The organism is Acinetobacter equi, assembly GCF_001307195.1.
GTDB lineage: Bacteria > Pseudomonadota > Gammaproteobacteria > Pseudomonadales > Moraxellaceae > Acinetobacter > Acinetobacter equi.
On the sequence record NZ_CP012808.1, the window covers coordinates 2479875 to 2537545 of the forward strand.

At 34.8% G+C, this 57671-nt stretch carries 52 protein-coding genes, 4 pseudogenes and 1 riboswitch (2 of these 57 cut by a window edge); of the genes and pseudogenes, 27 read left to right on the top strand and 29 right to left on the bottom strand.

Translation table 11 applies throughout. The features are described from left to right. A protein-coding gene (aspA, locus tag AOY20_RS11785) for an aspartate ammonia-lyase (protein WP_054582607.1) crosses the window boundary here: on the bottom strand, window positions 1-1383 show its 5' portion. 42 nt of this gene lie to the left of the window's left edge; 1383 of the gene's 1425 nt are visible here — the first part of the coding sequence; its start codon is at window positions 1381-1383; the stop codon falls past the left edge of the window. Window positions 1384-2242: 859 nt separating this feature from the next. On the opposite strand from aspA, the gene putP reads away from it, so the two are divergent. Then, window positions 2243-3757: a sodium/proline symporter PutP gene (gene putP, locus AOY20_RS11790; RefSeq protein ID WP_054582040.1), complete on the top strand. Its 1515-nt coding sequence runs from the start codon at window positions 2243-2245 to the stop codon at window positions 3755-3757. A gap of 37 nt (window positions 3758-3794) precedes the next feature. Here putP and AOY20_RS11795 read toward each other — a convergent pair whose 3' ends face one another. Further along, window positions 3795-4274, bottom strand: coding sequence for a winged helix-turn-helix transcriptional regulator (locus AOY20_RS11795; protein ID WP_054582041.1), 480 nt, complete (start codon window positions 4272-4274; stop codon window positions 3795-3797). Window positions 4275-4417: 143 nt separating this feature from the next. Here AOY20_RS11795 and putA point away from each other — a divergent pair, with 143 nt between their 5' ends. The 4 genes from putA (at window position 4418) to AOY20_RS11815 (ending at window position 10582) form a co-directional block, all read left to right on the top strand. Then, on the top strand, window positions 4418-8131 hold the full coding sequence (gene putA, locus AOY20_RS11800; protein WP_227510402.1) for a trifunctional transcriptional regulator/proline dehydrogenase/L-glutamate gamma-semialdehyde dehydrogenase: 3714 nt from the start codon (window positions 4418-4420) through the stop codon (window positions 8129-8131). A gap of 159 nt (window positions 8132-8290) precedes the next feature. Then, entirely contained in the window at window positions 8291-9373 is a 1083-nt protein-coding gene (trmA, locus tag AOY20_RS11805) for a tRNA (uridine(54)-C5)-methyltransferase TrmA (RefSeq protein WP_054582043.1), read from the top strand. Window positions 9374-9613: 240 nt separating this feature from the next. Then, complete coding sequence (locus AOY20_RS11810) at window positions 9614-9838, top strand: hypothetical protein (protein ID WP_054582044.1); 225 nt, start codon at window positions 9614-9616, stop codon at window positions 9836-9838. A gap of 201 nt (window positions 9839-10039) precedes the next feature. Then, on the top strand, window positions 10040-10582 hold the full coding sequence (locus AOY20_RS11815; RefSeq protein ID WP_054582045.1) for a lecithin retinol acyltransferase family protein: 543 nt from the start codon (window positions 10040-10042) through the stop codon (window positions 10580-10582). Between the two features lie 24 nt (window positions 10583-10606). On the opposite strand, the gene AOY20_RS11820 is transcribed toward AOY20_RS11815, so the two are convergent. Then, the gene (locus tag AOY20_RS11820) at window positions 10607-11173 is read right to left on the bottom strand and encodes a GNAT family N-acetyltransferase (RefSeq protein WP_054582046.1); all 567 of its coding nucleotides are present in this window, start codon (window positions 11171-11173) and stop codon (window positions 10607-10609) included. A gap of 89 nt (window positions 11174-11262) precedes the next feature. After that, window positions 11263-12990, bottom strand: coding sequence for a glutamine--tRNA ligase/YqeY domain fusion protein (locus AOY20_RS11825; protein ID WP_054582047.1), 1728 nt, complete (start codon window positions 12988-12990; stop codon window positions 11263-11265). A gap of 166 nt (window positions 12991-13156) precedes the next feature. Between AOY20_RS11825 and AOY20_RS11830 the strand changes: the two genes are divergently transcribed. Then, entirely contained in the window at window positions 13157-13666 is a 510-nt protein-coding gene (locus tag AOY20_RS11830) for a peptidylprolyl isomerase (protein WP_054582048.1), read from the top strand. A gap of 109 nt (window positions 13667-13775) precedes the next feature. Further along, on the top strand, window positions 13776-14495 hold the full coding sequence (locus tag AOY20_RS11835; RefSeq protein WP_054582049.1) for a UDP-2,3-diacylglucosamine diphosphatase: 720 nt from the start codon (window positions 13776-13778) through the stop codon (window positions 14493-14495). Between the two features lie 108 nt (window positions 14496-14603). Here AOY20_RS11835 and AOY20_RS11840 read toward each other — a convergent pair whose 3' ends face one another. The 3 genes from AOY20_RS11840 to hpaI all read right to left on the bottom strand — a co-directional run bounded on the left by AOY20_RS11840 (window position 14604) and on the right by hpaI (window position 16350). Next, window positions 14604-14813, bottom strand: a complete 210-nt coding sequence (locus tag AOY20_RS11840) for a cold-shock protein (protein WP_054582050.1) — start codon at window positions 14811-14813, stop codon at window positions 14604-14606. A 167-nt stretch (window positions 14814-14980) separates the two neighbouring features. Further along, window positions 14981-15172: a transposase gene (locus tag AOY20_RS11845; protein ID WP_081403434.1), complete on the bottom strand. Its 192-nt coding sequence runs from the start codon at window positions 15170-15172 to the stop codon at window positions 14981-14983. 380 nt (window positions 15173-15552) lie between these two features. Further along, complete coding sequence (gene hpaI / locus AOY20_RS11850) at window positions 15553-16350, bottom strand: 4-hydroxy-2-oxoheptanedioate aldolase (protein ID WP_054582052.1); 798 nt, start codon at window positions 16348-16350, stop codon at window positions 15553-15555. A 289-nt stretch (window positions 16351-16639) separates the two neighbouring features. Between hpaI and nfsB the strand changes: the two genes are divergently transcribed. Further along, window positions 16640-17293, top strand: coding sequence for an oxygen-insensitive NAD(P)H nitroreductase (gene nfsB / locus AOY20_RS11855; protein ID WP_054582053.1), 654 nt, complete (start codon window positions 16640-16642; stop codon window positions 17291-17293). Between the two features lie 61 nt (window positions 17294-17354). Here the strand turns inward: nfsB and AOY20_RS11860 are convergent, their stop codons facing one another. The 4 genes from AOY20_RS11860 to AOY20_RS11875 all read right to left on the bottom strand — a co-directional run bounded on the left by AOY20_RS11860 (window position 17355) and on the right by AOY20_RS11875 (window position 21068). Further along, the gene (locus AOY20_RS11860; RefSeq protein ID WP_054582054.1) at window positions 17355-18203 is read right to left on the bottom strand and encodes a DMT family transporter; all 849 of its coding nucleotides are present in this window, start codon (window positions 18201-18203) and stop codon (window positions 17355-17357) included. 113 nt (window positions 18204-18316) lie between these two features. Next, window positions 18317-19354, bottom strand: a complete 1038-nt coding sequence (gene fba, locus AOY20_RS11865; RefSeq protein WP_054582055.1) for a class II fructose-bisphosphate aldolase — start codon at window positions 19352-19354, stop codon at window positions 18317-18319. A gap of 136 nt (window positions 19355-19490) precedes the next feature. Continuing rightward, the gene (locus tag AOY20_RS11870; protein ID WP_054582056.1) at window positions 19491-19748 is read right to left on the bottom strand and encodes a hypothetical protein; all 258 of its coding nucleotides are present in this window, start codon (window positions 19746-19748) and stop codon (window positions 19491-19493) included. A 132-nt stretch (window positions 19749-19880) separates the two neighbouring features. After that, the gene (locus AOY20_RS11875; RefSeq protein ID WP_054582057.1) at window positions 19881-21068 is read right to left on the bottom strand and encodes a phosphoglycerate kinase; all 1188 of its coding nucleotides are present in this window, start codon (window positions 21066-21068) and stop codon (window positions 19881-19883) included. A gap of 139 nt (window positions 21069-21207) precedes the next feature. On the opposite strand from AOY20_RS11875, the gene AOY20_RS11880 reads away from it, so the two are divergent. The 3 genes and pseudogenes from AOY20_RS11880 to AOY20_RS14955 form a co-directional block, all read left to right on the top strand. Next, a complete protein-coding gene (locus AOY20_RS11880) occupies window positions 21208-21591 on the top strand; it encodes a DUF2237 family protein (RefSeq protein ID WP_054582058.1) in 384 nt (127 codons plus the stop codon). Next, window positions 21591-22181 (top strand): Maf family protein, encoded by a 591-nt coding sequence (locus AOY20_RS11885; protein ID WP_054582059.1) that lies wholly within the window; start codon window positions 21591-21593, stop codon window positions 22179-22181. Before AOY20_RS11880 ends, AOY20_RS11885 begins: the two co-directional genes overlap by 1 nt. A gap of 191 nt (window positions 22182-22372) precedes the next feature. Then, window positions 22373-22722: pseudogene (locus tag AOY20_RS14955) on the top strand (IS3 family transposase); the annotation flags it as partial. A gap of 305 nt (window positions 22723-23027) precedes the next feature. On the opposite strand, the gene AOY20_RS11890 reads toward AOY20_RS14955, so the two are convergent. Both AOY20_RS11890 and AOY20_RS14570 read right to left on the bottom strand, forming a co-directional pair. Continuing rightward, on the bottom strand, window positions 23028-23519 hold the full coding sequence (locus AOY20_RS11890; RefSeq protein WP_054582060.1) for a hypothetical protein: 492 nt from the start codon (window positions 23517-23519) through the stop codon (window positions 23028-23030). Between the two features lie 227 nt (window positions 23520-23746). After that, a pseudogene (locus tag AOY20_RS14570) lies at window positions 23747-23884 on the bottom strand (uracil-DNA glycosylase family protein); the annotation flags it as partial. Between the two features lie 292 nt (window positions 23885-24176). Between AOY20_RS14570 and AOY20_RS11895 the strand changes: the two are divergent. Further along, a complete protein-coding gene (locus tag AOY20_RS11895) occupies window positions 24177-25112 on the top strand; it encodes a formylglycine-generating enzyme family protein (RefSeq protein WP_054582061.1) in 936 nt (311 codons plus the stop codon). 101 nt (window positions 25113-25213) lie between these two features. Continuing rightward, window positions 25214-26185, top strand: a pseudogene (locus AOY20_RS11900) (formylglycine-generating enzyme family protein). A gap of 452 nt (window positions 26186-26637) precedes the next feature. Here the strand turns inward: AOY20_RS11900 and AOY20_RS11905 are convergent. The 7 genes from AOY20_RS11905 to AOY20_RS11935 all read right to left on the bottom strand — a co-directional run bounded on the left by AOY20_RS11905 (window position 26638) and on the right by AOY20_RS11935 (window position 34533). After that, complete coding sequence (locus AOY20_RS11905; protein WP_054582062.1) at window positions 26638-27879, bottom strand: D-amino acid dehydrogenase; 1242 nt, start codon at window positions 27877-27879, stop codon at window positions 26638-26640. Window positions 27880-28019: 140 nt separating this feature from the next. Continuing rightward, window positions 28020-28107: riboswitch (glycine riboswitch) on the bottom strand. 230 nt (window positions 28108-28337) lie between these two features. After that, window positions 28338-29477, bottom strand: coding sequence for a rod shape-determining protein RodA (gene rodA, locus AOY20_RS11910; protein WP_054582063.1), 1140 nt, complete (start codon window positions 29475-29477; stop codon window positions 28338-28340). Window positions 29478-29580: 103 nt separating this feature from the next. After that, window positions 29581-30291 carry a 2-C-methyl-D-erythritol 4-phosphate cytidylyltransferase gene (gene ispD, locus AOY20_RS11915; RefSeq protein ID WP_054582064.1) on the bottom strand — a complete coding sequence of 237 codons (711 nt, stop codon included), beginning with the start codon at window positions 30289-30291 and terminating at the stop codon, window positions 29581-29583. Further along, window positions 30266-30643 (bottom strand): septum formation initiator family protein, encoded by a 378-nt coding sequence (locus AOY20_RS11920; protein ID WP_054582065.1) that lies wholly within the window; start codon window positions 30641-30643, stop codon window positions 30266-30268. Before AOY20_RS11920 ends, ispD begins: the two co-directional genes overlap by 26 nt. A gap of 14 nt (window positions 30644-30657) precedes the next feature. Then, window positions 30658-31947 (bottom strand): phosphopyruvate hydratase, encoded by a 1290-nt coding sequence (eno, locus tag AOY20_RS11925; protein WP_054582066.1) that lies wholly within the window; start codon window positions 31945-31947, stop codon window positions 30658-30660. A gap of 58 nt (window positions 31948-32005) precedes the next feature. Beyond that, window positions 32006-32863: a 3-deoxy-8-phosphooctulonate synthase gene (gene kdsA / locus AOY20_RS11930; RefSeq protein WP_054582067.1), complete on the bottom strand. Its 858-nt coding sequence runs from the start codon at window positions 32861-32863 to the stop codon at window positions 32006-32008. A gap of 29 nt (window positions 32864-32892) precedes the next feature. Then, window positions 32893-34533, bottom strand: coding sequence for a CTP synthase (locus tag AOY20_RS11935; RefSeq protein ID WP_054582608.1), 1641 nt, complete (start codon window positions 34531-34533; stop codon window positions 32893-32895). Between the two features lie 225 nt (window positions 34534-34758). Here AOY20_RS11935 and AOY20_RS11940 point away from each other — a divergent pair, with 225 nt between their 5' ends. Beyond that, complete coding sequence (locus AOY20_RS11940; RefSeq protein WP_054582068.1) at window positions 34759-35178, top strand: hypothetical protein; 420 nt, start codon at window positions 34759-34761, stop codon at window positions 35176-35178. A gap of 251 nt (window positions 35179-35429) precedes the next feature. On the opposite strand, the gene AOY20_RS11945 is transcribed toward AOY20_RS11940, so the two are convergent. Beyond that, complete coding sequence (locus AOY20_RS11945) at window positions 35430-37454, bottom strand: FAD-dependent oxidoreductase (RefSeq protein WP_054582069.1); 2025 nt, start codon at window positions 37452-37454, stop codon at window positions 35430-35432. A gap of 130 nt (window positions 37455-37584) precedes the next feature. Here AOY20_RS11945 and AOY20_RS11950 point away from each other — a divergent pair, with 130 nt between their 5' ends. Next, window positions 37585-38121, top strand: coding sequence for a PadR family transcriptional regulator (locus tag AOY20_RS11950; RefSeq protein ID WP_054582070.1), 537 nt, complete (start codon window positions 37585-37587; stop codon window positions 38119-38121). A 48-nt stretch (window positions 38122-38169) separates the two neighbouring features. Here the strand turns inward: AOY20_RS11950 and AOY20_RS11955 are convergent, their stop codons facing one another. The 3 genes from AOY20_RS11955 to AOY20_RS11965 all read right to left on the bottom strand — a co-directional run bounded on the left by AOY20_RS11955 (window position 38170) and on the right by AOY20_RS11965 (window position 43258). Continuing rightward, the gene (locus tag AOY20_RS11955) at window positions 38170-39885 is read right to left on the bottom strand and encodes an AAA family ATPase (protein ID WP_054582071.1); all 1716 of its coding nucleotides are present in this window, start codon (window positions 39883-39885) and stop codon (window positions 38170-38172) included. An 81-nt stretch (window positions 39886-39966) separates the two neighbouring features. Next, a complete protein-coding gene (locus AOY20_RS11960; protein WP_054582072.1) occupies window positions 39967-41952 on the bottom strand; it encodes a hypothetical protein in 1986 nt (661 codons plus the stop codon). Between the two features lie 127 nt (window positions 41953-42079). Next, window positions 42080-43258 (bottom strand): sigma-54-dependent transcriptional regulator family protein, encoded by a 1179-nt coding sequence (locus AOY20_RS11965; protein ID WP_054582073.1) that lies wholly within the window; start codon window positions 43256-43258, stop codon window positions 42080-42082. 283 nt (window positions 43259-43541) lie between these two features. On the opposite strand from AOY20_RS11965, the gene exaC reads away from it, so the two are divergent. The 3 genes and pseudogenes from exaC to AOY20_RS11975 all read left to right on the top strand — a co-directional run bounded on the left by exaC (window position 43542) and on the right by AOY20_RS11975 (window position 46766). Then, window positions 43542-45053, top strand: coding sequence for an acetaldehyde dehydrogenase ExaC (exaC, locus tag AOY20_RS11970; RefSeq protein ID WP_054582074.1), 1512 nt, complete (start codon window positions 43542-43544; stop codon window positions 45051-45053). Between the two features lie 243 nt (window positions 45054-45296). Next, window positions 45297-45465 (top strand): annotated as a pseudogene (locus AOY20_RS15180) (IS3 family transposase); the annotation flags it as partial. A 197-nt stretch (window positions 45466-45662) separates the two neighbouring features. Continuing rightward, complete coding sequence (locus AOY20_RS11975; RefSeq protein WP_054582075.1) at window positions 45663-46766, top strand: porin; 1104 nt, start codon at window positions 45663-45665, stop codon at window positions 46764-46766. Between the two features lie 62 nt (window positions 46767-46828). Here AOY20_RS11975 and AOY20_RS11980 read toward each other — a convergent pair whose 3' ends face one another. Further along, entirely contained in the window at window positions 46829-47299 is a 471-nt protein-coding gene (locus tag AOY20_RS11980; RefSeq protein ID WP_054582076.1) for a DUF6231 family protein, read from the bottom strand. 30 nt (window positions 47300-47329) lie between these two features. On the opposite strand from AOY20_RS11980, the gene AOY20_RS11985 reads away from it, so the two are divergent. Further along, window positions 47330-48202 (top strand): DUF2797 domain-containing protein, encoded by an 873-nt coding sequence (locus AOY20_RS11985; protein WP_054582077.1) that lies wholly within the window; start codon window positions 47330-47332, stop codon window positions 48200-48202. A gap of 58 nt (window positions 48203-48260) precedes the next feature. Here the strand turns inward: AOY20_RS11985 and AOY20_RS11990 are convergent, their stop codons facing one another. The 3 genes from AOY20_RS11990 to AOY20_RS12000 form a co-directional block, all read right to left on the bottom strand. After that, window positions 48261-50138: a SurA N-terminal domain-containing protein gene (locus tag AOY20_RS11990; protein ID WP_054582078.1), complete on the bottom strand. Its 1878-nt coding sequence runs from the start codon at window positions 50136-50138 to the stop codon at window positions 48261-48263. A 126-nt stretch (window positions 50139-50264) separates the two neighbouring features. Further along, window positions 50265-50537 carry an HU family DNA-binding protein gene (locus AOY20_RS11995; protein WP_054582079.1) on the bottom strand — a complete coding sequence of 91 codons (273 nt, stop codon included), beginning with the start codon at window positions 50535-50537 and terminating at the stop codon, window positions 50265-50267. A 172-nt stretch (window positions 50538-50709) separates the two neighbouring features. Continuing rightward, window positions 50710-51084 carry a phasin family protein gene (locus AOY20_RS12000; protein ID WP_054582080.1) on the bottom strand — a complete coding sequence of 125 codons (375 nt, stop codon included), beginning with the start codon at window positions 51082-51084 and terminating at the stop codon, window positions 50710-50712. A gap of 277 nt (window positions 51085-51361) precedes the next feature. On the opposite strand from AOY20_RS12000, the gene AOY20_RS12005 reads away from it, so the two are divergent. The 8 genes from AOY20_RS12005 (at window position 51362) to fdx (ending at window position 57541) form a co-directional block, all read left to right on the top strand. Then, window positions 51362-52000 carry a hypothetical protein gene (locus tag AOY20_RS12005; protein ID WP_054582081.1) on the top strand — a complete coding sequence of 213 codons (639 nt, stop codon included), beginning with the start codon at window positions 51362-51364 and terminating at the stop codon, window positions 51998-52000. A 134-nt stretch (window positions 52001-52134) separates the two neighbouring features. Beyond that, the gene (locus AOY20_RS12010; protein ID WP_054582082.1) at window positions 52135-52608 is read left to right on the top strand and encodes an Rrf2 family transcriptional regulator; all 474 of its coding nucleotides are present in this window, start codon (window positions 52135-52137) and stop codon (window positions 52606-52608) included. Between the two features lies 1 nt (window position 52609). After that, the gene (locus AOY20_RS12015) at window positions 52610-53827 is read left to right on the top strand and encodes an IscS subfamily cysteine desulfurase (RefSeq protein WP_054582083.1); all 1218 of its coding nucleotides are present in this window, start codon (window positions 52610-52612) and stop codon (window positions 53825-53827) included. A 105-nt stretch (window positions 53828-53932) separates the two neighbouring features. Beyond that, window positions 53933-54319 carry a Fe-S cluster assembly scaffold IscU gene (gene iscU / locus AOY20_RS12020; protein ID WP_054582084.1) on the top strand — a complete coding sequence of 129 codons (387 nt, stop codon included), beginning with the start codon at window positions 53933-53935 and terminating at the stop codon, window positions 54317-54319. Window positions 54320-54351: 32 nt separating this feature from the next. Further along, complete coding sequence (gene iscA, locus AOY20_RS12025) at window positions 54352-54672, top strand: iron-sulfur cluster assembly protein IscA (RefSeq protein WP_054582085.1); 321 nt, start codon at window positions 54352-54354, stop codon at window positions 54670-54672. 98 nt (window positions 54673-54770) lie between these two features. Next, entirely contained in the window at window positions 54771-55286 is a 516-nt protein-coding gene (hscB, locus tag AOY20_RS12030) for a Fe-S protein assembly co-chaperone HscB (protein WP_054582086.1), read from the top strand. 40 nt (window positions 55287-55326) lie between these two features. Then, the gene (gene hscA / locus AOY20_RS12035; RefSeq protein ID WP_054582087.1) at window positions 55327-57186 is read left to right on the top strand and encodes a Fe-S protein assembly chaperone HscA; all 1860 of its coding nucleotides are present in this window, start codon (window positions 55327-55329) and stop codon (window positions 57184-57186) included. Between the two features lie 16 nt (window positions 57187-57202). Further along, window positions 57203-57541: an ISC system 2Fe-2S type ferredoxin gene (gene fdx / locus AOY20_RS12040; RefSeq protein WP_054582088.1), complete on the top strand. Its 339-nt coding sequence runs from the start codon at window positions 57203-57205 to the stop codon at window positions 57539-57541. 62 nt (window positions 57542-57603) lie between these two features. Here fdx and AOY20_RS12045 read toward each other — a convergent pair whose 3' ends face one another. Then, window positions 57604-57671, bottom strand: the 3' portion of a protein-coding gene (locus AOY20_RS12045; protein WP_054582089.1) for an adenylate/guanylate cyclase domain-containing protein. Its footprint extends 1411 nt past the window's final position; 68 of the gene's 1479 nt are visible here — the last part of the coding sequence; its start codon lies beyond the right edge, outside the window; the stop codon is at window positions 57604-57606.

A 57671-nucleotide genomic window follows, 5' to 3' on the forward strand; every position in this document is an offset into this window, starting at 1 on the left:
AGCAAAAATTTCATTAAATTTCGCTTGAGAAAGTAAACCTTGTTCCAAAACGACTTCCTGAATTGTTTTATTTTCTGCAATACACAGCTTACCAATTTCATCACATTTAGCATGTCCTAAAATTGGATCAAGTAATGTTACAATTCCTACACTTCGCATGACAGAATCATAACAAGCTTGTTCATTTGCAATAATGCCTTGAATACATTTTGTATCTAAACTTACTATCGCATTTTTCAATAAATCTACTGATTCATTAATACATACTGCAATAACAGGCTCCATAACATTTAACTGCAATTGCCCAGCTTCTGCTGCCATAGTCACAGATAAATCATTCCCAATAACTTTAAATGCAATTTGATTAACCACTTCAGGAATTACAGGATTTACTTTTGCTGGCATAATAGATGAGCCTGCTTGTAATTCTGGTAAACGAATTTCCCCTAAACCTGTCCGTGGTCCAGAGCTCAATAAGCGTAAATCATTACAAATTTTAGAAAGTTTAACAGCAAGGCGTTTTAACGTACTTGATAAGATAATAAATACGCCACAATCACTTGTCGCCTCAACATAATCTTCAGCACCGACCAACGGTAATCCAGTTACTCGGCTTAAATCTGCAACGGCAGCGACTGCATAACCTTTGGGTGTATTTACCCCTGTACCAATTGCAGTTGCTCCCATATTGACTTCAAGAAGTAATTGACGTGTTCGGTCAATCAATTTCAAATCTTCTTTAAGTAAAGTTGAATATGCACGGAATTCTTGTCCAAGAGTCATAGGAACTGCATCTTGTAATTGAGTACGTCCCATTTTTAAGACATGACTAAACTCTGCAACCTTCACATTAATTGAAGCGATTAACTGTCGCATAGCGTCAAATAAACTATCTAAACTATAGTATGTCGCTAAACGCAATGCTGTCGGATAAACATCATTTGTAGACTGTGACTTATTTACATGATCATTCGGATGAATAACATTGTATTCACCTTTGCTATATCCCATACTTTCTAAAGCAATATTGGCAATCACTTCATTAGTATTCATATTAATTGAAGTACCAGCTCCACCTTGGTAAATATCAAGTGGGAATGAAGCTGTCCAATTTTCAGGATGCTCGATTAAACGATCTGCAGCAGATTGAATTGCTTCGCTCACCTCTTGAGATATTTTTCCAAATTTTAAATTGGTTTGAGCTGAAGCCTTTTTAACTTGTGCTAAAGCACGAATAAAGTATAAATTGGCCCCCACTTTTTGATTTGAAATTTGAAAGTTTTCTAAAGCGCGTAATGTATGTATGCCGTAATAACAATCAGCTGGAACCTCTTTATTACCAAGTAAATCATGCTCTGTTCTTGTTTTTCCAGTTTGGATCATCATATAGAAATACTCTCAATAATTTCATTGCACCATAATTGTGCTTTTAGTTTTATAACTTTTAATTTTAATGGTTACAAGCATTTTAAGTAATAATTATATTTTTATTACAAAATATATACTTACATCACATTTTTTGATCAATTTGGGAATTAAAATAGTTATTTTTTATCCAAAAACTGATAAAAAGTATGATTCTATTGGTCCGAAATTGAATATCTTTATTATAATATTTTCATTTTTTTAATGATTACATCACAAACTTTAGATATAATTGTGATGTTAAAAGCACTATACGTAAAAATTTACTTAAATTTAAATAATATATAAAGGCAACAACTCACACAATAAGATATTTTTTAAGCTCTTCTAGGATGATAAGAACATTAAAAGGATGATTTAAATCTTTAAAGTATTATCTATATTGATCTTTTGAGATCTTTAATTTTATTTATTTTTATTGCTTTAATTTACAAGATATTTAAACAAAAATATGAATAATTCTCTAAATTTTACACTAATAATAGTTAGTTATTCATTAAAAGTTTTGCAATGATTAATTAAACAAGCTCGATTACTCATTACTCAACTTATTTATAGTCAAAGGATACTGACAAAAACATGATCAATACTAAAAATCAAAACATATTTCGATTGATTCCAATACATATTCACTCAAATTGCACTTATTCAATATGAAACTAATCATTATGGATTGCCTCAAAAATTATTTTGGAAAACTTGAATAAGCATATTTCATCATAATCTTTGGTGAATTTTATATTTAGTGCTTTTAATCATACGTAACTCATCATCTGGATAGATGATTCGTTTTGGATAGACAAAGGATGGTATTTTTATGAGTCAATTAAATCCAACGTTAATGACGTTTATTCTCTATATTATTGCAATGATTGCAATTGGTTTATATGCCTATAGGGCCACTAAAAACTTCGATGATTATATTTTAGGTGGACGAAGCTTAGGCAGTGTTGTTACTGCTTTATCTGCTGGTGCATCAGACATGAGTGGTTGGCTACTAATGGGCTTACCCGGAGCAATCTATTTATCTGGATTATCTGAATCATGGATTGCAATTGGATTAATTATTGGAGCTTGGCTAAATTGGCTTTTTGTTGCTGGTCGACTTCGTATCCATACCGAAGTGCAAAATAATGCATTAACACTCCCTGATTATTTTACTAGCCGCTTTGGTGATACTAAAAAAATTCTACGTTGTACTTCAGCAATTGTAATTTTAATATTTTTCGCCATTTATTGTGCTTCAGGTATGGTTGCTGGTGCTCGTTTATTTGAAAGCTTATTTGGCTGGTCATATACAACTGCCTTATGGATTGGTGCAATTGCGACCATCAGCTATGTTTGTATTGGTGGTTTCTTAGCCATTAGCTGGACAGATACCTTTCAAGCTGGCTTAATGATTTTTGCTCTACTTTTAGCACCCATCATGACTTATTTAGCAATAGATAATCATGCAATAGAAATCAATACATTAATTAATACTGCACGCCCTACTGCAAATTATTTGATGTCTAATTTAAGTATTGTTGCCATTATTTCATCTATGGCATGGGGCTTAGGCTATTTTGGACAACCACATATTCTTGTCCGTTTCATGGCTGCAGATTCAGTAAAATCTATTCCTGCTGCACGTCGTATTGGTATGACATGGATGATTTTATGTCTTGCTGGTGCTGTAGCCGTAGGATATTTCGGTATTGCTTACTTCCAAGCTTATCCTGAACTAGCTGCCACCGTACAATCTAATCCTGAAACGATTTTCATGGAATTAACTAAAATTTTATTCAATCCATGGATTGCAGGCATTATTCTAGCAGCGATCTTAGCTGCCGTAATGAGCACTCTCAGTTGCCAATTACTCGTATGTTCTAGCACATTAACTGAAGACTTATACAAAGGCTTTTTTAGAAAAAATGCATCTCAAACTGAATTGGTTTGGGTTGGTCGTTTCATGGTTCTAGCTATTGCTGTACTTGCAATTGCTCTCGCGTTTAACCCAAATAGTAAAGTACTTGGCTTAGTTGCTTATGCTTGGGCTGGTTTTGGTGCTGCATTTGGTCCACTTATCATCTTATCTTTATTTTGGAAACGTATGACCCTAAACGGTGCTATTGTCGGAATGATTGTTGGTGCAGTGACTGTGATTGTATGGAAAAACGTGATGGCACATACAGGCTTATATGAAATTGTTCCTGGCTTTATATTGTCTACACTCTGTATTGTTGTTGTGAGCTTATTAGGTAAAAAACCTGATGCTTCAGTAACAAAACGTTTTGATGATGCCAATGAGCTTTATCATAAAGAAATGTTAGAACTCAAAAATTCTAAATAATATCCATTCAAATAAAAAAGGGCTTTACTGCCCTTTTTTATTTTTTAAATTTAATTTTTGAACTTTCTTTAATGACTTCCATGACAGGATAACTACGCGTTTCTTTTACAGAAGGAAGTTTCCATAAGATATGACCTGAAATCTTTCGATACTCCTCCATACTCGCACAGCGAATTTTAATCACAAAATCGAACCCGCCACTAATCATATGGCATTCAACAATTTCAGGATAATCTCCTACTGCTATGGAAAAATCTTCTAGAGCATTTGGTGTTGTTCGATCTAAAAGCACTTCTACAAATACAACAAAATTATTATTTAATTTTTCAGGATTTAATTTAGCTTCATAACCTAGAATATATCCATCTTTCGTTAATTTTTGAACTCTTGCAAGCACCGCTGTTGGCGATAAATTTACCTCTTCAGCGAGTTTAATATTCGAAATTCGACCATCATTTTGTAAAATATCAAGAATACGAATATCCGTTCGATCTAATCCTATTATGCTTCCTGCCATTTGAGTTTTCCTCTAAATATAATCTTAAAAATAGTGAGTTGTTCGTCAATTTTTTTGTAATGATAAATTAAATCTAGTAATTCACTCAATTTAATTTAGTTGTCACAGGGTGCGACGTAAAAATGATGGAAAATCAAAATCAAATGAATAAAGCACATGCTTTACCAATCACTTTACTCAAAAAAAAGACTACATTTGAGCAAAAAATTAATACAGCATGGCGTCAAGCTGAACCTGCATGCATTGAAAATTTACTTCTGCATAGTGAAATTTCCCCTGATGCTGATATACGTATTCATCAAACAGCATTCACCCTAGCTACAGCATTACGTGAAAAAAAAGATGCTTCGGGTAAAGCTGGTATTGTCCAAGGTTTATTACAAGAATTTTCTTTATCTTCTCAAGAAGGTATTGCGCTGATGTGTCTAGCAGAAGCCTTATTACGTATTCCAGATACAGCGACTCGTGACTTACTCATCCGCGATAAAATTAATCAAGGAAATTGGAAAGAACATTTAGGACAAAGCAATCTTCTGTTTGTGAATGCTGCAGCATGGGGATTAATGCTAACTGGTAAACTCTTGACGCCTCAATCTAAAAGTTTATCAGGCTTACTTACAGGGCTTTTAGCACGTAGTGGTCGTGGTGTTATTCGTAAAGCCGTAGATGTTGCTATGCGCATGATGGGCGAACAATTTGTTACTGGTGAAACCATACAAGAAGCATTAAAAAATGCACAAATTTTAGAAGCTAAAGGCTTTCAATATTCATATGATATGTTAGGTGAAGCTGCACTAACTGAACATGATGCAGAACGTTATTATATTGACTATACCAATGCTATTCATGCAATTGGTCAAGCCTCTAAAGATAAAGGCGTTTATGATGGTCCTGGTATTTCAATCAAACTCTCTGCGCTTCATCCACGTTATCAACGTGCTCAAATTTCACGTGTACACGATGAATTATTCAATAAAGTTTTAAATCTAGCCGTCCTCGCTAAACAATATGATATTGGTCTCAATATTGATGCAGAAGAAACAGATCGTTTAGAAATTTCACTAGAGTTACTAGAGCGCTTATGTTTTGTTCCAGAACTGCAAGATTGGAAAGGTATTGGCTTCGTTATTCAAGCCTATCAAAAGCGTTGTTTCTATGTCATTGACTACATTATTGATTTAGCAAAACGCAGCCAAAAACGCTTAATGATACGTCTTGTTAAAGGTGCTTATTGGGATAGTGAAATTAAGAAAGCACAAATTGATGGGATGGATGACTATCCTGTTTTTACACGCAAAGTGCATACAGACTTATCTTATATCGCATGTGCCAAAAAACTATTAGCAGCCTCTGAATATATCTTCCCTCAATTTGCGACACATAATGCACAAACTCTTGCAACTATTTATGAGCTTGCAGAACCTACGCAATACTATGTTGGACAATATGAATTTCAATGTCTACATGGTATGGGTGAACCACTTTATGAACAAGTTGTAGGTGATAAATCACAAAATAAGTTAGGCATTCCATGTCGTATTTATGCACCTGTGGGTAATCATGAAACACTCTTAGCTTATTTAGTCCGTCGCTTACTCGAAAATGGTGCAAATACATCCTTTGTAAATCGAATTGCCGATCAATCGCTCAATATTGAAGATTTAATCGAAAACCCTCGATTAACTATTTTAAATACAGCGAAACAAGAACTAATTGTAGGATTAAAACATCCATCAATTCCATTTCCAAAAGATTTGTATGGAAATAATCGTAAGAATTCGTCTGGAGTCGATTTAGCCAATAATCATGACTTAACAGTCTTAAATGATATTGCACAAAACTTTCTTCAGGTTCAACTTGAATCCTCTCCATTAGGTGAAAATTTTGATGATTTAACGTCAAATACACCTATTCCAATTATTAATCCTGCAAATCATCAAGATACTGTTGGCTTTGTCCAAGAAGCAACATTAGAGCATGTTGAAGTTGCACTCAATAATGCTTTATTAGCATCAACTGATTGGAAGAATCTTTCTAAAGATACTCGTGCTGAATATCTAAAAAAAGCAGCCGATTTAATGGAATCTCGCCTTATGCAACTCATGGCTCTCTTGAGTCGTGAAAGTGGAAAAACTTATGCAAATGCAATTGCCGAAGTACGCGAAGCAATAGATTTCTTAAGATACTATGCCGCACAAATTTTAGATCTACATGAATCTACACAAATTGAACCTTTAGGTACTGTTTTATGTATCAGTCCTTGGAATTTTCCACTCGCTATTTTTAGTGGGCAAATTGCCGCTGCACTTGTAGCAGGAAATACCGTTATAGCAAAACCTGCTGAACAAACACCACTTGTTGCAGCAATGGCAGTTGAAATTTTATGGGAAGCAGGTATTCCTAAATCGGTCATTCAGTTATTGCCAGGCCGTGGTGAAACGATAGGTGCTCAATTAAGTACAGATGATAGAATTCACGGCATTATGTTTACAGGTTCTACTGAAGTCGCACGAATCTTACAAAAAACTTTAGCAAAACGTATAAGCCATTCTGGGCAGCCTATTCCTCTTATTGCGGAAACAGGTGGTCAAAATGCCATGATTGTTGATTCTTCCGCGCTTACTGAACAAGTCATTATAGATGTTGTAAATTCAGCTTATGATAGTGCTGGTCAACGCTGTTCAGCCCTACGTATTCTTTGCGTTCAAGAAGATAGTGCTGACAATGTCATTACAATGCTTAAGGGCGCTATGTCACAGCTCAATGTCGGCAATCCATATCTATTAAAAACAGATATAGGACCTGTAATTGATGGCGAAGCTCAAAAAACCATTCAGTGTCATATTGAGAAAATGCGTTCTAAAGGCTATAAAATTCATCAGCTCATGCATTTAGAGAATCAAAGTGATCTAACTTTAGGTACGTTTATTCCACCAACATTAATTGAACTTCAAAACCTCAATGACCTTGAGCGTGAGGTTTTTGGTCCTGTTTTACACGTCATTACTTATAAATATGGACAATTGGAAACACTCATTGACCAAATTAATGCTAAAGGCTATGGTCTCACCATGGGCCTACATACCCGTATTGATGATACGATTCAGACTGTAGTCAACAAAGCTGAAGTGGGTAATTTATACATTAATCGGAATATTGTTGGTGCTGTTGTAGGTGTTCAACCCTTTGGTGGCGAAGGTTTATCTGGTACAGGTCCGAAAGCAGGTGGTCCACTGTATTTGTATCGACTTATGCAACACTGTGATCAAAAAAAATTAGCTCAGCCTTTTTCAACTCAAGATTCACAACAAATTTCAGATCATTCAACTTATATTTTATTCAAGGAATGGGTAAATACCACTTTCCCAAATCAAGACATTACATTCCCTGAGCCTTTTTGCGCTGGACAACGTTTTGAGCTTCAGGGACCAACAGGTGAAAGTAATCAATATCTAGTTGTAGCTCGTAAAAAAGTTCTTTCTTTAGCAACAAATGAACTCGATCAAATTCATCAGCTTTTGGCTATATTTGCGGTTGGTAGTCAACCTGTAATTTTAGCTAATAATGCATTTGTTCTTAAAAATTTACAGACTATGCCAGCTAAAGTTGCTCAATCTTTTGTAATGATTCATGATTTAGAACAAGATGATTTTGACGCTGTGATTCATCATGGGCATCAACAAGAACTCCAAGAGTTACAACTCACCATTGCAGAGCGAAATGGTGCCATTGTTGGAATTACGCATTTAGAATCTAGTGAAACTTATATCCCACTAGAACGTTTAGTCATCGAACGAGCAATCAGTATTAATACTGCTGCTGCTGGTGGAAATGCAAGCTTAATGACCATGAGTTAAACTCAAATGAAGTAGTGATAAAAGCCAAATTTTCGAGTTTGGCTTTTTTATTGCTTTTAAATCATCTGAAAGCATAGATTTTCACAATTAAATTAAGCGTTCCGATAGAAACTTTGCTACCATTCTTTTTTTAAAAATATTTGTGATTTTTTACTGTATATGACTTCATCTTATCAGCAACAACTTGATGCAAAAGTTGAACGTATTTCAGCGCAATTTGCCGAATTTAATCCACCTTCTTTAGAAGTATTCCCTTCATCAGAACAAAACTTTCGTATGCGTGCCGAATTCCGTATTTGGCATACAGATAACGATATGTTTTATGCCATGTTTGAACGTGATGAAGATAATCAAAAGAAAGTCATTCGTATTGATGAATTTCCTATCGCAGATAAAAATATTAATCAATTGATGCCTGTCTTATTGGCTGAAATCAAAGCGAATCCATTACTTGCTAACCGCTTATTTGAAATTGATTTTTTATCGACATTAAAAGGTGAAATGCTTGTTACACTTATTTACCATCGTAAATTAGAACAAGATTGGGAAAATACGGCTCGTCAACTTGCAGAAAAACTAAATATCAAAATTATTGGTCGTAGTCGTGGGCAAAAACTTGTACTTTCAGAAGATTATGTTGTAGAAGAATTAACGGTTTTTGACCGTCAATTTGCTTATAAACAGATTGAAAGTAGTTTTACTCAACCGAATGCTGAAGTATGCAAAAAAATGCTTGAATGGGCGTGTAATGCCGCACCTCAATCAGAGCAAGATTTACTTGAACTCTACTGTGGTAATGGTAACTTCACCTTACCTCTTTCTACTAAATTTAACCGTGTTTTAGCAACTGAACTTGCAAAATCTTCAGTTTATGCAGCACAGTGGAATATTGAAAAAAATAATATTCATAATATTCAAGTCGCTCGATTATCTGCCGAAGAATTTACTCAAGCATACAACGGCGAACGTGAATTTAGACGCTTACAAGAAGCTGAAATTGACATGAGTTCATATCAGTTTGATACCGTATTTGTTGATCCTCCTCGTGCAGGTATTGACGATGACACACTGAAACTTTTACAACGTTTTAACCGCATTATTTATATTTCATGTAATCCTGATACGTTATATGAAAATCTAAAAATATTATCAAAAACACACAATGTGACAAAGTTCGCATTATTTGATCAATTCCCTTATACCCACCATGTTGAGTCGGGAATATTACTTGAAAAGATTTAAACAATTTATTTCATTGTAAACAAAACAAAAAGGAAGGTATTTTAATACTCTTCCTTTTTTATTTTATATTGCATTGTTTTATAAGTATTTAAAATTATTTTTTTATAAAAAATTATTATTAAATTATACCTTGGTCTTTTTAATAAATAAGCAACTAGATATTTATTAGATGAAAGATACTTGCATTATTTTTTATTTTGTTTATATTTCGAGCTATGTTAGGTTGCATATGTAGGCTCTATGAGTTTTTGGCAAAAGTTGTTTTCTAATGAACAACAAAACGAGCATAAGAATCAAATTGCTTGTGTTGAAAATGATTGCTCTTGTAAATCCAATGAACAACTGATTGACGCTTTATTAAAAGCAACAGATGAAGATGTCATTATTGGAATCAAAAAGGTTCTTGCTTCTCGAGGTTATAGCCGTAAAGAGTTAAATGAACTGCAGCATCTACCATTACAATAGATGATCTAAAAAGCACTTAGTTAACTAAGTGCTTTTTTAATTTGAATTACTTTTTTATTTTTTCTCCGATCAATTCGTTTCATAATAAGAACATTACATTTAATTATGAATTATCCGCTCTTGAGAGTCGCAATATTCATCAACTCGCAGTAAAATTAAAGATCTAATCACAATTATTCATTAAATTGGGCTAGCAAAAGAATGCTTAAGCGTAGGCAAAAACAACGATACCCCTTAGGGGCTCATTTAATCGTTAAACATTTTGGCTATACCCATCATGGGATCTATGCGGGTCGTGGACGTGTAATCCATTACTCAGGATTTGCACATCTTTTTAAAAAGCATCCCATTGAAATGACATCAATCGATAAATTTAGCTTTGGGAAAACAATTAAAATCCAACGTTACGCCAATCCTAAATATAAAGGTCGTCAAGTTATACGGCGTATGCGAAGCCGTATGCATGAAAATAACTATCATCTTATTATTAACAATTGCGAACATTTATGCACGTGGGCAATTACAGGTGTTGAAAGCAGTCCTCAAGTCATCAAAATGATGAATCGCTTAACAACAATTGGTTATGTAAGTTCTGTCATGAGTTATATGAACAGCATGATCCTTACAATTGCAACAACCTGCTTTGCACTCGTGTTTTATATCAAAAAGAAATTACGTCAAAAAGCAAAAATGAAAATGCCAACCTATCTTTATTTAAAAAGCAAGGAACATAAAAATCATTAATCCATATCAATTTTTCATAGAATTTTATTGTCTTGTATTCACAAATAATCCAATGTCTCTCAAAGAACCATCTTGAGGATTTTTTGCAGACTTTTCCAATATCTCTTCTAAAACAAACCCTGACCGTAAACAAAGCCGCCTTGCTCTCTCATTTTCAATATCTACAAATGCTTCTATACGCTTTACTTTTAACTCTTCTTTTAAAAAGTTAATCAAATATTGTAACGCACACGTCATATATCCTTTTCCATGAAATTTGAGATTTGCCCAAAAGCCCACAGTAATACACGGTATATCCCATTGTATTTGGTGTAGACCAATGACCCCAACAAATGATCCATCAGATTTCAAACGAATAATATACGTAAATGCATGTTTATTTTGAGCATCTAACATGCATCGCTCACAATACTGCATAGCACTCTCTAAAGATGGTATTTCCAAACTCCAAGGTAAAGATGCAGGAAATACCCTTAATAGCTGAATAGAGCCTAATATCGCTTGAAAAAGGTCATATGCATCCTTTTGGTCTATCCATGAAAGTTCAATCTGATCATGATTGAGTTTTCCCATTATTTTTATTTTATCCATGTTCCCTCACATGAATTTTCCTTTTCATATTCATCATAATAAAAAAGCCCAACCTAAGTTGAGCTTTTAACAAAATAAAATAAAACCGATTATTTTGCTGGCTTGAAGCTATCTTTTAAATCTAAGATACGGTTAAACACAGGTTTTTCACTGCTATGATCATATTGATCTGCTACAAAATAACCTTCACGTTCAAATTGGAAACGATCTTCTGGTTTTGCTTCTGCCAAAGCAGGTTCAATAACCGCTTGCACGATTTGTAATGAGTTCGGTGTTAAGTTAGCTAAGAAATCATCACCTACCTCTGGATCAGACTCAGTGAATAAGCGATCGTACACACGAACTTCAGCAGGAATACCTTTTTCAGCAGAAACCCAGTGAATAACACCTTTCACTTTACGTCCTTCGGGGTTCTTCCCTAAAGTTGCTGGGTCAATTGAACATTTCAGCTCAATGATTTCACCATTAGCATCCTTAATCACTTCATCACACTTAATCACGTAAGCATGACGTAAACGCACTTCACCATCCACTGTTAGACGTTTAAAGCCTTTTGGTGGAACTTCTTCAAAATCTTTACGATCAATGTAAATTTCTTGTGTTAATGGAATAATACGTTCGCCCATATCTACATTCGGGTGACGCGCATGAACTAAATCCATTGCTTCAGGAAGGTTCGTTAATGTCACTTTAAGCGGATTAAGTACAGCCATACCACGTGAAGCTATATTTTCCAAAGATTGGCGAATACAGTATTCAAGCATTGCAACATCAACAATACTGCCATCAACCTTAGAAACGCCTACACGCTTACAGAAATCACGTAAACCTTCCGGCGTAAAACCACGACGACGCATACCAACAACTGTTGGCATACGCGGATCATCCCATCCATTTACGTGACCACCTTCAACTAATTTACGAAGCTTACGTTTAGACGTAATTGTATAGTCAACATTTAAACGGCTAGATTCATACTGGTGTGGAATACTTGTCGAATGTACTTTTTCAACAATCCAATCATAAAATGGACGATGATCTTGGAATTCTAAAGTACAAAGTGAATGCGTAATGCCTTCAATTGCATCAGACAATGGATGAGCATAGTCATACATTGGATACATTTTCCACTTATCACCCGTTTGATGGTGCTCTGAATGCAATACACGATACAAAATAGGGTCACGCATATGAATATTAGGTGATGCCATATCAATTTTGGCACGAAGTACTGCTTCACCTTCTCCAAACTCACCATTATTCATTTTTTCAAAACGTGCTAAGTTTTCTTCAACAGATACTTCACGATAAGGTGAATTCTTACCAAGCTCTTTGAAGTTACCACGATTCAACTTAATTTCTTCAGGTGTTTGCAAATCGACGTATGCATCACCTTGTTTAATTAATTGAATTGCCCAAGCATACAGTTGGTCAAAATAGCTTGAAGCATAGCGCGGTGCACCATCCCATTCAAAACCTAGCCATTTCACATCATTGGCAATACCATCGACATATTCTTGCTCTTCTGCATCTGGATTTGTATCGTCAAAACGAAGATTACATAAACCATCAAATTCCTGAGCAATACCAAAATTCAAACAAATTGCTTTCACATGACCAATATGTAAATAGCCGTTTGGCTCTGGTGGGAAACGAGTAATAACTTTTTGCGTACGGCCAGCAGCCAAATCATCTGTAATCACTTGGCGAATAAAGTCTAAGCCTGGCTGTTGTTCTTGCTGCACCGCGTCGACAGAGGCATTATTATTCGGTGTCGGATTGTTTGGCAGAGATGAAACAACATCATTTGGCTTCATAGTAGTAAAATCACTTTCAGGTTAACATTTAGGATAATTAAAACGCATTTCTTTAATTTTAACAAAGAAAATAACGTTTTTACTTGCCTTGTAGTTTACAGTTTGCTTATGCTTCTCTCAACCAAAAAACCCATGGCTTTTATGTCCATGATTAGGAGATTACACAATGAGTTTTCCTCAAGTCGAATTAAACACCAATAAAGGTCGTATTGTTCTTGAACTTAACAGCGAAAAAGCACCAATTACTGTTGCTAACTTTTTAGAATACGTCCGTGACGGTTTCTATGACGGCGTAATTTTCCACCGCGTTATTGATGGTTTTATGATCCAAGGCGGCGGTATGGATGAAAACTTCAAAGAAAAAGCAACTCGTGACTCTATCGAAAACGAAGCTGACAATGGTTTAAGTAATGATGAAGGTACGATTGCAATGGCACGTACACAAGCACCTCACTCTGCTTCAGCTCAATTCTTTATCAACGTTAAAAATAATGCTTTCCTTAACCATACAGGTAAAACTGCTCAAGGTTGGGGCTATGCTGTATTTGGTAAAGTTGTTGAAGGCATGGACGTTGTAAGCGAAATTAAAGGTGTTCGTACTGGCAATCGTGGTTATCACGCTGACGTTCCTTTAGAAAATGTTGTAATTGAATCTGCAAAAATCATTTCTGAATAAAAAATAGTTTTCTCAAATTCATTTGTATTTTAAAGCAAAACTTTAAGATGCTGTAATGCTAATCCCTTTTTCCAAAGGGATTCCTGAGAAATATTTTAAGGAATAATTCGTGACCTATCTGTTTATTTCAGATTTACATTTGTCACCTGATCACCCTCGACTGGTTCGAGGGTTTTTAGATTTATTAGACAAATATCAAAATCATAGTACTCATCTTTATATTCTAGGTGATTGGTTTAATGCTTGGATTGGTGATGACTATACAGCACCTTGGTTAAATGAAATTGTCGAACATTTAAAACAGTTTACCCAAGCAGGCAATCAAGTTTACTTTCAAGTTGGTAATCGAGATTTTGCGTTGCATCAGGTATTTCTAGATCAATTTGGCGGTCACTTACTACCAGAAACATTTAATTTAAAGATTGGTTCATTTACAGTACGTTTAGAACATGGTGATGCATTATGTACAGATGATGTCTCATACCAACGCTTTAGAAAAATTATTCGTAATCCTTTATTAATTAGACTTTTACGCAAAACACCTCTATCTTTTCGTGAAAAATTAGCCAATGGTTTTCGCAAAAGAAGTCATGAAGCAAAAGAACTTAAAAACTATGACATTATGGATGTCAATCAACAGGCAGTGAAAATTGCATTAAAAGATGTTGATGCTCTCATTCATGGTCACACACACCGTCCCAACATTCATATCGTAGAAAATAAACAACGTATTGTTTTAGGTGACTGGCGAGAAGATCAAGCAAAAATTTTAGAGATTTCATCTCAAAATAATCTTTCTTGTTTAAATCTAATCAATTGGAACTATTAATTTATTTTCTTCTTATTTTATAAATTTTGGGCAAAAAAAATGAAGAGAAAGTCTCTTCATTTTCTTGCAATTATAAAATAACGCGTATTTTATAAACTGGCTTTCACCTTATAGAGGACGAATAGCGCTTGCTTGAGGACCACGTTTACCGTCAACTACTTCGAATTGAACACGTTGGCCTTCGTTAAGTACTTTAAAACCGCTAGTTTGAATTTCGCTGTAATGAGCAAAAACGTCAGGACCATTATCTACAGCAATAAAACCAAAACCTTTAGTTTCGTTAAACCATTTAACTGTACCAGTTAAAATATTTGACATATGTATTTCCAAATAAAATTTTAAAATAAGTAATCAATACAAATTTGAAACAGGATAAATCTAAAAAACGAAGAATTATGACTACGAAAAAAAGATTAAGAGTTACAAAATTTAATTGTTATACTTCAAGAACCATCATACAGCGTTTTTCAACTTATACAAGAATATTATGACGAAATAATTCGATAAAGTTGATTTGGGCCAAAATAAAAGCTCTTACCATCTAAATTCAATTCAATCTTCTCGCCTGTTTCAAGTTGTATCTGTTTCCCCACAGTTACATCAATAAAACCATCACGAGTACTTTGTTTTTTCACTAAGGGAATCAACTTTACATTAATTCTCGTCCCGTCAGCCATTTCAGCTTGATAACAAGTATTCAGTTCTTTCAAAAAGGTCTCTATATAAAATATGTTTTAAAAATAACATCACAAAATATTGACTAAAATCTAAAAACTTTTTCACAAAAGTTTAGAATCAAACAGTAATATTTTAATCTTTGGTAAAATATCTCTGACTTATATATCAATTTTCTTGAATTAGCAAGTTGTTTATATCAAAATTAGATCTAAAGAAGACTAATCTTTTTCTAAGCCTTTGTTCTCAAATATATGAGTTTCTTTATTTGAAGAAGTAAGATCTCTTTATAAAATAAGAAATACAACAAAAAAAGCAGTACTCCTTTTATCGAAATACTGCTCTTTTTTACTCACTGTATAATAATGGCTGATTTATAAAACTAATAACCACCTACAGATTGAATCATATCTGTATTCGATTTATATTTTGACAATAAATCACGTAAAGAATTCATCAATACACTCGTATCAACCCCAACAGCAACAAACTCAGTACCCAAATCTATGTACTGCTGTGTTACTTCATGCTGTGTAGATAAAATACCTGCTGCTTTTCCAGTAGCTCGAATTCTTTTAATTGCATCAATTACAACTTTTTGTACTTCAGGATGATTTGGATTACCTTGATATCCCATTGTTGCAGATAAATCTACAGCGCCAATAAAAACCCCATCAATACCATCAACTTTCAATATTTCATCTAAATTTTCTAACCCTGTTACAGATTCAATTTGAATGAGTAAACAAATATTTTCATGTGCCGTTGCATAGTAATCTGGGATGCTATTCCAGCGAGTTGCTCTTGCCAATGCAGCTCCAACACCACGAATACCTTCTGGTGGATAACGAACCGCTTTCACCATTAATTCAGCTTGTTCTACTGTTTCAACCATAGGAATTAATAATGTTTGTGCACCGATATCAAGTAATTGCTTAATCAATTGCACACTACCAATGGGTGGTCGAACAACTGCTTGTGATGAATATGCAGCGATGCTTTGTAATTGCGATAATGTTGTTCTTAGATCACTTGGAGCATGCTCACCATCTATTAAAAGCCAGTCATAGCCTGCATTTGCAGCAATTTCTGTTCCATATGCATCTGCTAATCCAACCCATAAACCAATTTGTTGTTCGGTTTTCAATTTACGTTTGAAATGGTTGGTATAATCAATCATGACACTACCTAAAAGTACAATTTTCTATGCTTTTATTAGACGCCTTTTATAAAAAACTACCAATATTGATTTTATCTAGAATCATTCAATTCAACTATTATTCTCAAATATATGAATAAATTATCAAGATAAACATATCTTAGATTAGTATTTAAAGTTGCTATTTTACTTATCTTATTTTTTATGATATTAATCTTATATTTTATATAGTAAGAAAAAAGCCTTCCTTCGCCTATTTATATAGATTAAGTTAAAATAACTTTACTTATTCCTTTTTCGGAGCATTCATATGGATTTGTTAAACGTTTCAAAAACTCGTTATACAACTAAAGCTTACGATTCTTCAAAAAAAATTCCAGCCGAACAATTTGAACGTTTACTTGAAATTCTTAGGAATACCCCTTCATCGATTAACATACAACCTTGGCATTTCTTTATTGCTGATCACCAATCAGCAAAAGAGCGTATTGCTACAGCACTTGTCGGAAAATATGCCTACAATGCACCAAAAGTTTTAGATTCATCGCACACAATTCTTTTTTGTACTCAAGCAGATATTACGACTGAACATCTTGATCAACTACTCCAACAAGATGAATTAACTGGTCGTTTTAAAGATGAAACTGCAAAACAAAATCAGAAAGATGCTCGTACAGGATATGTTGAATACTATCGCAATGAAAAAGGTGATATTCAACGTTGGGCCGAAAACCAGACTTTCATTGCTCTGGGACAAATGCTACTTGCAGCAGGTATTGAACATGTTGATGCAACACCAATTGGTGGTTTTAACGAGCAAATTATTTCAGAAGAACTAAAATTAGCTGAACAAGGACTTATTCCATCAGTAATTATGACTTTAGGATACCGAAGTGAAAATGACTTCAATGCAAAATTGCCAAAATCTCGACTAAATGCTAAAAATATTTTCACTAAATTATAAGTTTAACATCAGCAGGATGAACTACATTCCTGCTGATTTTTCTACAATCCAATAAATAAAATTAAAATGCTAAAGCCAAACAAACAATACTCGCCAAACCAAATATCAAGCCAATTAATGTGGTTAATTTAAGTTTTTCCTTAAAGAAAATTAATCCACTTAGTACACCCAAAATTACAACAAGAATATTCATACCTGCAAAAACGACTGCGGGTGAATCTTTTAAAAGCATGTGAGCCTTTACATATAATGCAATATTGGCAAAATTCAAACAGCCCAATAAAAGTCCTGCAAAAATATTTTGAGGAGCTCCAAACGTTTTATATTTTAATTTGATATAAATCAAAGAAATAACAAAAGCAGCAATAAACATCAAATTTAAAACAACAGCAAACTGTAGCCCTAAACCTGTTGTATATTTTAATAATACATCTATTAATGCATAACCAATCCAAACTAAAGCCAAATACAAAACACCTTTATTTGTAGCCAAAGATGTAGAGCGATGAGACCATAAAACAAATAACACCCCTACAAGACCAAGGGCTATTCCCATCCATTTATAATTATTAAATTGTTCGTGGAAAATAAAATATGCCGCGCTTAAAGACAAAATAACCGATAAGCGTTGTGCAATTTCTGTTTTTAAAATACCTGCTGTTTGCAAAGATTTTGCGAGTATTAAGAAAACGCTTGGGAGTAATATGCCTAAGCTCAAAATCAATAACCAAGGTGTATTTAAAACTGAAATATGTTGAAGATCGGGTTGAAACCAAAAATAACATAGGATACTTGCAATAGCGTAGTTCCAAGTGATCATTTCAATCATAGAAAATCCTTTGCTACGACAGACTTTCAATAAAATTGATACCACTACACTACAAAGCGCGGCTGAAAAAATAAGTTCCATCTATTCTTCTTCAATTTTCAAATTAAGCATAATTTTACATCAGACGATATTTATACGATAAAAAAAGCTCACATAATGTGAGCTTTTTTTATCTACAAATAGATTTTTCAATCTTACTTGTATTTTTCAACCATTTTCTCTAAAGAAATTGGGCGAATTTTGTCAGCATGACCTGCTGTTCCAAATGCTTCATAACGGTCAATACAAATTTGTTTCATTGCATCAACTGTTGCAGAGAAGAATTTACGCGGATCAAATTCACTTGGTTTTTCAGCCATCAGACGACGCATAGCACCTGTAGATGCTAAACGTAAGTCTGTATCAATATTGATTTTACGTACACCGTGTTTGATTGCATCAACCAATTGCTCAACAGGAACACCATAAGTTTCTTTGATATCACCGCCAAATTCATTGATTACTGCTAACCATTCTTGTGGCACTGAGCTTGAACCGTGCATTACAAGATGCGTATTTGGTAACGCAGCATGAATTTCTTTAATACGGTCAATCGCTAAGATATCACCTGTAGGTGGACGAGTAAATTTGTATGCACCGTGTGATGTACCAACAGCAATAGCTAAAGCATCAACGTTTGTATCTGCAACAAAGCTACGCGCTTCTTCTACAGAAGTAAGAAGTTGAGAATGGTCTAAAACGCCTTCAGCGCCTACGCCATCTTCTTCACCAGCCATACCAGTTTCAAGGCTACCTAAGCAACCAATTTCACCTTCAACCGAAACACCACAAGCATGTGCCATTTCAACAGTACGACGAGTTACATCTACATTATATTCATATGAAGTTGGTGTTTTACCATCTGCACCTAAAGAACCATCCATCATTACAGATGAAAAGCCTAATTGAATAGAACGTTGACATACGTCAGGGCTAGTACCATGATCTTGGTGCATAACCACTGGAATATGCGGCCATTCTTCAATTGCAGCCAAAATTAGGTGACGTAAAAACGGTGCGCCTGCATATTTACGAGCACCAGCAGATGCTTGTACGATAACAGGTGAATTAGTTGCGTCAGCAGCTAACATAATTGCACGCATTTGTTCTAAGTTGTTTACGTTAAACGCTGGTACGCCGTAAGCATGTTCGCCGGCGTGATCCAAGAGCTGGCGCAAAGAAATAAGAGCCATAATATCCTCCCAGGTAGTGTCCCATATTCTACATGGGGATTTCTTTCAATTCAGCATTATTTCTACTTTTTTAAAAAAAAGTCCTCAAAAAATTGAGGACTTTTCTATAAATATGGAAAAATTGAATGTATTTCCTTTATTTTAGGTCAGTATTTTCTTGATGTACTGTTGCTTCATCAGCAGGCACATTTGCAATCTCTGCTGGAATATCGGTATTTTTTTCATCTAATATGGGCTGATCAAGTGCATCAATTGCTGCTTGTTGTTCTGTCGAAATCTCATTTACTTGAACCGATGATGCTTCAGTTGATACAGGTTCTTGATTTTGTTTACTACATGCTGTGAACAAAAAAGAAATTACAAGTACCGAAATACCTACCCACTTTTGTTGCATAATAATTTTCCATGACCAGTCGCTTTGACATGCAAATCTTATGTCAAAATTATTTCAATTTAATGACGATAAGACAAACAAAAAAGGCTAGTTTTCACTAGCCTTTTTCATTTCTAAAATTTCAGTAATGATTTATGCACGTTCTAAAAGTACGGCAACGGCTGGAAGTGTTTTCCCTTCTACAAACTCAAGGAATGCACCACCACCAGTAGAGATATAACCAATTTTATCTGCAACTTCATATTTATCAATTGCAGCTAAAGTATCACCACCACCAGCAATTGAGAATCCTTCAGATTCAGCAATCGCTAAAGATAAAGTTTTTGTACCTTCACCGAATTGGTCAACTTCAAATACACCTACTGGACCATTCCAAAGGATTGTTTTTGAAGTTTTTAAAATGTCAGCAAACATTTTTGCAGTTTCTGGACCAACGTCTAAAATCATATCGTTGTCAGCAACATCTTCAACTTTTTTCACGACAGCTTTAGCAGCAGCCAATGAACCTAAGAAGTCATCAAAGTTGATTTCAGCGGCATCTGCAACAACTACATCTGTTGGTAATGGAACTGAAACTTTTGCAGCAATCGCTTTCGCTGTATCAATTAAGTCATTTTCACAAAGTGACTTACCAACATTATAACCAGCAGCAGCTAAGAATGTATTTGCAATACCGCCACCAACAATCAATTGATCACAGATATCAGATAAAGACGTTAATACATCTAATTTAGTTGAAACTTTAGAACCAGCAACAATCGCAACCATTGGTTTTTCAGGTGTTTTTAACGCACGACCCAATGCATCTAATTCAGCTGCAAGTAAAGGACCTGCTGCTGCAACTTTTGCTAAACGTGCAACACCTTCTGTTGACGCTTCAGCACGGTGAGCAGTACCAAAAGCATCCATCACAAACACATCACAAAGCGCTGCATATTTTGCTGCAAGCTCAGAATTGTTTTTCTTTTCACCTAAATTGAAACGGCAGTTTTCAAGTAAAACAACTTGACCTGGAGCAACTTCAACACCATCTAAATAATCAGTAAAAAGCTTAACTTCTTGACCAAGTGCTTCTGTTAAATAAGCCGCTACAGGAGCAAGAGATTGTTCAGCTTTTGGCTCGCCTTCAACAGGACGACCAAGGTGAGAATACACCATTACAGCCGCACCTTTTTCTAATGCTGCTTTAATTGTTGGTAATGCAGCACGTAAACGTGCATCACTAGTAATCACACCATTTTTAACAGGAACGTTTAAATCTTCACGAATAAGTACTCGTTTGCCTGCTAAATCTAGGTCAGTCATACGCTGAAAGTTCATGTATAGCTCACTTTATGCTTTTAAAATCACACCGATTCTAAATGATTATTAAAAAAAAGGTAGCTTCTTTTTCATAAAAGCTGGTGAAAGCGTGAGATTTGATTATGATAGGCACAGGTCATCGCAAAATAGTAGAAATATGTCTATACATCCTAATCCTACAATTAATCGTTTGAATGTGCTTGGGCAACCCTTAGCAAGCTGCTGTTTCTCACCTATCACGGGTTATTTTAGGAATGGATTTTGTCACACATCACCTACCGACCTTGGTCAACATACCATGTGTGCGTTAATGACTTCAGAATTTCTTAATTTTTCTCAACAAACTGGTAATGATCTCATTACACCAATTCCTGAAGTAGATTTTCCAGGATTACAACCAGGCGATTTTTGGTGTATCTGCGTTACGCGCTGGGTTGATGCTTATAAAGTGGGTAAAGCGCCACAAATTAAATTAGAAGCTTGTCACCAAGCGGTTTTATCTTATGTCCCACTCGATGTTCTTATGGAATATGCAGTCTAATGAATAATCAGATTATTTTGGCTTCTAGCAGTCAAACTCGCCAAGATTTAATGAATCGCCTTAAAATCAAATATGACATTGTTGTTCCAAATATTGATGAATCTCCTCAAGGTGACTCACATGCAGATCATTTAGCTAAACGTTTAGCATTTGAAAAAGCACAGTTTGTCGCAAAACAATATCCTGATGCGATTGTGATAGGTTCTGATCAAGTTGCTTGGCGTGAAGGTGCTCCAGATATTTTTATCGGGAAACCATTATGTGCTGAAAAAGCAATTAAACAATTACAAGCGAACTCAGATAAAATCGTATATTTCAGTACAGCACTCAGTGTTCAGCACCATGCGACAGGTTTTGAACAAACCTTAGTTGAGCATTACAAAGTAAAATTCCGTAAACTTACTTTACCTGAGATTGAACGCTATATTGAAATTGAGCAACCATTACATTGTGCTGGTAGTTTTAAATGTGAAAGTTTGGGGATTAGCTTGTTTGAAGAAATGATTGGACAAGATCAAACTACGCTTATGGGCATGCCAATGATTCAATTGTGTAAAATTTTAAGATCTTTAGACCTAAAAGTACCTTAATTAATCCGAATCCTGTTTAAGCCAATGACTTCATGATTTGAAGTATTGGCTTATTCTGCTGAGTTAATTGGTATACACATAGCGATGCATAAATCCTACTTAAAAGCCTGCAATACTTCTGTCACAAAATTGAACCGTACCAGATTTGTCTAGATGTATTATGAGATGAGAACCATTGCTTCCCAAGACTGATGAAAAAATCAAACTATAGCCCTAAAATTAAAGAAATAGCGTTTCAACTTGTGATTGAATCCAAAAAAAGATTATCCATCGAACTAGGCAGTAGTTTCAGCGATTACTCCTGAGCAGCATGCTGTGCAAGGGTTATACTATGCTGAAACATTCCGTGTTTGGTATTTAAAACATATAGAATCCCGCAAAAAACTTGAGACCAAGAACGAATTAAACAGCTCGAGCGTAAAAATAAAGAACTGCAACGTACTAATGAAATTCTACGTAAAGTAGCCACTTTCGCTCAGGCAACGCTCGACCGCACACACAAATAATGGTGGATTTCATTCACAATAATAAAGACAATTACAGCGAACAATGACAAAGTGTTTAGCCTATATGAGTATGTTGCTCAAGAATTAGAAATAGACTAGTATTTCGCTGATTCTTATAGTGCTTGGCAACGAGGCACGAATAAAAATAGAAATGGCTTAATCAGGCAATATATTAAAAGAGGCTGTAATTTAAATGCTTATACTGATAAATACATTTCAGAAATCACTCAACATTTGAATCATCGCCCAAGAAAAAGACCCGGTTTTAAAAGTCCGAGTCAGGCATTATGACAACGATATGGTGTTGCACTTCAAGTGCTAATTTAAGAAATATTAAATCTTAAATTTTTGCTTGTACAACATCAGCTGAAATTTTATTCTTCCATAAATCACGTAATACAGGTAAGTAAAACTTCTCACCAACCTCAACTAGTTCAGCATCAATACACGCATGAATTTCATGCATCATTAAATAATCCAATTCAACTGTAGCCAACTTAGAATGTGTTTTCGCTAATTCTTTACGCTTGACTTGAGCTTGTTTTATAATCTGATCTGCAAAAGCTTTATTTTTAAATTGTGCTAATGTGATCAAACGTAGTTCAATTACGCCCCATCCACTTAATAACAATTTAAATAATTCAAAATCTCTTGAAGTCGACTCCCATGTAATGTCTTCCATATTTTCATTTTCAGGTAAAACAGGAAGTAATAACTCCATCACACTTGGAAATATTTTTTTGAAATCTAAAACAAATTTAACAGGATGCTCACCTGGATAATCTTTAAATTGAATTGTTTGTTTGGCATCTGTTAAATAAATATCAAGCATTGAAAATTTCCTAATGTAAGTAGCTGAATTACATGGTTTATATTTTTGTCTTGCAAAATTGTTGCAAAACAGCATTTTAAAACAATCGGTATTCTAGCAATTATGAGAGCTGATTCAAATATGAATTGAGTGATGTGTACGCTGATAAAGCCATCACTGAAAAACTTTCCCTATTTCAATCCAAATATCAACCTAAATTTTTTTGATTGCATCATTTAATGCTATCTATCATTTTGATAGTTTGGATAATAAAAATCCATTTTCCAACGTGTTTTTGGAGGAGGAAAACTTCCAAGCATCAAAAGTTTCGCATTTGGTGGTAAAAATGGCTTTAATGGATGTGTTTCTATTTCACTATCAATCATTTATACAATATTCAAAATTAAAAATATTCATACATAAAAGCACATAATTCGCATTATTTTAAGTTTATTTTTGAGATAATTTTTATGCCTAAAAAATCATTCACAATATTTTCGCAAAACAGTTAATTTTGATATCTGTCGAATTCAATGGAATTAAAAATGGCATATTGGCCATAATAACCCCTGCTGCAAATTTATAGCTATTTATGTAACATAAAGGACTAAATACTTTATCTCAATCAAAACATTCCTTAAGATTGTTTAAATAATATTGATATCAGCTCTTATAATTATGATGAAACATTCTATTCTTGCTATTTTACTCTCTAGTCTTGCCTTAACAGCTTGTGCACAACCTAAAGACGATCCTGAAATACAAAAAAAAGTTCAACAATTGGTTGAAAAAACAAAAAAAGAACTCATTTTTGTGAAAGGTGGGAGCTTTATGATGGGTGACTTTGGTCCAGAGCATAGCCCTGATGGTTTATCTTATGATGGTTATGGACATGCTAAACCACTACATAAAGTCACCTTAAGTGATTATATGCTCAGTGCCACCAAAGCCTCTTATGCTGATTTTGATGTTTATACTGCTGCAACGGGGCAAAATCCTGTTGGGAAATTTACTGAGTTTTCAAAAGTAGCAAGAGTTCCAAATTCTGCTGCTGGTATTAATTGGCAACAAGCTCGTGATTATTGTCAATGGTTAGGAACACAGTTAAATCTAAATATGGACTTACCAACCGAAGCACAATGGGAATATGCGGCACGTAATCGTGGACAAATGATTATGTATCCGACAGATAATGGCAAAGTAGACAATGGTCGTAATATTTGGAGTTTTGAACAAAGGCAAGAAACTAGTTCCAAATATAAAACTATTCGAACTATTCCAGAATTAAAACAATACCCACCCACAGCAATGGGTTTTTATGACATGATTACGGACAATTATGAATGGATGCTAGACTGGTACGCAGCTGACTACTATAGCCATTCTCCTGAACATAATCCCCAAGGTCCAAAAACTGGAACTAAGAAAGTCGTCCGTAGTACTGCACCCGATGATGGTCAAAATATTTTTATGTCAGGTGGCTTAACGATCAGCCGTCATGCCATTGATCCTGTTGCAGATCCTGAACTTATTAATGGCTATAAAAATTCTAAATATAAAAATAATATTGATTTTAATAAAAACAATTCAGTTCGCTGTGCTGCAAATTTATAGCTATTTATGTAACATATGTAACATAAAGAACTAAATACTTTATCATTATAAAAATATTCCTTAAGATTGTTTATATAATATTGATATCAACTCTTATAATTATGATAAAACTTTCTATTTTTCTCTCTAGTCTTGCCTTAACAGCTTGTGCGCAGACAAAAAATGAAAACACTGCTGATCAAACGACAAAAACTCAACGTGACCCCGAACTACAAAAAAAAGTTCAGCAATTAGTTGAAAAAACCAAGAAGAACATGATTTTTGTTGAAGGTGGAACATTTATGATGGGTGATTTTGGGCACCTTTCTCGTAAAGATAAGCTTCCTATTAGTGGACTATATGCAGCGATGCCCACCCATCAAGTCACTTTAGATAACTTTAGTCTAAATGCCTATAAAACTACCTTTGATGATTTTGATATTTATACTGAAGCCACACAGCAACCTAAAATTAGTATGGAAACCCTTACAAAAAAACTTCGACAAAAAAATGCTCCAGCTGGGGTTAGTTGGCAGCAAGCCAAGGACTATTGCCAATGGTTAGGTGAACAAGTCGGTATTCCTATGACGCTTCCTACTGAAGCACAATGGGAATATGCTGCAAGAAATAAAGGAGAATTTGTGGTATATCCAACTAATAATGGAGAATACTTACCAGGTGAAAATGTATGGAGTGATGAACAACGTGCCGAAGTCAGAGAAAAATTAGATGTAGTTGTAAAAATTCCTCTTTTAGGTCATTTCCCACCTTCACCATTAGGCTTTTATGATATGGCAACTGACAATTTTGAGTAGATGTCCGATTGGTACGATGAAAATTATTACAAAATTTCTCCAGAATACAATCCTCAAGGACCTAAAAAAGGTTCTCTAAAAGTAGTGCGCAGTACACGCCAACAAGGGTCTGCTGTAGGTCTAGCAATAGGCGGTGAAGTAACAACTGTTTATAGACGCGGTATGGAACCCAATCCACAATTTGATAAAGACGATATAAAAAATAAAAACCGCATTAATCTCAACGATCAAACTTCTGTACGATGTGCTTCTAACTCACTTCAACCATTTTCACCGTAATGAGCTACTATTCAAATACTAAACATTAAATGATGGTCGAAATCTTTTGATGTCGAGCTAAGACTGGCTAGTTAACCATTAGACCTCAAATCATTATTTGTTCTAAATTAAAATAAATACAAAGAGCGTATTCAATTGAATATGAAATCATTTTTTTCATCCAAGCCTAACTCTACTAGGGCTGAAAATATATTTCCTAATATAAATTTTCTTACGTATTTTAATTTTAAGCTCTAATATTTAAGAACATAAAATATTTTTTAATTGTTTATCAATCTCCTATTGGGACCAAGAAAAAGCAAACTAGAGGATTATTTTTAATAATTTTTTCATGCTATATGTATTAAATAATATATTAGAAAAGTAGTAGACTTCTCATACTATCAATAAAAATACTTTATATTTAAATATAGTATATAAGAAGCCCTATACTCAAGATCATAAATTAAAACTTATACTGGAAACTTACTTGAAATTTCCTGACTGATCATAGCAGCAGTAATGGCGGATAATGTCCATCCCAAATGCCCATGCCCTGTATTATAAAATACGCGTTGATTATTTCCCTGCCGAACAATAGGTAACATATTTGGCATCATCGGTCTTAATCCGGCCCAAGGTACAACACTTTCTGTACACACATCAAAATGACGGTTAGTCCAATCAATTAAAGGTTGAATTCGATCCGCTCGTATATCTAGATTATATCCATTAAATTCTGCGGTTCCAGCTACTCTAAAACGGTCTTTTCCTAATCTAGAGGTCACAATTTTCGCACTTTCATCTAACAAACTAACCCAAGGTGCATTTTGTATAGAATTTTCATCTTTTAAATTGACTGTAATTGAATATCCTTTAACAGGATAAATATTGACTCGATCCCCCAGCATTTCAGCTAACTGATAACTTCCAACTCCACCACACACTAAAATTGCATCGGCTGAAATTTTTTCGTTATGATATTCATCATGCATATTTTCTGTGCTTTGATGATAAATTACATCAACACCTTTCACATAATGCTGAACACCAATAACTTCAGTTCCAAATAAAAATTTCACGCCTTTTTTTCGGCAGACTTCTGCAAGTCCGATTGTATATTTATGAATATCACCTGTTGCATCATCTGGACAATAAAATCCACCAAAATAATCTTCAGTGAGTGTTGGTTCTATATTTTTTATTTCCTGATTTGATACAGCATATCGTTCCAAACCTGATTTATTTAATAAATCATTTACACGAATGGCAACATCGTAATCATATTGATTATGATAAAAATGTAATATTCCTCTTTTTTCTAAATTAAAATCAATTTTTTCTAAATCTGCAATTTCAAATAATCTCTTTCGTGCCAATAATGCAAGTCGAACCGTTTCTATTGTATTCGCTTCATAATGTTTAATATTCCCTAAAAACTCCATTAACCATGAATATTTATGAAGGCTAAAAGATGGATTAAGCAATAATGGCGCATTTTTTTGCGACATCCATTTAATACCTTTTAATACTGTTGATTTTTGATTCCAAACTTCAGCATTACAGGCAGACAATTGCCCCCCATTTGCATAAGAAGTTTCCATCGCTGGATATAAATGTTTATCTAAAACCGTAACTTGGAAACCTAACAAAGATAACTCATATGCTGAAGTTACTCCCGTAATTCCAGCACCAATAATAATAATATGTGGCATACAGACTCCTAAAGAACATCATGTTCTTGTCTATACCCCATCTGTCATTTGTACCTGAGAGCTTCGATAAAATCATTTAAAGGCTAAAATGATCAAACCATCCCCTTCGGTGAGTATAAAAATACTTCTCTCCAGATTTTTGAATTATTACAGTCCTTTTGCCTGAGAGTTTCCGGGGTTGTTGCTCCTTCGGCGAACACAAATGTGTTTCTCTCCTGCAATAATTGCGTATCTATAACAGTGCAAGAGTTATACCAACGACTCATTCTTCCCTGTTAATTTTTGTTTTCTACATATTTTCCTCAATATGAAATTTGACTATATCTGTATTGGGAAAAAACTGAAAGTAGTTTATTTTTTACTCTATTTACAAACCTTATTTTATTACGCTCTTTTCTTTTATATTTATTATAGATACAAAAAAGCTCCTAAAAAGGAGCTTTAGCATTTTAATATGATTATCGGTGTGTATGTATAGACATCACAATTCCCATACCTGCAAGTAACGCAATTACGGCTGTGCCGCCATAACTCATTAAAGGTAATGGATCACCAGTAACTGGTAGAATACCACTTACCATTCCAGAATTTAAAAATACAAAGAAAAAGAATGTTAATCCTGTCGCACCTGCATATAAACGACCAAAATTATGAAAGCAATTCATTCCAATCATTAAACAACGAATAATAATGGCAGCGAATAAACTAAATAATAAGAAAACACCAACAAAACCAAATTCTTCAGCATAAGTCGACATAATAAAGTCAGTATGATGTTCAGGTAAATATCCTAAATGAGACTGTGTTCCTTCGGTAAATCCTTTTCCCAACATTCCACCTGAGCCAATTGCAATTTTAGATTGAATGATATTCCAACCCGCACCTAACGCGTCAGATTCCGGATCGAATAACGTTAATACACGTTTCTTTTGATATTCTTGTAATACAAACATCCATAACACAGGTGCAACAATTGCAAAGCCAGTAATAGCACCTAAAATCAGTCGCCAAGACATACCACTTAAAAAGAGAACAAATATTCCCGGAATAATTAATCCAATATTTAAATCAGGCTGTAATGCCACCAAAATAAATGGAATCATCATTAAAATAAAAGCAAATACAATATGAATAAACTTTGGTGGAAATGCTCTTAATGAAAAATACCATGCCATCATCATTGGCATTGCAAACTTCATAAATTCACTAGGCTGTACACTTCCAATGCCAGGTAATGAAATCCATCGTCTAGCACCCAAACGTTTTTCACCTATTGCCAAAACTAAAAGCAATAAAATAATAGCAATAACATATAAATAAGGTGTAATCGATTGATATACCTTCGGTGGGATTTGTGCACAAATAAATAATGCAATAAATCCAACACCAAAACTAATGGCTTGACGAATCACCATTCCCGAGTCTTCCGCTGTCGCGCTATAAACAACCATTAAGCCCAAAAGTGAGTTTAAAATAAGAAAACACAAGAGCCATGGATCTAAATGTAATTTGGTCCATCGGCTTGATGATTCTGTTTTGATGCTTCTACCATCACGCAAGGCATGACGTAAAAAACGATACTGCTCGGAAGGTATCATTTCATTCAGTTATCGTAAGTGAAAATATAAACCCAATTATAGGATTAAAGCTCTAAAGAGTGAATCATTAAAATACTCTCTTGCTTCTTTTTTAATATAAAGCTTAATTTTTTTGTGACTCTAAAATTAACTTTGCTAAAACAAGATCTTCAGGATAGGTGATTTTAATATTATCCGCTCGTCCTTGAACCAATAAAACCTTCTCATTCATAAATTCTAAAGCACTCGCTTCATCAGTAATATTCATGTTTAAAGATAATGCATGTTCAATAGCTTTTTTTAATATGCCAATTTTACTCATTTGTGGAGTTTGAGCTTGCCATAATGCTTCACGGCTAACAGTCTTATCAATCACTGAATGTTCTGCCACTTTCTTTAATGTATCTCTTACAGGTGTTGCCAAAATTGCATTTGTATTTTGTATGATTGCAGCATCAACTAAACTTTCCAAAGAAGCCAAGTCAACACATGGACGTGCTGCATCATGTACCATTACCCAATCATCTTCTGATGCAATTGTGCTCAAATACGTTAAAGCATTTAATACAGAATTTACACGCTCTTGCCCACCTAGACAAAAATGTAATTTTTCTTGGCATGCAAAAGCTAAAGTTTGAGCAAAATCATCTTGCTCACCAATAGCAAGGACATAACCTTCTAAATTTAATTGATTAATACGTGAAACAGTATGTTGTAAGACGGTTTGATCTTGAATAATTTGATACTGTTTTAATTCTGTTTTGGAAAATCGAGAACCTGAACCTGCAGCAGGAATAATAGCCCATATTTTATTGTGCATTTGCTTCTGTTTCATTGGTTCTAGGATCAGCCGCATATGGATTTACATATACTGGTTTATATTGAGTACTGATTGTACTCATTTGAACAAAGGTTTCATGCGGTTTAATCAAACCAAGGTCTAATCGCGCATGCTCTTCCATAGCTTCAACGCCATTTTTGAGGTCATAAACTTCTGCCGCTAAAATACGGTTTCGTTCCTTTAATTCATCGTTCAATTCAGCTTGTTGTTGTATTTTTTGATTCAATTGTTGATGATCAAAATAACCACCCTCACCGAACCAATATAAATATTGAAACCCTGCGATCAAAATGATCGCAAGGCCCAACAATGCTTTACTCATAGAAGAGTTAAATACATTTAACATTCAGATGCTATCGCTTAGTTCAAACCTTTGAATTCAGCTTTACCGCGATATGCAGCATTCGTCAACTCTTCAATACGAAGTAATTGGTTGTATTTTGCTACACGGTCAGAACGACAAAGTGAACCAGTTTTGATTTGACCCGCTGCTGTACCTACTGCAAGATCAGCAATTGTAGAATCTTCAGTTTCACCAGAACGATGTGAAATTACTGTAGAGTAACCATTTTCTTTAGCAAGATAGATTGCATCTAAAGTTTCAGTCAACGTACCAATTTGGTTATATTTAATCAAAATTGAGTTACCAACTTTTTCATTGATACCACGTTGCAGAATTTTAGGGTTTGTAACGAACAAATCATCACCAACCAATTGAATCTTGTCGCCAAGAATTTCAGTTAGGTAAGACCAGCCTTCCCAATCAGACTCATCCAAACCATCTTCAATTGAAATGATTGGATATTGCTTCGCCAAACCAGCAAGGTAGTCAGAGAATTGATTGCTTGTGAATGCTTTATTGCCTTCGCCCGCAAGAATATATTGACCATCTTTGTAGAATTCTGAAGATGCACAGTCAAGTGCAAGCATAATGTCAGAACCAGCTTTGTAACCAGTTTTTTCAATTGCTTCAAGAATTACAGTGATTGCTTCTTCATTTGAACGTAAGTTCGGAGCAAAACCACCTTCATCACCAACAGCAGTATTTAAACCTTGTTTCTTTAAAACTGATTTTAAAGAATGGAAAATTTCTGCACCTGCACGAAGCGCTTCTGAGAATGAAGTAAAGCCTACTGGCTCAATCATAAACTCTTGAATATCAACGTTGTTATCTGCATGTGAACCACCATTTAAGATGTTCATCATTGGAACAGGCATTGTTAAAATTGTGTTATTGCGAAGGTTTGCAATATATTGGAACAATGGAAGTTTTTTCTCTTCCGCAGCAGCACGTGCAGCAGCTAAAGAAACTGCCAATGTTGCGTTTGCACCTAATTTTTCTTTGTTTTCAGTACCATCTAAAGCAATCATCGTATTATCGATGTCTTTTTGTTCAAATACTGATTTACCAACTAAAGCATCACGGATTAAAGTGTTTACATTGTTAACCGCAGTTTTAACACCTTTACCTAAGTAACGTGCTTTATCGCCATCACGAAGTTCTAAAGCTTCACGAGAACCAGTTGAAGCACCAGATGGCGCACATGCACGACCAACTACGCCAGATTCTAAGATTACGTCTGCTTCGATGGTTGGGTTACCACGAGAGTCCAAAATTTCACGTGCACGAATGTCAACGATTTGGCTCATGAACAATTCCTCAGTTGATTAATAACAAATGCTTTAAAAGCATCAATGTATATACAAATTAATGTGTATCTAGCTTTTTGAAACCTTTTACCAAGGTATCTAATTCTTTCAATTGCGCTAAGAATGGCTCTAATTGCGATAAACGCAATGCACAAGGACCATCACATTTTGCTTTTTCAGGATCTGGATGCGCTTCCAAGAACAAACCAGCCAATCCTGTTGCCATACCTGCACGTGCTAAAGTTGTAATTTGAGCACGACGACCACCCGCAGAATCTGCGCGTCCGCCAGGTGTTTGCAATGCATGAGTCACATCAAAAAACACAGGAACATTCATTTCTTTCATAACATCAAAGCCCAACATATCAACAACCAAGTTGTTGTAACCAAATGCTGAACCACGTTCACAAAGAATGAGTTTGTCATTTCCAGCTTCCAAACACTTATGCAAAATATGTCGCATTTCATGTGGTGCTAAGAATTGTGCCTTTTTAATGTTGATAATGGCATCTGTTTTTGCCATTGCTTCGACAAGATCTGTTTGACGGCTTAAAAATGCAGGAAGTTGAATAATATCTGCAACTTCAGCCACTGGTGCAGCTTGATAAGGCTCATGTACATCAGTAATGATTGGCACATTGAAGTGTTTTTTAATGTCAGCTAACCACTCGATCCCTTTTTCTAAGCCTGGGCCACGAAAAGAGTTCAAGCTAGAACGATTGGCTTTATCAAAACTTGCTTTAAAAACGTAAGGAATTTCTAAACGCTTACAAATATCGATATAAGTTTCTGCGATCTCAAAAGCAAGATCTTTAGATTCAAGTACATTCATGCCGCCGAATAGTACAAATGGCAAATGATTTGCCATTTGTATATCGCCTAAACGTACAATTTCTTGTGGTTTCAATTGTGACATTTAAACTTCCTAGTTTGTTCTATGCACCATTATTTAGTTTTTTGATACTGCTTTTTTGCTGCATCAATAAAACCTGCAAATAATGGATGCCCATCACGTGGTGAACTTGTAAATTCCGGGTGGAATTGTACAGCAATAAACCAAGGATGTGCAGGAATTTCAACAGTTTCCACTAAACGTTGCACTGGTGAATAACCAGAAATTTTCATGCCTTTTTCTTCAAGAACAGGAATATAACGGTTGTTCATTTCGTAACGATGGCGGTGACGTTCGATGATCTCTTCAGAACCATAAACCTCAGCAGTTTTAGTACCTGCAACCAATTCAGATTTTTGAGCACCTAGACGCATTGTACCGCCAAGATCAGAATCTGCATTACGTTGTTGTACTTCACCACGCTCATCTAACCATTCAGTAATTAAACCAATAAGTGGAGATTTAGTTGAACGATTAAATTCTGTTGAAGTTGCATCAGTAATTCCTGCAACATTACGTGCATATTCAATTACTGCAAGCTGCATACCTAAACAGATACCAAGGAAAGGAACACCATTTTCGCGAGCGAAACGGATTGCTTTCATCTTACCTTCTGTACCACGTTCACCAAAACCACCTGGGACAAGAATAGCGTCCGCATCTTTCAATACTTCTGCAACGTCTTGGCTTTCAAGCTCTTCAGCATTTACGTAATCGATTTGAACTTTTACGCGGTTTTGAATACCCGCATGTAAAAGTGCTTCGTTTACAGATTTATAGGCATCTGGAAGTTCTACATACTTACCAACCATTGCAACACGTACAGTGTATTCAGGGTTAAGTAATGCTTCTACAACGTTATCCCAATCTGAAAGATCAGCTTCTGGAAGATCGTTATAACCAAAACGTTCACAAATTAAATCATCAACATTTTGTTCATAGAAAGTACGTGGAATTTGATAAATCGTACGCGCATCTTTACAAACAACAACGGCACGTGCTTCAACATTTGTGAATAACGCGATTTTACGTGTTGTATCTGCATCAACATCATGTTCTGTACGACAAATTAAAATATCTGGTTGGATACCAATAGATAATAATTCTTTTACAGAATGTTGCGTAGGCTTAGTTTTAAGCTCTGCTGCTGATTTGATATATGGAAGTAATGTTAAATGCATTAACATTGTACGCTTGTGACCAAGCTCTACCATTAACTGACGAACAGATTCCATGAATGGGAGAGATTCAATGTCACCTACTGTTCCACCAATTTCAACAATAGCAACGTCATATCCTTCACCTGCGCGAAGAACACGTTCTTTAATATTATCGGTAATATGAGGAATAACCTGAACTGTACCGCCTAGGTAATCACCACGACGTTCTTTATTCAGTACGTCTTGATACACGCGACCTGATGTAAAGTTGTTTAACTTAGTCATCTTCGCACGACGTAAGAAACGTTCGTAATAACCCAAGTCTAAGTCAGTTTCAGCACCATCCTCTGTGACAAAAACTTCACCATGTTGGAACGGACTCATAGTCCCTGGATCGACATTAATGTATGGATCCATTTTGACCATGGTTACTTTTAAACCACGGGCTTCTAAAAGTGCAGCAACTGAAGCAGCTGAAATACCTTTGCCTAGTGATGATACAACACCACCAGTAACGAAAATAAAATGGGTCATTGGGTTTCTCGTACAATCGAGCCTAATTCGGCTTACAATGTTGTGCGATTTTACTTTACCTTGCACCCATAAAGCAAAGTCATTCCGCATCAATTCTCATATCATTTCACACTTGATTGTTTTTTGATCAAATTCTCTTCATAAAATCACATTTTTTCATCATTTTATTCATAAGTTTTGCTGTTATAATAAAACTATCCTTCAATGATACTGTTTTGTGCAATTATGAATAAAAAATTTTTAATCTTAGGTGCAATTACGACTGCTTTACTATTAACTGCATGCGTAAAAAAAGAATCACCAACTGAAAATGATCAGGAACAAGCGCAAGCTGTATCAGAACCTGCTGAATTCCAGCCATTAGAAGCAACACAAGTTGAAGAAATCACAATTCCGACACAAGTAGAAGTTGAACGTACTGAAATTCAAGTGACTACAACTGAAGTTCAGCCTGCGACTGCTCCTCAACCTGTAGCTACAGCAGTTGAAACACCAGCGCCGACACCAAAACCAGCAACTGCTGAAGCAGCAAGTAAACCTGCACCTGCTCAAGCAACGCAAAAAGTAAGTAGCGGAAGCTCACAATCTGAAGATGATGCTGTTGCTGCTGCAATTGCTGCTGCTACACCAGCATTAAATAATTAATACTTTTATTAGTTGAGCATCTTATATTATAGATGCTCAACTATGCTCCTAGAAAAATCATAAACTCATTTTATATCAATATCATATCTACTTTTTTAGTGGATAAATACGTTTTAAATTATTTATCTATTCTGCTAATAGTCTATTTTTATAAGGCTCAAATCTCTAATGTAAAAAACAGAATCATTTTCTATATTTAATATTAAAAAATAAATAAAAAAGGAAATGGCTAAGCACTTCCTTTATTTGCTTTAAATGATGGTAGCAAGTTCAGCACCTTGTCTAATTGCACGTTTTGCATCAAGCTCACCTGCCTCTTTAGCACCACCAATAAGATGTACCTTACAGCCATGTTCAATTAATTCTTCATACATTGCTAGATAAGGTTCTTGTCCTGCACAAATAATAATATGATCAACCTCCAAACATTTTTCTTGATCATTCACAAGAATATGTAAACCTTGGTCATCAATTTTATTATATTGAACACCTGCTAACATTTTCACTTCACGGTGTTTTAACCCCATGCGATGAATCCATCCTGTCGTTTTTCCCAAACCAGCTCCTACAGATGCTGCTTTACGTTGTAATAAATAAATTTCTCGTGGTGATGGCTCTACTCGCGCAGCTTTTAATCCACCAGCGTGCTTATATTCTTGATCTATTCCCCATTCATCATAAAACTTTTCAGGATTTAAACTTACACTTTCCCCACTTTGTGATAAATACTCAGCTGTATCAAAACCAATACCACCAGCTCCAATAATCGCGACACGCTTTCCTACGGCTTTTTTATTTTTTAATACATCTAAATATGACAGAACCTTAGGATGATCAATTCCATCGATATCTAATTGTCTTGGTAAAACCCCTGTTGCAATCACAATCTCATCAAACTGTTTTTGCAACAATTCATCGACCTTTGCAGGATGATTTAAAATAAGTTTAACATTCTTATTAAGTTCAATTTTACGTTTAAAATAACGCAATGTTTCATAAAACTCTTCTTTCCCAGGCACTGTTTTCGCTATATTAAATTGCCCACCGATTTGTCTAGATGATTCATAAACTGTAATATTATGTCCACGTTTAGCAGCATACAAAGCAAAACTTAGCCCAGCAGGGCCTGCACCAATGACAGCAATATTTTTTTGTTCAGATACTGATTTAAAAATTAGCTCTGTCTCATGGCAAGCTTGTGGATTCACTAAACATGTTGCTATTTGATGTGAAAAAATATGATCTAAACAAGCCTGATTACAACCAATACATGTATTAATTTCATCACTTCTATTTTGCTCTGCTTTTAAAACAAAATAAGGATCGGCCAGCATAGGACGTGCCATTGAAACCATATCTGCATGACCAGAAGATAAAACATACTCAGCCATTTCAGGTGTATTGATTCGATTTGATGTAATTAAAGGAATCCCCACTTCACCTTTTAGTTTCTTTGTGACCCATGTAAATGCAGCTCTTGGTACTTTTGTTGCTATTGTTGGGATTCTGGCTTCATGCCAACCAATCCCTGTATTAATAATAGTTGCACCAGCTTTTTCTATAGCTTTTGCTAAATAAATAACTTCATCTAAAGTAGAAGCGCCTTCCACTAAATCCAACATAGAAAGACGGTAAATAATAATAAAATTTTCACCGACTTCTTCTCGTGTTCTTCTTACAATTTCTAGAGCTAAGCGAATTCTATTTTCATAACTACCTCCCCACTCATCATCTCGATGATTCGTTCTAGCTGCAATAAACTCATTAATTAAATACCCTTCAGAACCCATAATTTCAACACCATCATACCCTGCATGTTGAGCTAACTTAGCCGCATTTACAAAATCTGCAATTGTTTGATGTACTTCTGCAGAACTTAAAGCATGAGGTTTAGTAGGGTTAATTGGGGCTTGAATAGCGGATGGGGCAACAATTTCTGCTTGATATGAATAACGACCTGTATGCAAAATTTGCATGGCAATTTTTCCGCCTGCATCATGTACCGCTTGCGTAATTATTTTATGCTTTTCTGCTTCTGCAAGCGTTTCTAGCTTTGTACCACCAGCAAAGGTTAAACCATGTTCATTTGGAGATATACCACCTGTCACAATCAGCCCAACACCACCTTTTGCACGTTCAGCATAGAATGCAGCCATTCTTTCAAATCCATTTGGTGCCTCTTCTAAACCTGTATGCATAGACCCCATCAGCACACGATTTTTCAATGTAGTAAATCCTAAATCTAAAGGTGCTAATAAATTTGAAAAATTAGACATATTCCCTCTCTTGCTCGCAAACTGCTGACTTTATTCTGATCAATGCAACATGTTGCATATTTTATATTCTACATTTGCATTTTATGCAACATGTTGCATAATAATCCTCATCTTTTATTTTAGATTCGTTATGTCTTTAGCTCATGTTTTATTAACCAGTCTAATTGAAAAACCAAGTACTGGCATTGAATTAGCACGGCGTTTTGATCGCTCTATGGGATTTTTTTGGGGTGCAACACATCAACAAATTTATCGTGAACTTAGCGGTATGCTTATACAAGGTTGGATTTCAACAATAAAAGACACTACAACAAATCAGCGTAAGAAAACATATCAAGTTGAAAGCTTAGGCAGACAAGAACTTGTTCAGTGGATGGTAAAACATAGCGAACCAGCTCAATTGCGTGAAGAACTTATGGTTCGTTTAAGAGCTGAAGCGCAACTGGGTGAAAATACAATTTTACCTGAATTAGAAAATCACTTAAAAATTCATCAAGAAAAGTTAGCAATCTACGAAGCTATTTTTAAAAAAGATTTTTCACAGCAAGAGCACCAAAGCCGTACACTATATATTCATAAAATGATTTTACAACTTGGCATTAATATGGAAATAGAATGGATTAAATGGTTAGAAGAAATTATTCCCCGATTGAAACAATTTGATTGATGATTTCAATCTAAAATACTTTCTTCTCCCTCACATAAAAGCTATCTATTATTCAACAAATAATAATGCTAAACGCACTTGATCATAACCCATTTTCGGACTGGTTAACTCTACAATAGGACGTAACTTAATAGAGCCATCATCATTAAAATGTTGAGAATCTTTACGTTTCATTAATCTTTTATAAATTTTCCGAATTTGTTCAACAACTTCTTCGCCAGGGCTCGCGACTGAAATATCTAAACCTTGCTCTTTATGCAATCGTCCTAAATGATTAATAATTGTAGCAGGTGTTAAACCTCGTTCTACAGCAATATCTTGAATCTCATAACCAGATTCAAACAACTCTCGTGTTTCATCTAAAGTTGCTGCTGCATAATTTGTTTTATTTCCAGTTTTAGCTATTTTCTTTTCATTTCGTTCAATTTCAACTTCATTTAACGTACCACCACAATGGCGAATGAATGCCTTATGTTGAACAGTTAAATCAACGGTATCAAATTTACTTTCCGCTTCATTTGATAATTCTTGAAAACGACGATCTGCTTTAATGGCCAAACTATCAAGCTCTAAAGCTTGCTCATTAAAACCAAGTAACCGTAAGCCTTCTAAACTTTTCAATCGAGACAAAGCAACATAACCCTGCCCATTTTCAAAAGTATGACTTAAATTAATTTCAGCAGCTTCTAAAGTCATACCTTGAGATTTATGAATTGTAATAGCCCACGCCAAACGTAGTGGAATTTGCTGAAAACTTGCAATAGTTTTACCAGCCTCGTTATCTACAGACCAAATTTCTGGTTCAACCACTAAAGTTGTTCCATCTGTCAACTTAACTTTAGGTAAACAACCATATTCATCATCATCTTCAAAACCAATCACCTCGCCTAAGCTACCGTTAATATAACCAACATCAAAATTATTACGAACAAACATCACTTTGGCATTTTTCTTTAAAACCAATGTTTCAGGTGCTCGTACAGAAGACTTTAATGTTTCGATCAGTTTTTCATTACCATCACATTGCGCATCAAATTGACGAATATCTTGATCAATTTCATTTAAATGTTTCAAGTTAATTGTATCAACATCCATATTATGCGTATATAAACGTGTAAACGTATCGCCAATATCTTGATGTCGTGTTTGCTGTAATGCTTGTAAGTGTTCTTGTTGAATAGATTGGCTACGAATTGCATTCAAAATATCGTTTAAATAATCATTGCCTTGTCGATGCTGCTCAGTTAAATAACACACCCGAAATTTTGCTTCCACCCAAGCTTCCGACATAAAGCAGAATTTATCTCTATTTCGTTCATCATTTTTACCTACAGGCGGTAACTGGAAAAAATCCCCTGCTACAATAACTTGAATACCACCAAAGGCATCATCACTTTCTTTAAAGTATTTTAAAACCTTATTTACTAAGTTAAGTTGCTTGGCATGTAGCATTGATATTTCATCAATAATCAACACTTGGGCATTTTCTAAATGCTCTTTTAAATATTTACGCTCTTTCATCCGCTTCAAATCATCTTCTGAAAGCGCATCTTTAATACCAATACCTGCCCATGTATGAATTGTCATTCCATTCATATGAGTAGCAGCAATACCTGTTGAAGCAGTAATAGCAACAGGAACTTTTCTCGCTTTTAAATAATTAATATATTGATTAAGGGTATAGGTTTTTCCCGCACCAGCAGAGCCTGTTAAAAAGACATTTTCACCTGCTTTAAGTAATTTAAGTGCAGTTTCTTGTTTCATAAGACCTATACCATTGTAGAACCGCTATAGCCTACAGCTTTTTATTCTAAAAGTTAAGCGAAGTACACTTAGAGAATATATCTAAAATATATTTGATGAACGCTTTCGATTTAAATCGTCAATAAATTGACAAGCAATATCCACTAATAATGGCTCTGCTTTTTGATTATGAGGATATTCTAACTGATCAAACTCTAAAAAATTATCTTTGACATGGCAACCTAAAGTTAAATGTGTATTCGATTTCTCTGACCACATATGAAATGCAACATACGTACGCATCAGCATTTGCTCAATATAAGCACTTGCCAAACAATGATGAAAAATTTGCGACTCTTCAACTATTTTCTCAATTTGATCTAACTCTTCAAAGGACCAATTCAGAAAATCTAGCTTTTCTCTTGTAAAGGGCTTCCATATAATAGTCGAATAATGACTTTTGATCTTCTTTAATGTTTCTTCTTTTTGAATATGATGGTGCCATCTTACTGCTTTATGAAATAATCCCAGCCATGTGATATGTTTTGAAATCATAATATGTTGAGCTAAATAATCGAGTAAAAAATCTCGGACGTAAGAAGAAAATACAGATTCTCTTAAGTGGCGCTCTCTTAAATAAAAACATTCTCGAAAATCATCCAATTTAATATTTTCACGCTGCAAAGCAAGATGAAAGTTTCTCTCTTGCTGTTTTTCAGTCTGAATATAATAAATTAAATCATGTGATAAAGACTGAGTCTTTAGCTGTAAATGTTGCATATAAGCTTGCATAATTCGACTTAAATTTAAAAATATTTTCTTTAACTTGTGAACATCATCAATACAATAGCGACCAATCAATTCTACCCACTCATCTAAATATAAAATAGACGGCTGAGATAAATTAAATTGTTGCTGTTCTTTTAATGTCACTGTTTTAATCCATTTTGACACATCTTCAGAATAGGCAAAGTTATATACAACAATACGAGCAGCAACATATTGAAAATACTGCAATGTAGATAAAATAATATTAGGATGATATTGACTACAATCAATAAAAGACAAAGCAGTCACAGATACTCTAACGCTTTGGTATTGTAAATATTGACTTAACCAATCTAAAACTAAAGAATCTTGCCGATATATCCAATTTACAACTTTTTTATGATCAAAAATCGGAAGAGGTAAAATACTATTTATCCAAATTTTAGAATTTTTAGAGTAAAAATGAGATTTTGCAAAAATATAACTTTCCCCCCAATACGATTTATCCATTAACTGAATAAAGCCTAAAAGATTTGGTGTCTGTTCTGCGTGATACCATAACTTTTTAATATCTTTTTGCTTATGTGCTAATTCAGACAAATTAAAATGATGTAAAAATAAAACTTCACAAACTCTATATAAAGGTGGTGGTAAAAAAATTTCAGCTTGTGTACATATCAACTCTATTTGTTGCATGAATTGTTGCAAATATAAAATATCTTGACCATAAATGATGTCAATTCGACAAGCTTTTTTTATCAGTTCAATTAAATCATCGGAAAGAACATTTCGATGACTAACATAATCTGTTAATAAGTTTTGATGATAAAACTTTTCTAAAATAAATAAATGATCCAAACTTTGCGCTTGCAATAAAGTTAATTCATTTAAGAGTTCAATGACATCATATTCAGCATTCACCCACTCTAACAACGAATCAAAAATAATCTCTCTTAATTCCTTAGCTTTTTCACGTAATTCTATAGAACGATGATACCCCTGATCAGATAAATGAAAGTTTAGTTTTTTAACTAAAAAATACTCTATTTTTTCGGTCTTAAATTTTTCAATGGTCCTATCAATGCTAAAAACTAAAGGTTGTTTTTCTTGATTCAAAAAAAAATTAATTTCAAAGAGTCCATTTAAAAATGAAATGCAATGTCTACCATTCACAATTTCAAAAAGCTCAAGCTCTGAATTTATATTTTCCTTTAAACCCAATAGCTCTAGCTGCTTAACATGAATTTTTTTAGCAGTAGGAGATACTTCTAATAATTGCCGTGCAATATCTTGCAAAACAGTTCCATTTTGTTGAATCACTTTTCTAACCTCTTATTAGGTAAGAGATTTATTCAATCTACCCGAATGTTTCGTTAATAAATGAAGATACATTGATGCAATCTTTTATCATGATAACAATCATTCGAGACTTTCAGCAAAATATGATCTATATTTTTTGATATTTAAGTAAATTCTGATGTGCTAAATGATGTTGAGGTATCAGCTCCATTAACCGCTCTACTGCATCAACTGCATCTGGAGAATGAGATAAATGTTTTAATAAAATATCACTATTATTAGAATTAAAAATCGCTTCGCTTAATCGGGACTCTAAACAATCACGCCATGCACATAAAAATGGGCTTTCCGTTTTGACTAGAAATACTCCTCGATATAACTTTAATGCTGTTTCGATATAACCAGCATCCAATGCCTTTTCTATTTGTAAAAAATCTGCATCTATATCTATTTTAAATTTGTAAGGTCTTGATGTTAGAAACTGACCAAAAATATCTTTAAGTTGTGACATTTCTGCTTTTAAAGTCCCCATACTGATGGGACGATCACCATAAAGTGCATGATGTAAATTTTCTAAATTCATTCCTTGAGGAGAAAGAGTAAGAATACAAATAATTTCGATTTGTCTTGGTGTCAAATCTACAATATGACCATTTAATGAAATTTGAGGTGTATTTAAAGTTCTAATATATAAATATTCCCGATAACTATCCATAAGGCTATGCTGTAAAATAGAAGCACAGCGCTCAGCAGCTAAAACACCTAAACTATTATGACTTTTCCATGTTGTTGATAAATCAACAACACCAACCAATTGTTTAGAAAATGGATCAATAATAGGTGCTGCATAACACACCCAGTCTTGTACAGCTTCTAAATAATGCTCCATGGAAAAAACACAGCAAGATTTTTGAGTTTTAAGTGTTAAAGCTAATGCATTTGTTCCAACGACATCCTCACTCCACTGTCCACCTTCAATGAAGTTAGCATTCTCTGCAGCGACTTGCATTTTTTTACTTGCTGCAGTCCATAAAATTGTACTGCCAATATCCCCAACAGCAACGACCATTGAAGATTGAGAAGCAATATGTTGCAACTCATCCTGACAACTGAGTAATGCTCTTTGTAAAATATTAGGTTGTCGTTTATCAATTGAAATTAAAGGAGCAGATTTTCGTTCAATTGGAATATTTGCAAGTTTTGAACGTGTCCATGAACTTAAAATGCTTTGACTAATTTGATGAGCATGTTGAATAGAACGGCTACTTCCCTCACGCAAACGTTCTATTTGTTGGCGAATCTTGATTAAATTTCGATGTCCTATCATATTTTTATCCTGCTTTTATCGAGTTAACGATTCGTTTAAATAACCCTCAGCATTTTTTATTTTTTTAGATATGTATGAGTTTTATACAATTCAACTTACCCTATTTTTCATCTAAAAGTCCAATAAATTTGTTGTATTTCAGCATTTATTTAAGTAATTTTTTTAAATTTTATGATACTTATTTGTCAAATTGTGACTCACCAACCTTTTTCCAACCTTCAATCATCTAAGCTCAAAATTACAAAGGAAAATGTCAAACTAATAATTGAAAGAGGGAAATATCATGCGTTATGCAGATCCAAATACTGAAGGTGCTAAAATCCACTTTAAAAAACAATATGAAAATTTTATTGGGGGTAAATGGGTTCCACCAACAAAAGGGGAATATTTCGATAATATATCACCTGTTGATGGGAAAGTATTTACAAAAGTACCACGCTCTTCAGCTGAAGATATTGAATTAGCACTTGATGCTGCTCATGCAGCAAAAGCATCTTGGAATGGTACTTCAGCAACCACACGTTCTAATCTATTATTAAAAATTGCCGATCGTTTAGAAGAAAACCTAGAACTCTTAGCTGTGGCTGAAACTTGGGATAATGGCAAACCAATTCGTGAAACATTGGCTGCTGATATTCCTTTATGTATTGATCATTTCCGTTATTTTGCAAGTTGTATTCGTGCTCAAGAAGGTGGGATTTCTGAAATTGATGAAGATACTATCGCCTATCATTTTCATGAGCCATTAGGTGTCGTTGGACAAATTATTCCTTGGAATTTTCCAATCTTAATGGCGGCATGGAAACTTGCACCTGCTCTTGCTGCAGGAAATTGTATTGTACTTAAACCTGCTGAACAAACCCCAGTTAGTATTTTGGTTCTTGTCGAACTTATTCAAGACTTATTACCACCTGGTATTTTAAATATTGTAAATGGTTACGGCGTCGAAGTTGGGCGTCCTTTAGCAACCAATCCCCGTATTTCAAAAATTGCCTTCACAGGCTCCACCGCTGTTGGTCAACTCATCATGCAATATGCAACAGAAAATATTATTCCTGTCACATTAGAATTAGGTGGTAAATCTCCAAATATTTTCTTTGAAGATGTTTTAGCTCAAGAAGATGAGTTCTTAGATAAAACACTTGAAGGTTTTGCAATGTTTGCATTAAACCAAGGTGAAATTTGTACTTGTCCATCTCGTGCATTGATTCAAGAAAGTATTGCCGATCAATTCCTTGAAAAAGCGGTTGAACGTGTAAAACGAATTAAAACAGGTCATCCACTTGATACAACAACCATGATTGGAGCTCAGGCTTCTCAAGAACAACAAGATAAAATTTTAGGATGCATTGCAACTGGTCGTTCTGAAGGTGCACAAGTCTTACTTGGTGGAGGTGATCGTCATGAAGTTGGTGAGGGATTCTATATCGAACCGACCATCTTCAAAGGTACTAATGATATGAAAATCTTCCAAGAAGAAATTTTTGGACCTGTATTATCTGTCACCACATTTAAAAACTTTGATGATGCCATCAAAATTGCCAATGACACCATTTATGGCTTAGGTGCAGGTGTTTGGTCTCGTTCAGCACATACATCTTATCGTGCAGGACGTGCAATTCAAGCCGGTCGAGTATGGACCAATTGTTACCATATCTATCCTGCACATGCTGCCTTTGGTGGATACAAAAAATCTGGGATTGGCCGTGAGAACCATAAAATGATGCTAGATCATTACCAACAAACTAAAAATTTATTAGTCAGCTATTCAACAAAGCCAGCTGGCTTCTTCTAGAGCTGCTTTTCACTTGGAGACTTCATCCGTCTCATTAGTCTCCAAGTTTTTTTATTGTAGCTCATTATGCGTATTTAAATTAAATGCGCAATAATCATTGAACCTTACCGGGTTTGTCGAAGATCCAACTTTTCTTGAGAGAAGAAGCATTGCTTCTCAAGACCGATGAAAAAAATCAAACTATAGCCCTAAAATTAGAAAAATGGCTATTCAACTTGTGATTGATCCTGAAAAATATTATCCAAAAAATTAAAGCATACTAATGAAATTCTTCTCAAAGCAGCCTGTTTTTTCGCCTAGGCAGAGCTCCACCGCCCACACCAAAATGATGAACTCTATTCACAATAATAAAAACCTATATGGTGTTAATGTGATTTGCAGAATATTACTAATCGCAGCCTTGACCTATTGGAATAAGTAAAAAACTCAAATTATTAAATCATTGGCTTAAATAAATAGGATTCTGTTTAGATTTAATATTTCTGAAATCAAACATTAATATTTCTGACTTCTTCATCATCAATACTGTGCTCCATCGAAGCTCAGAAGATATATCAAATAGCTTCTGAAAATTTTAAAAGACAACAATAAATGTCTATGGAGTAAGAAATGAAAAAAACGTTATGTGCATTTACAATTGGGGCAATATTTATGACACCAATGTTTGGATCTGCTGCAGATGTCAAAGTTTATGGTCGTGCACACGTTTCACTTGATTATTTAAATGATGGTAAAGATTATAAAGAAGTCGCTTTATCATCTAACTCATCTCGATTAGGCTTTAAAGCTGAACAACAATTAAAAAATGGTTTAACCACATTTGCACAAATAGAATCTCAAATTAACTTTTCAAGCGGATCTGACGATGACAACTCTGTGGACTTCTCTACGCGTGATACCTTTGTCGGCTTAAAAGGTGATTTTGGACAAGTGAAAGTTGGGCGCTTCGACAGCCCATTTAAAGCCGCTCGTGGACCTGCAAACTTTTTTGGTGATATGGTTGGGGACTTACGTACAATTACACGTGCATATAACCATAGATTCGATGAAAGAAACCCCAATACAATTGAATATACATCCCCAGCATTTGCAGATAGCTTCAATGTCGTAGGTGCATTATCACTTCATAACACCACCATGATTTATGATGATGAAACCAATGCTCCAAACAAAAAATCAAAAGCTTATGATCTAGGTCTTAACTATAAAAAAGGATCTGTAAATATTGCAACAGCATATGAACATTACCAAGAAAATGCGAGCCGTGGAAAACGAGATGGCTTTCGGTTAGCGGGATCTTATAAAATCACACCAGAAATAAAATTAGCTGGCTTTTACCAATATACAAGTTTAGATAAAAATAACTTAGAAGGTCTATCACCTAAAGACCAACTTCGCAATGCCGATGCAAATGTTTATGGTATAGCAGCAGATTACAAACTAACTGAAAAAACTTCTATTCGAGGGCAAGTTTTTTATAGAGATGTAGATGCAGACAAAATGAATTCCACATTACTTGTGGCTGGCTTTGAACACAAACTCGATCCTGCTGTTCGTATCTATGCAAATCTTGCCAGTATGATTAATGAAGAAAATGCTAATTTAGTCCCTTGGAACCAAGCAAGAAGTAATGCTCCAGGTAGTAGTCAAGGTGTCAATTCATCTAATGACAATGCACTTGCTCTTTCACTTGGTTTACGCTACGACTTTTAATATAAAACCAAATATAAATATAAAAGTCACAATTATTGTGACTTTTATTGCATTAATACCTCTTACCAACGAAATTTATCCCAATTTTCAGGGTTTGCCCAAAATTTTGAATTAAACCAATCTGGTATGTGCTTATAAGTCAAAATATTAAATTGCCATAATGCAAAATTTTGTTCATGAGTCGTTTTATCAATTAACTGTGTAAAACCCAAAGATCTTAAAAGCTTCTCATCTTCCAATCTGCTTACCACAATAATACGCTTTGCGAATAAATCTCTTAATTTCACTAAAAATTGAGTTTTTTCTGACTCTTCAATATTTTCAATTGTATCCACATCTAATAATACAATTGCTAAATCATATCGCCGTGTGAAAGGCAGATTTAATAATTCAGATACGCTAAAATACTGCCATTGAATTGAATGATGATGAACGTATTGTTCTAAGTTTTGACCAATACATAATGCGGTCTGAATTGGCTGTTCTTTGAATAAATCGTCTAGCATAGAAGTGATGACATTTAACTCAGCCATAACCGCATCCTTATTTTGAGTGAGTATCTTATGGAATTACAAGGCATTTGCCACAAAATGCGTGCAGGCCTCACAGACATTAGTGTAACTGATCATCAGACGCACAAAGCAAATGTTGAATATAAATTGATTTTGGACCAATCTGAATTTGATCTTCCCTTTGCACTAGGTCAAGAAGTTGAAATTGAATGGACTGGAAAAATATATTGTATTTCATGTGGAAATAAAACAAATAAATCATTTTCTCAGGGACATTGTTTTAAATGTTTTAAAACAAAAGCTTCTTGCGATATGTGTATTATGAAACCTGAGACATGTCACTATCATTTAGGAACGTGCCGTGAAGATAGTTTTGCTCATGATGTTTGCTTTCAGCCCCATATTGTTTATTTAGCAAATTCAAGTGCCCTTAAAGTAGGTATTACACGACTTGGACAAATGCCTACACGTTGGCTAGACCAAGGTGCAACCCAAGCACTGCCTATTATGAAAGTTGGTTCTCGTAGATTATCTGGCCAGCTTGAAACCATGTTTGGTACACAAGTTGCAGACAAAACAGATTGGCGAAAACTACTCAAAGGTGAAGCAGAACCGCTTAATCTTGTTGAGATTAAAAATCAGCTCATCGAAGAATTTGCACCCAAAATTCAATCTATTCGAGATGAATTTAGTCAAAATCTAGAATTTAATGAAAATATTGAGTTATTAGATAATGAATTAGCTCGTGAATTTATTTATCCAGTTGAACAATATCCTGAGAAGATCAAATCTCACAATTTAGATAAAACACCTACAATTCGTGGAAAGTTACAAGGAATTAAAGGACAGTATTTAATATTGGATACAGGTGTTATCAATATTCGAAAGTATACTGGCTATGAAATCAAAATTCGTGGTGAATAAAAACATCAAAATAAAATATAAAAAAAGCCAGCATTAAGCTGGCTTTTTTACTCATCGCTTAATCATTTTTCTTGATTTTTGCATGAGATTTTAAATATTGCGTATAAGCTTCCAATTCTTGTTGACCACGCAACTGGGCATAAGTTTGTTGCAAACCTTTCAATTCATCAGGCTGTAAATCCTTTGCAAAATCATGATTGACATTAGATACAGCAACAACAATCAATTCATTTGGAAGAGATGCTGTAGATACCGACCACATACCTTGCTTAGGTGTCGGCAGACTGAATGCAACCTTTTCAACTTCTGGCATCAATTTTTCACGAGTAAACTGACCTGCATTTTCAAATCGAAGGTTTGATTGAGTAAGTACCTTAGATGCTGGCTGTGTTTTAAATTCAGCTAAAGTTTTACTAATTTCAGCTTTGGCAGCATTTAAAGCTTTTTCTTCAATAATTTTCTTTTTAATACGAGGAGTTGCTTCCGCTAAAGTCTGAACACCAGCTGGATGGTAAGAGCGTACTTTTACCCAAACAATGTTTCCATTTTCAAGTTGAATACTGCTTGATGCATTACGATCACCATTTCGTACATCCTCATTAAACAATTTTGCTTTAACACTAGGATGACTTAATATTGGATGCTGTGAACCTAAATACAACTTATTTACAGTCTGAACTTGAGTTCCTTTAATTTCTTGAGAAACTACATCAAGTGCATCATTACTTACAACAAGTTCATTCAAGCCATTAACTGCATCAGAAAAAGCATTTTGTGCTTTAGACTCTGTAACTTGAGCAATTAATTCAGCTTGCTTACTTTCAAAAGAAGGAACATCTACTTTGGGTGCTTGAACTTGAATAATCTGATAACCATACTGTGTTTTTACAGGTTTTGATGTTTGACCGTTCTGAAGACTTTCTACAGTTTTATCAAAAACTTCGCCAAATGCACCTTTTTCATAAGCAGCTAATGTACCACCGCTATTTTTAGAAAGTGGATCATCTGAATACTTGGCTGCAATTGATGAAAATGAGGCACCCTGACTTAATTCAGCATAAGCTGCTTCAGCACGTTCTTTTGCCTGCGCTTCAGTACGACCATCTTGTGCCACCAAAATTTGATTAACTATTGGTTTTGCATTTGCTTTAAGTGTATCTACAAATTTTTGGTAAGCTTGTTGTAATTCTACCTCAGTTGGTGCCTCATTATTAGTTGCAACATTTGAAGGTGAAATTTCAATAAAATCAACATCAACACTTTCAATCTGTTTTAATGCTTGAGAATGCTTATTGTAATAATCTTGGATTTCCTTAGGAGTTACAGTGATTCCTTTCTTATATTTATCAAGATTAATGCTTGCCAAGTGCAAAGTACGTTGCTCAGTTTGCAAATCTGCAATTTGCTGAACATCTAATTTGCTCACTAATGGATAATTCAGAAAAGTTGAAGAAATCATTTTTAATGCATGATCTTGACGGATTCCAGCAATAAATGATTCACTATCTGGAACACCTTGGTTTCTTAAGTATTGAGCAAATAACTCTTTAGAGAATTGACCATTTGACTGAAAACTTGGCTGTTGTTGAATCATCGCTTCAATCTGAACATCACTTAAAGACATTCCTAATTTCTTCGCTTGATCAAGAAGTAAGATACGAGCAACAATATAATCGAGTGCTTTTTCTTGAATAAATGACTGATTTAATAAAGTTTCATCACTATTAACTTCTTTTAAATATTGCTGCTTAAGAGCATTTGTCCACTGTTCTAATTCTTTTTTAGAAATTGGTTGACCATTTACAGTCTCTATCGTATCGGAATTCTGTTGGGTACCAAAAATACCTTCCATACCAACCAGAGCAAAGAGAGCTAAAAATAAGACGAGCAATACTTTGCCAAACCAACCCTTAATAAGTCTACGAAAAGATTCCATAAGTATTCCAAATTTTATTTTAGCGAGATTCTACCTGAAAACATTAAGTGAATGAATGGTTCCAACCACTAATTTATAGGTTTAATAAAAAAACGCGCCACAGGGCGCGTTCTAATGACTTAAAAATTATGCAACCGCATCTTTTAAGCCTTTACCAGCTTTAAAGCTTGGCACTTTACTCGCTTCAATCTGTAAAGTTGCGCCAGTTTGTGGATTGCGTCCAGTACGAGCAGCACGCTCTTTAACACTGAAAGTACCAAAACCAACTAGAGTAACCGTATCGCCTGATTTTAAAGCTTCTGAAATTGAAGCAATTGTAGCGTCTAAGGCTTTTCCAGCATCAGTCTTAGACAATCCCCCTTTTTCTGCAATCGCATCAATTAATTCTGATTTATTCATGAAGATTTCATCCTCTTAATTCGTTTATTTAAGCAAGGTCCAAAGATTTAATTTGAATTACCGTAGTGCCTTTATAGCAATGCTTTGAGCATAAAAGCAATACTTAGCATGTTGTTTTATACAAAATAAATTGAAAAAAACCGAATAAAAGCGTACTCGGAGTTAAAATAACTCATTTTTTATCGAAATCTTTTATAAAATCTTGATTTCCTTCCATCAAAATATCTACTTTTTTATGCAACTCCAATACCATTTTTTGTAGTTCTTGCAACTCTTGAACATTAAGACATTTCAAATTACTAACTGGCTGTTGAACCGCACTTTCTATTTGTTGATTATGCTCAAAACTTAGGCTTTGTGATGGTGTTTGCTTATTCTTACTTACTCCAAATAATTGATTGGTTTTTGCCTCCAACTCAGCTCCACTCTTCACCAAAGAGTCAAATAAACGACTTCCTTCACCTTCTGCCTTAGAAAAGGCACCAAGACCAGCTAGCCATATTTGTTTTGTATATTTCTTAAAATCTAGACGTTTTTGACCGTTCAATATTTTAATCTCCATTTCATCTAATTTTTTTTAAATATTATGCATATTTTTTTGAAGAATTTTGTTATAAATCTAATCCTACTTAAGATTACCTCTCATTTATTTGTTCTTTATTACTTATTTTAAACAGATTTCTGTTAAAAACATTAAAATTAGACTTATAATAACAAAACTAGTACTTGCGCCTTTTGCAAAACTGTTCTACAAAACCACAGCTATTAATTTTCTGTCCTGAATGATTTTAAAATTTGGACGCTCTCAGTTTCAAGGATTATTTATGAGCGATTCGCAACAAAATACGACAGTGCCAAACTTGTTGCTTACGACTATTTTAATTGTTTTTGAAACAATTTTTTCTTTTATATTAAAGCATGATCGTGTAATTGCATTACAGTCAAAAAAATTCGTAGATAACCGAGTAAGTATTAAGATTAATAGTTACATTCCTTATTTTGATTTTTATATGCAATTTGATTCTCATGGTATTCTTTTTGACACAACACCACCAATTAAAGTTGATCTTGAAGTCAGAACAACCCTAATGGATCTAATCCAAATTATTGTATTTGCTAACCGTCGTAGTGTTCGAGCAATGCGTATTGATGGTGACAGCATATTAAAAGATGAATTTCGTGATTTAATTCTCTCATTTAGTCTCCCCCATGTTTTTTCCGATTGGAAGCAATGGCTAAAACAATCAGCAGATATAGATAATCTTATTTCTTCCGAAAAACGCATTGCACCGTTATTGGATAAAATTGACTTCCAACGTTCTAAAATCAATAGTTTAGAAATTGAGGTTAAACAATATAAGAATAGAATTAAGCGTATTGAACGCAATCAAAAAATCATAAATTATGTTTATATATCTATAATAATTGTGCTTTTAGTAGTGCTTTTAATGTATACTATTTAAATAGTATACATTTATTTCATTTCTTGTTTATATCCTCTTAAAATTAAATCAATTAAGCACAAATAAAAAACTTGACTAATTTAGTCAGGATTCATAAAATCAAGTCATCTAGTCTAACCCATGTGTATCGAATCATGCGCCTAACTACTCGCGGTCGTTACGCAGTGACTGCTCTACTTGATCTAGCTTTGCAGCCAACTGAACAAACGATTACTCTTGCAGAAATTGCAACCCGTCAAACGATTTCCGTTGCCTACCTAGAGCAGTTATTTGCCAAACTTAAGCGTCATGGCCTTGTATCTAGTATTCGAGGTGCAAATGGTGGTTACCATCTTGCTAAAGGTGCACATGAAATTACAGTATTAGAAATCATTGAAGCTGTAAATGAAACTGTTAATGCTACTCGTTGTGATCATAAAGGCAATTGTCAAAATGGTGCAATGTGCTTAACACATGATTTATGGCATGAACTCTCCCACCACATTGCCGATTATTTAGCAAAAATCACGCTTGCTGATCTCGTAGCACGAGACAACGTACAAACCGTTGCTATTCGCCAAAATTCAGCTCCTTTAGATTCAGATTTATTATCGGTTACAGGTATTTGAAATGAAACGCCCAATTTATCTTGATTATGCAGCAACAACTCCTGTAGACCCTCAAGTTGCAGAACGCATGATGGAGTGTTTAACATTTGATGGCACTTTTGGTAATGCGGCTTCTCGTTCTCATGCATATGGCTGGCAAGCAGAAGAAAAAGTTGAATATGCCCGTGAACAAGTTGCAAATCTTATCAAAGCAGATCCTCGTGAAATCGTATGGACTTCTGGTGCAACAGAATCAGACAATCTAGCACTTAAAGGCGTTGCACAATTTTACGCTTCTAAAGGCAAACACATTATTACGAGTAAAATTGAACATAAAGCAATTTTAGATACTTGTCGTGAGCTTGAAGAAGAAGGTTTTGAGATTACTTACCTTGAGCCGCAACCACAAACTGGTCTAATCACACCAGAAATGGTTCAAGCTGCTATTCGTCCAGATACAATTCTTGTTTCATTAATGATGGTTAACAATGAAATTGGTACTGTGACAGATGTTGCTGCAATTGGTGAAATCACACGTGCAAATAAAATTTTCTTCCACGTTGATGCTGCACAAGCTGCGGGTAAAGTTGAAATTGATCTTTCAACTATGAAAATTGATTTAATGAGCTTCTCAGCTCACAAAATTTATGGCCCTAAAGGCATTGGTGCATTATTTGTACGTCGTTCACCACGTGTTCGTCTTAAAGCACAAATGCATGGTGGTGGTCATGAGCGTGGTATGCGTTCTGGTACATTAGCAACACACCAAATCGTTGGTATGGGTGAGGCTTTTGAACTAGCAGGCAAAAACCTTGAAGCTGAGCAAACACGTTTGCGTGTATTACGTGACAAGCTTTGGAATGGCTTAAATTCAATGGAACAAGTATTCTTGAATGGTCACCCAACATACAATGTTGCTAATTATTTAAATATAAGCTTCAACTTTGTCGAAGGTGAATCTTTGATGATGGCATTAAAAGATGCTGCTGTATCATCAGGTTCAGCATGTACATCTGCAACATTAGAACCTTCTTATGTACTTCGCGCACTAGGTCTCTCTGATGAACTAGCACATAGCTCAATCCGCTTCAGTTTTGGTAAATATACAACCGAAGAAGACATTGATCATGTGTTAAACATTACTCAAGCTGCAGTTGAGAAATTACGTGAACTTTCTCCGCTTTGGGATATGTATAAAGAAGGTATTGACCTTGCAAGCGTTGAGTGGGCTGAACACTAAGTACCCACTAAAAGTGGTAAGTTAGATCTTAACTTACCCTTTATAAAATACACACTCATCCCCATATTTTATATATAGGCTGACCCCGAGGTTTGGAGAAGCAAAATGGCTTATAGCGAAAAAGTAATTGATCATTATGAAAACCCACGTAACGTTGGTGTTTTAGATAAAAATGCTGAAAATGTTGGTACAGGTATGGTCGGTGCACCAGCTTGTGGTGACGTAATGCGTCTACAAATTCAAGTAAATGACTCTGGTGTTATTGAAGAAGCACGCTTTAAAACTTACGGATGTGGTTCAGCAATTGCATCTAGTTCACTTGTAACAGAGTGGTTAAAAGGTAAAACCCTAGACGAAGCTCAAGCAATTAAAAATATTGATATTGCTAATGAACTTGCTTTACCTCCTGTAAAAGTACACTGTTCCGTGCTTGCAGAAGATGCAATCAAAGCCGCGGTTGAAGACTACCGCAGCAAGAAAGCAAAAGCTTAATTACGTCTCATACTCAATATTTTGGAGTTTTCATGATCCATCTAACTGAAAATGCTGCAGCTCATATCAGCAATTACTTAAAGAATCGCGGTAAGGGTGAAGGTATTCGCGTGGGTGTGAAAACTTCTGGCTGTTCTGGCCTAGCATATGTGCTTGAGTTTGTCGATGAAACTGATGCACATGATGAAGTTTTCGAACAATTTGGAGTAAAAGTTTTCGTAGATCCAAAAAGCTTAGTTTACCTAGAAGGTCTAGAAATGGACTATGTTAAAAACGGCTTAAATGAAGGTTTCGAATTCAATAATCCAAACAAAAAAGGTGAATGTGGTTGCGGTGAGTCCTTCACTGTTTAATTACACATCTCCCCCATTGCACATTAAAACAGTGTTCTTTACACTGTTTTAATCGCATTTATCGTATTACTTTTCACAATATTGTGGATCAATTTTTCATGAATCATTTTGAGTTATTTAATCTTCCAGCCTCACTTGATATTGATTTAGCAGTATTAAAATCTGAATTTTTAAAACTGCAACAACAATATCACCCAGATAAAGCTGAAAATAAAGATCAAGCTTTAATTAAATCGAGTGAAATCAATCAAGCATATAAAGCCTTATCAAATATTGATAGCCGTGCTGGATATTTACTAAAACTCAAAAAACAAGATTTTCATCTAGATCAATCAATCAGTGACTTTGAGTTTCTACAAGATGCACTTGAAATACGTGAGCAACTTGAAGATGCTAGAAGCAGCGAGGAACTCAATTCTTTAAAACTTGAAGTTCAGCAATGGATTGATGGTCTATCACGTGAATTTAAAATTGATTATGCCGAAGATGATTGGGCTGAAGCACGCGATACCGTTCGAAAATTACGTTTCTTCGTAAAAGTAATGGCCGATATTGAAAAAGCCGAAGATCGTCTATTAGATGATGATAGCTTTGATTTAGACGATGATTTTTAATTGTATATTTGTTTTATTTAGTTTCTAAGGATGTAACACAATGGCGCTCTTGCAAATTGCAGAACCTGGTCAATCAAGTGCACCACATGAACATCGTATTGCAATCGGTATCGATTTAGGTACCACCCATTCTTTGGTTGCTACGATTCTCTCTGGTCAGCCCAAAGTTTTGAATGACGAACAAGGTCAGGTGTTACTTCCATCTATCGTCCATTACGATAAAAATACCACTCATTATGGTGAGGCTGCAAAACCGTTTATAACAAACGATCCTAAAAATACGATTGTTTCGGTTAAGCGCTTTATGGGTCGCTCAAAAGCAGATATTAAATTTCAACATCCTTACCAACTTGTTGGTGAAGATAATCAAATGCCAGCTTTTGAAACAACTCAAGGTCGTAAAACACCTGTTGAAATTTCAGCAGAAATTCTAAAGCAACTCAAAGAACGTGCTGAAGAAAGCCTTAAAAATCCAGTAAATGGTGCAGTAATTACTGTCCCTGCTTATTTTGATGAAGCTCAACGCCAAGCTACACGAGATGCGGCTCAGCTTGCTGGATTAAATGTTCTTCGTTTACTCAATGAACCTACTGCCGCTGCTGTTGCTTATGGTTTAGATCAAGCAACAAATCTAATGACTGATCGAAATTATGTTATCTATGATTTAGGTGGTGGTACATTTGACATTTCAGTTTTACGTTTTTCACAAGGTGTATTTGAAGTTCTTGCAACAGGTGGGCATACTGCGCTTGGTGGAGATGATTTAGATCGCCTTATTGTTAAATGGGCTAAAAAACAATTGCTTGTTGAATCTTTAAATGACACTGAATATTCACATGTTCTTGTTGCAGCACGTAAAGCAAAAGAGGCTTTAACAACTCAAGAATCTATACAATTACAATTTTTAGAACAGTCATTAACTCTTGATCGCCCTACCTTTGAAAGCATTATTAAAATTGCTCTCGATAAAACAATTAGTGTATGTAAACGTGTTTTACGTGATGCAAAATTAGAGCTTTCAGATATCGAGAATGTTGTTCTTGTTGGTGGCTCAACGCGATCTTATGCTGTGCAAAATATTGTGCGTGAAACGTTTAACCAAGAACCTCTTTGTACAATTAATCCAGATGAAGTTGTTGCAATTGGTGCATCAATCACAGCAAACCAATTAATCGGAAATACCACCGACGGTGCTCTGCTGCTTGATGTTACACCACTTTCACTAGGCTTAGAAACAATGGGTGGCTTAGTCGAGCGTTTAATTTCACGTAACACAGCTATTCCAGTTGCACGTCGTCAAGAGTTTACAACATATCAAGATGGTCAAACTGCCATGCTCATTCATGTTGTACAAGGTGAACGTGATTTAGTTGAACATTGTCGTAGCTTAGGACGCTTCGTTCTACGTGGCATCCCATCAATGACAGCTGGTCAAGCTAGAATTGAAGTGACATTCCAAGTTGATGCCGATGGCTTACTAACAGTATCTGCAAAAGAAACAACTTCTGGTGTACATGCTCAAATTGACATTAAACCATCATATGGTTTATCTGAAAGTGATACAGAACGTTTACTTTTAGATGGCTTCAAGTATGCCGAAGAAGATAAACAGCTACGTCACTTGAATGAAACCAAGGTCGAGGCTCAACGCGAATTAGAAGCCTTAGAGCAAGCACTTAAAGTTGATGCTAAACTTCTTTCAGAAATTCAACTCAACAAACTAAATACAGCTAAAACAGCATTAATTAATGAATTAGAATCTAATCAAATTGATGCCATTGAAAGAGCTGTTGAACAATTAAAAGTTTATAGTGATGCTTTTGCTGCACTTCGAATGAATCAACATATCGATGCTGCATTAAAAGGCACAAAACTTGAAGATTGGTCAAACTCAAACTAATTTATAGGTAAAGACTATGCCTCGTATTAAAATTCTTCCACATGCGCAAATTTGCCCTGAAGGTGCTGAGTTTGAAGTTGAGCAAAATGCTAACCTTTGCGAAAGCATGCTAAAAAATGGCATTAAAATTGAACATGCATGTGATATGTCATGTGCTTGTACAACTTGCCACGTTATTGTCCGTAAAGGTTTTGATAACCTTGAAGAAATGAATGATGTAGAAGCAGACTTACTTGATCGTGCCTGGGGCTTAGAACCAGACTCGCGCTTATCATGCCAAGTTAAAATTGTTGATACAGATTTAGAAGTCGAAATTCCTAAATATACAATCAACCATGCTTCTGAAAATCACTAATTAGTATTTAATATAAAAAACCACGCAATTGCGTGGTTTTTTATATTTCAATAAATCATGAATTATGCATCTTTTTTAAACCTAGGCTCTTCAGTTACATCCAATATAACTTCATCTTCAAGACGTAATT

Excerpts from the sequence above, each read along its gene's own strand:
- AOY20_RS11830 (WP_054582048.1), top strand. The coding sequence starts at position 13,157 with ATGAGTTTTCCTCAAGTCGAATTAAACACCAATAAAGGTCGTATTGTT.
- AOY20_RS11990 (WP_054582078.1), bottom strand. The coding sequence starts at position 50,138 with ATGGAATCTTTTCGTAGACTTATTAAGGGTTGGTTTGGCAAAGTATTG.
- hscA (WP_054582087.1), top strand. The coding sequence starts at position 55,327 with ATGGCGCTCTTGCAAATTGCAGAACCTGGTCAATCAAGTGCACCACAT.
- nfsB (WP_054582053.1), top strand. The coding sequence starts at position 16,640 with ATGGATTTGTTAAACGTTTCAAAAACTCGTTATACAACTAAAGCTTAC.
- AOY20_RS11820 (WP_054582046.1), bottom strand. The coding sequence starts at position 11,173 with ATGGATAAAATAAAAATAATGGGAAAACTCAATCATGATCAGATTGAA.
- AOY20_RS11875 (WP_054582057.1), bottom strand. The coding sequence starts at position 21,068 with ATGAACTTTCAGCGTATGACTGACCTAGATTTAGCAGGCAAACGAGTA.
- AOY20_RS11995 (WP_054582079.1), bottom strand. The coding sequence starts at position 50,537 with ATGAATAAATCAGAATTAATTGATGCGATTGCAGAAAAAGGGGGATTG.
- AOY20_RS11890 (WP_054582060.1), bottom strand. The coding sequence starts at position 23,519 with ATGCTTGATATTTATTTAACAGATGCCAAACAAACAATTCAATTTAAA.
- hscB (WP_054582086.1), top strand. The coding sequence starts at position 54,771 with ATGAATCATTTTGAGTTATTTAATCTTCCAGCCTCACTTGATATTGAT.
- AOY20_RS11975 (WP_054582075.1), top strand. The coding sequence starts at position 45,663 with ATGAAAAAAACGTTATGTGCATTTACAATTGGGGCAATATTTATGACA.
- rodA (WP_054582063.1), bottom strand. The coding sequence starts at position 29,477 with ATGATACCTTCCGAGCAGTATCGTTTTTTACGTCATGCCTTGCGTGAT.
- iscU (WP_054582084.1), top strand. The coding sequence starts at position 53,933 with ATGGCTTATAGCGAAAAAGTAATTGATCATTATGAAAACCCACGTAAC.
- fdx (WP_054582088.1), top strand. The coding sequence starts at position 57,203 with ATGCCTCGTATTAAAATTCTTCCACATGCGCAAATTTGCCCTGAAGGT.
- AOY20_RS11920 (WP_054582065.1), bottom strand. The coding sequence starts at position 30,643 with ATGTTAAATGTATTTAACTCTTCTATGAGTAAAGCATTGTTGGGCCTT.
- AOY20_RS11985 (WP_054582077.1), top strand. The coding sequence starts at position 47,330 with ATGGAATTACAAGGCATTTGCCACAAAATGCGTGCAGGCCTCACAGAC.
- hpaI (WP_054582052.1), bottom strand. The coding sequence starts at position 16,350 with ATGATTGATTATACCAACCATTTCAAACGTAAATTGAAAACCGAACAA.
- kdsA (WP_054582067.1), bottom strand. The coding sequence starts at position 32,863 with ATGTCACAATTGAAACCACAAGAAATTGTACGTTTAGGCGATATACAA.
- fba (WP_054582055.1), bottom strand. The coding sequence starts at position 19,354 with ATGGCTCTTATTTCTTTGCGCCAGCTCTTGGATCACGCCGGCGAACAT.
- iscA (WP_054582085.1), top strand. The coding sequence starts at position 54,352 with ATGATCCATCTAACTGAAAATGCTGCAGCTCATATCAGCAATTACTTA.
- AOY20_RS12015 (WP_054582083.1), top strand. The coding sequence starts at position 52,610 with ATGAAACGCCCAATTTATCTTGATTATGCAGCAACAACTCCTGTAGAC.
- AOY20_RS11860 (WP_054582054.1), bottom strand. The coding sequence starts at position 18,203 with ATGGAACTTATTTTTTCAGCCGCGCTTTGTAGTGTAGTGGTATCAATT.
- putP (WP_054582040.1), top strand. The coding sequence starts at position 2,243 with ATGAGTCAATTAAATCCAACGTTAATGACGTTTATTCTCTATATTATT.
- AOY20_RS11885 (WP_054582059.1), top strand. The coding sequence starts at position 21,591 with ATGAATAATCAGATTATTTTGGCTTCTAGCAGTCAAACTCGCCAAGAT.
- AOY20_RS11810 (WP_054582044.1), top strand. The coding sequence starts at position 9,614 with ATGAGTTTTTGGCAAAAGTTGTTTTCTAATGAACAACAAAACGAGCAT.
- putA (WP_227510402.1), top strand. The coding sequence starts at position 4,418 with ATGAATAAAGCACATGCTTTACCAATCACTTTACTCAAAAAAAAGACT.
- eno (WP_054582066.1), bottom strand. The coding sequence starts at position 31,947 with ATGAGCCAAATCGTTGACATTCGTGCACGTGAAATTTTGGACTCTCGT.
- AOY20_RS11935 (WP_054582608.1), bottom strand. The coding sequence starts at position 34,533 with ATGACCCATTTTATTTTCGTTACTGGTGGTGTTGTATCATCACTAGGC.
- AOY20_RS11870 (WP_054582056.1), bottom strand. The coding sequence starts at position 19,748 with ATGCAACAAAAGTGGGTAGGTATTTCGGTACTTGTAATTTCTTTTTTG.
- AOY20_RS11795 (WP_054582041.1), bottom strand. The coding sequence starts at position 4,274 with ATGGCAGGAAGCATAATAGGATTAGATCGAACGGATATTCGTATTCTT.
- AOY20_RS11840 (WP_054582050.1), bottom strand. The coding sequence starts at position 14,813 with ATGTCAAATATTTTAACTGGTACAGTTAAATGGTTTAACGAAACTAAA.
- trmA (WP_054582043.1), top strand. The coding sequence starts at position 8,291 with ATGACTTCATCTTATCAGCAACAACTTGATGCAAAAGTTGAACGTATT.
- AOY20_RS11950 (WP_054582070.1), top strand. The coding sequence starts at position 37,585 with ATGTCTTTAGCTCATGTTTTATTAACCAGTCTAATTGAAAAACCAAGT.
- ispD (WP_054582064.1), bottom strand. The coding sequence starts at position 30,291 with ATGAAACAGAAGCAAATGCACAATAAAATATGGGCTATTATTCCTGCT.
- exaC (WP_054582074.1), top strand. The coding sequence starts at position 43,542 with ATGCGTTATGCAGATCCAAATACTGAAGGTGCTAAAATCCACTTTAAA.
- AOY20_RS11880 (WP_054582058.1), top strand. The coding sequence starts at position 21,208 with ATGTCTATACATCCTAATCCTACAATTAATCGTTTGAATGTGCTTGGG.
- AOY20_RS11940 (WP_054582068.1), top strand. The coding sequence starts at position 34,759 with ATGAATAAAAAATTTTTAATCTTAGGTGCAATTACGACTGCTTTACTA.
- AOY20_RS11965 (WP_054582073.1), bottom strand. The coding sequence starts at position 43,258 with ATGATAGGACATCGAAATTTAATCAAGATTCGCCAACAAATAGAACGT.
- AOY20_RS11980 (WP_054582076.1), bottom strand. The coding sequence starts at position 47,299 with ATGGCTGAGTTAAATGTCATCACTTCTATGCTAGACGATTTATTCAAA.
- AOY20_RS11815 (WP_054582045.1), top strand. The coding sequence starts at position 10,040 with ATGCTTAAGCGTAGGCAAAAACAACGATACCCCTTAGGGGCTCATTTA.
- AOY20_RS11945 (WP_054582069.1), bottom strand. The coding sequence starts at position 37,454 with ATGTCTAATTTTTCAAATTTATTAGCACCTTTAGATTTAGGATTTACT.
- AOY20_RS11955 (WP_054582071.1), bottom strand. The coding sequence starts at position 39,885 with ATGAAACAAGAAACTGCACTTAAATTACTTAAAGCAGGTGAAAATGTC.
- AOY20_RS11845 (WP_081403434.1), bottom strand. The coding sequence starts at position 15,172 with ATGGCTGACGGGACGAGAATTAATGTAAAGTTGATTCCCTTAGTGAAA.
- AOY20_RS11825 (WP_054582047.1), bottom strand. The coding sequence starts at position 12,990 with ATGAAGCCAAATGATGTTGTTTCATCTCTGCCAAACAATCCGACACCG.
- AOY20_RS11905 (WP_054582062.1), bottom strand. The coding sequence starts at position 27,879 with ATGCCACATATTATTATTATTGGTGCTGGAATTACGGGAGTAACTTCA.
- AOY20_RS11895 (WP_054582061.1), top strand. The coding sequence starts at position 24,177 with ATGATGAAACATTCTATTCTTGCTATTTTACTCTCTAGTCTTGCCTTA.
- AOY20_RS12005 (WP_054582081.1), top strand. The coding sequence starts at position 51,362 with ATGAGCGATTCGCAACAAAATACGACAGTGCCAAACTTGTTGCTTACG.
- AOY20_RS12010 (WP_054582082.1), top strand. The coding sequence starts at position 52,135 with ATGCGCCTAACTACTCGCGGTCGTTACGCAGTGACTGCTCTACTTGAT.